Here is a 57671-nt window from a genome sequence, read left to right on the forward strand (position 1 = left end):
GGTCCGCGGATCCTGTCCGATCAGCCGTATGCGCCGCAGAGTCTGGTGCATTACCGCTACGGCGCGTTCGTTGGCCGGCGGCGGGTGTCGGAGCAGGGGCTGCTGGTGTGGTTCATCGAGGACCCCGACGGCAACCCGGTGGAGGACAAACGCACCGGGCAGTACTGTCCGCCGCCGTGGGCCGTCAGTCCGTTCCCGGCGTCGGTGCCGGCCCCGCCCCGCCGGACCGAGCCACCGAGTGGGCCGGTTTTGTTGGGGGGCCGGTTCGCGGTGCGGGAAGCGATCCGGCACACCAACAAGGGCGGTGTCTACCGCGGTACGGACGTCACCACGTCCGCCCCGGTGGTGATCAAGGAGGCGCGGCCGCACGTCGAGGGCGATATGGCCGGCTCCGATGTGCGTGACTGGCTGCGGGCCGAGGCCCGGATCCTGGAGAAACTCAAGCACACCGGGCTGGCGCCCGAGCCGCTCGCGGTGTTCGAGATCGGCGGGCATGTGTTCCTCGCCCAGGAGGAGGTGCCGGGTGTGCCTTTGCGGACCTGGGTCGCGGAGCGGTTCCGGGACGTCGGCGCCGCACGTTACCGGGTGGAGGCGCTCGCCCAGGTCGAACGGCTGGTGGACCTGGTTGCGGCGGCGCATGCCTGCGGCTGCGTGCTCAGGGACTTCACCCCCGGCAACGTCATGGTCCGCCCCGACGGCGAACTGCGCCTGATCGACCTGGAACTCGCCGTGCTGACCGACGAGGTCATGCTCCCGACCCGTGTCGGCACCCCCGGGTTCAGCGCCCCCGAACGCCTCAAGGACGCCGCGGTCTGTCCGACGGCCGACTACTACAGTCTCGGCGCCACCGTGTGTTTCGTTCTCGCCGGCAAGGTGCCCCAGCTGCTGCCCGAGGAGCCCGACACCACTGCGGCCGAGGAGCGGTTGGAGCAGTGGCTGGCCGCCTGCGCCCCCAGGCTCCGCCTGCCCGGCGGCCTGCAGGACATGATCCTCAACCTGATGAAGGACGATCCCGGCGCACGCTGGGACCCCGACCGAGCACGCGAAGCACTCCACCGCGCCCTGCCCCCGGCCGGGGCCATCCTGCCCCCACTCGGGACCGAAACTCTGCCCAGGGACGGCGAGGGCGGCACGGGCCTGCCGGGACACGAGAGCGGCCAGCCCGGGCAAAGGACCACCCTGCCCTCACCCGGGACGGAAACCCTGCACGGGGGCGGCACGGGACTGCCTGGATTCGGGACCAAAGCCCTGCCCCAAGACGGCGTGGACCTGCCCTCACCCGGGACGAGAACCCCGCCAGAGGACGGCGCGGATCCGGCGCGGCGCGGGAGCGGCCTGCCCGGGGGCGTGGTCGCCCTGCCCGTGGACAGCGCGGAGGGGAAGCCAGGCGGTACGGGCTTGTCCCGGCAGGGCGGGAGCCTGTCGCATCCGAGGTATCCCGCCTCCGCCCCCGTGCCCGTATCCGCTTCTGCTGCTGTTCCCGTTGGTGGGGTGGCGTCGGTGGCCGGGTCGGACACGGTGGTCGAGGCCGCGGCCGCCGGGATGGTGGAGCATCTCCTCGACACGATGGCCCCGGAGGGCGGGGTGCGGTTGTGGCCGGTGTCGACGTTGGCGGGGGAGACGGGTCCGTGCACGGTGCAGCAGGGCGCGGCAGGTGTACTGGCGGTTTTGACCCGGTGTTTCGAGCTCACCGGCGACCCGCGTCTGCCGGAGGTGATCTCGACCGCGGGTCGTTGGATCGCCGCCCGTACGGACACCCGCGCCATTCGTCCGGGTCTGCATTTCGGCGGCCGGGGGACCGCGTGGGCGTTGTACGAGGCGGGCCGTGCGGTGGCCGAGCGGCGGTTGACGGACCATGCGCTGGCGTTGGCTCTGGCTGCGGTGGAGCCGACTGCCAGTCATGACATCACCCATGGCACCGCGGGCAGTGGTCTGGCCGCCGCCCACCTGTGGCAGCGCACCGGTGATGAGCGGCTGGCCGAACTGGTCACCGCCGCCGCGGACCGGCTGGCCGCCGCGGCTCAGGCCGAGCCGTCGGGGGTGAGCTGGCCGGTTCCGGCGGAGGCGGTGTCGCAGGAGGCCGGCAAACGCTACCTGGGTTTCGCGCACGGCTCGGCCGGCATCGGCAGCTTCCTCCTGGCGGCCGCGGACGTCTCAGAGCGGCCGGAGCATCTGGAGCTGGCTGTTGCCGCGGGGGAGCACCTGGTGGCTCACGCGGTGAGGGTCGGTGAAGCAGTGCAGTGGCCGGCCCAGGCCACGGACCCGCCCACCGCGCCGTACTGGTGTCACGGCTCGGCCGGTATCGGCTCGTTCCTGATCCGGCTGTGGCAGCGCACCGGCGACGGCCGGTACGCCGATCTGGCCCGCGGCGCCGCACACGCCGTCATGGAACGCGCCTCACGCGCCGCCGTCGCCCAGTGCCACGGACTGGCGGGCAACGGTGACTTCCTCCTCGATATGGCCGAGGCCACCGGCGAGTCCGCCTACCACGCGATGGCCGAGGAACTGGCCCGTCTCCTGGTCTGTGAACGGGCCCGCCGCACCACCCACGTCGTCTTCCCCAACGAGTACGGGGAGATCTCCACGAGCTGGAGCGACGGCGCCGCGGGAATCCTGGCGTTCCTGCTCAGGACCCGCCACCACGACTCCCGGCACTGGATGGTCCAGCAGCCGGGCTGAGCGACAGGGCCCCCTGTCGCCATCGCACGAAGAAGGAGAATGTCATGGAGAACCAGACCCTCGAGCTGCTGGCCCACCTGCACGCCCTTCCGGAGACCGACCCGGTCGACTTCGACGGAGCCTCGTACTCCGGGACGTGCGCCTGCGTCGGCCTGCTGACGCTGCTCAACACCGTCTGCGTGGGCATCAGCTGCGCCTAGCCGAGAACCTCCGGCCGGCGGCAGCCCCCGACAGGGGGAGCCGCCGGCCGGAGCGCAGGCCGCCCGCACTCCGCACCCCGTACCGCCACAGCCGGCACGCTGCGGCCCGCAGGCCCGCGCACGACACCCCCGTGGACGAGGAGCCGACCATGCAGGCACCTGCCGGTGACACCGCCCGCACCCGACCAACCCCCCCGACCACCACACCCGGTACCGCCCCACTCACCACCACCCCGCCCACCGACCCCGACCCGCCCACCGCCCCGGACCCCGGCCCGGGTACCGCGGCGGGCGCCGCGCTGACCATCGACCCAGGCGCTGGCCCGGGCACCGCGCCGGATGCCGGGCATTCCGCCACACCGGACCCTGCCTTGAGCGCCGCTTTCGACGCCAAGCCGAGCACCGCCCCGGGCACCGCCTCGGGCACCGCTCCGGACGTCGGCCCAGGCACCGCTCCGGGCGCCGTGCCGCTCGTTGCCCGGGACCGGCCCCCCGACCCTGGCCCGGGTACCGGGCCAGGCGCCACCGCGCTCACCGCCCCGGGCACCACCGCGCTCACCGACCTGGACCCTGGCCCGGGCACCGGCCCGGACGCCGGGCGGCCCACCGTGCCGGATGCCGCCTCGGGTACTGCTCCGGGTGCGGGTGCTGCTCCGGGTATGGGTGTGGGCATGGTTGTGGAGGACGGGGGGCGTGCCGTCCGGCCGGCGCCCGCCATCCGTACCCGTGGTCTGGTCAAGAGCTACGCGGGTCCGGAGGGGAGTGTCACGCGCGCTGTTGATGGCCTGGATCTGGAGGTGTTCCAGGGCGAGACCTACGCCTTCCTCGGCCCCAACGGTGCAGGCAAGTCCACCACCCTCGCCCTGCTGTGTGCCCTGGCCCGTCCCACCGCCGGACAGGCCATGGTGGCGGGCGCGGACGTCCTCGAGCGGCCGGAGCAGGTACGGCGGCGGGTCGGCATGCTCTTCCAGCACAGCGCCCTGGACCCCGACCTGACGGCCGAGCAGAACCTGCACATCCACGCCCGCCTGTACGGGCTGCGTCGCCGCCAGGCCCGCCTGCGCGTGACCGAGATGCTCGAGGCCGTCGCTCTGGCCGACCGCCGCCGCTCCCCGGTGCGCACCCTTTCCGGGGGGATGCGCCGCCGTCTGGAACTGGCCCGCGGTCTGCTGCACGCACCCCAGGTGCTGTTCCTCGACGAGCCGACCACCGGTCTCGACCCGCACGCCCGCGCCCAGGTCTGGCAGCACCTGCGCGCCCTGCGCGAGCAGCACGGCAGCACCTTGTTCATCACCACCCACTACCTGGAGGAGGCGGAGAACTGCGACCGCCTGGGCATCCTCGACCACGGCCGGCTCGTGGCCGAGGGCACCCCCCACGCGCTGAAGGCCGAGATCGGCGAGGACCGGCTGGTGCTGCACACCGGCGACGACACCGCGGCCTGCCACGTCGTGAACCGGGCTGTGGACCAGGCCGTGCGCCGGGCCGTGGACCGGGCTGAGGACCGGGCTGAGGACCGGGCTGAGGACCGGACCGTGAGCGGGGCTGTGTCCGCGGGGTCTGCCGTCACTCTGGACGCCGGGGGGTTGTCCCTGCGTCTGCCCGACGGCAGTGCCTGGATCCCCCGGTTGTGCGCGGCTTTGGCGGACCACGGCATCGCGGTGCATGCCGCGTCCGCGACCCCGCCCACGCTCGACGACGTCTTCTTCCACCACACCGGCCGCAGCATCCACACCCCCCGCTCCCACCCGGCAGCGTCCGCGACCGCGCCGGCGGCCGCCCAGGAGGCCCCATGACCGCGCCCGCCCTCCCGGCCCCGGAAGCCTCCAACACCCCTCACACCCCTCACCCCCCCAAGGCCTCCGGTGCTCCCGGTGGGTCTGGGTCTTCCGGAACCTCTGGTCCTTCCGGTGGGTCCGGTCGGGCCGGTCGCGGGTCCGGGTCACTGCTGTCTCATGAACTGCGCGCGGTGCACGCTCTGGTCCATCGTGATCTGCTGCGCATGGCGGCCCAGCCCACCCACACCGCGCTGATGCTGCTCCAGCCGGTGCTCTACCTCTTCGCCCTGGGCGGTGGTCTGGCCGCGCTGATCCCCGACTCCTCGCTCGGCGTCGGTTACCAGGCCTACCTCTTCCCGGGCATGCTGATGATGACGGTGCAGGCACCGGCCATCATCGTCGGTGTCCGCCTGATCACCGACCGGCAGAGCGGCTACCTGCGGGAACTGCTGATGGCCCCGGTCGCGCGGCCCACCCTCCTGATCGGCAGCTGCGCCGGAGGCACCCTGGTCTCCACCGTCCAGGGAACCGTCCTGCTCACCCTGGCCGGCGCCGTCGGTCTGCCCTACGACCCACTCCTGCTGGCGCTGCTCCTGGCCGGCATGATCCTGGCCTCCTTCACCGTCACGGCCCTGTCCCTGCTGCTGGCCGTGAGCATCGACCGGCCCGAGGCCTTCCACATGCTGCTCGGCCTGGTGATGATGCCGCTGCTGTTCCTGTCCGGCGGCTTCTTCCCGTTGCACAACCTGCCCGGATGGGCCCACACCCTGGCCGCCGTCAACCCGCTCGCCTACGGCGTGGACCTGCTGCGCCGCTGCATCGCGCTGCGCGCAGGGCACCAGGCGGCCACCACCGCGGGCATCACATGGTCCGGCTGGCAGCCCCCACTGCTCCTGGAGGGCGCGCTCCTGCTGGCCGGCGGCGCCACCGCGCTGCTCTGGGCCGCCCACCGCTTCAGCCGCCCCGAATAACCCCCCGGACCCGCCCCCACACCCTTTGCCCCCCCGGCATCACACCCGCTTCGCACACCGACCCGCCCACGCCGCCCACCAGGCATGCAGACCTGCCTCGCCCGCCTCGCGCCGACGAGGCGACGTGCCCGCCGGCCGACCACGTCCGCCGCCCGGCCGGGCGGCCCTGCCCGGTGGTCCGCCCGTCCGCAGCCGGGCGCCGCCGTCCTGTGCCCGCCCTGTCGGCGTGGCACATGACAAAATGACCCGGGGGAGGACCGGCCGGCATCCGAGCACGCCTGCGAAAGGGACGCGCCGATGGCGAAGACCCCCAGCGACGCGGGAGAGCCGCAGGCCACGCACGCCCCCCCCGGGCAAACCGCTGGCCTCCTTTTCCCGCCGGATCCGGCATTCCTGCCGGCGGCCGGCCCTCCGCCGGCAGGAATGCCGGATCCGGCGGAGGGCCGGCCGCCGGCGTCGAAGCTGGACCGTTCCGCCGGTCCCGGGCCGGTCCTGGCAGCTTCAGCCCCTGGTCGCGGTATCTCTGCCGGGTAGAAGGGGCGGCCACGGTGTCGTATCCGGATCGGTCCTGGCGGGTTCATCTCCTGGTCTCGGGGGCACTTTCGGCACACACCCTGGAGGAATCATGTGCCGCCTTTTCGGTCTCAGCAGTGCCCCGCTGCGCACTCATGCCACGTTCTGGCTGCTGGACGCCCCCGACAGCCTGAGCCGGCAAAGCCACCGTGACCCCGACGGCACGGGCCTGGGATATTTCGCCGCCGACGGCACCCCGCGGGTGGACAAGGCCCCTGTCGCCGCCTACCGGGACCGGGCTTTCGCCGAGGAGGCCCGTCAGGAGGAGTCGCAGACGTTTGTCGCCCATGTCCGTTTCGCCTCCACTGGCAGTCTGGAGATGCGCAACACCCATCCCTTCGAGCAGGACGGGCGGCTCTTCGCTCATAACGGGGTCATCGAGGGTCTGGACCGGCTCGATGACCACCTGGGCGGGGACCGGTCACTGGTGCGGGGGGACACCGACTCCGAGAGGTTCTTCGCGCTGATCACCCGCGAGATACGCCGGCACGGCGGCGACGTCGGCGCGGGCATCCGTGAGGCCGCCGGCTGGATCGCCGCGAACCTGCCCCTCTACGCCCTGAACCTGATCCTCATCACTCCCGGGGATCTGTGGGCGCTGCGTTACCCGGACACCCACGAGTTGTACGTCCTTCAGCGGCAGGCCGGGGGAGAGCACGGCAGCCGGCACCTGGACCACAGCGGCAGCCACGGCCGTATGCGCGTCCACTCCTCCCACCTGGCCGACCATCCCGCCGTGGTCGTCGCCAGCGAACGCATGGACGACAACCCTCACTGGCGGCCGCTGGAACCCGGCGAACTCCTCCACGCCGACCCCCATCTCCACCTCACCCGCGAGACCGTGCTCCCCGACGCTCCCGCCCACCAGCTCACACTGGAGGACCTGCATCCCGCCGCGGCCGCCTCCCAGAAGGCCGCCTAGCCGCAATCGACGCAACCGGCACGCGCCCCCACCCCCTCCCGCCGGGCGCTCACTGGCCCCCTGGGGGACGAAGGGGGCGCCCGAACCGGGCCGGGCTACGCCGGGACGGGCTGAGACAGCCCGTCCCGGCAGGGGCTGGGGGTCAGGAGCCCACGATGCGGCGTACGTTGTCGACCGAGCCGCAGTCGCTCTTCAGCTGCCGCTCGCGTTCTTCCCAGAACGCCGTGCCCAGTTCCTCGCGCCGTTGCATCGCCACGTTCTCCCGCGCGCCGTTGAGGATGGTGCGTTCTTCCTCGTCGGCGTGGTGGGTGACGGCTTCCACCAGTTCCTCCAGTTTGGAGTCCCACTCCTCGGAGCCGACCTCGTCCACCTCGAGCAGGTCGAGCAGGGCCTGGTTGCCCTCGTCGTGTTCGTGCTCGCCGTGCTCGACCTCATCGTCGTCGATGTTCTTGTACCGCTTCAGGGCGGGATAGACCTTGGCCTCCTCGGCCTGCGCGTGCGCGATCAGCAGGTCCGCGAACTCCTTCAGCGCACCGGCCCGGTCGGCCTCGACGCTGCGCATCAGGCGGAACAGGTCCTCCATCCGGCGGTGGTCCTGGAGGATGAGCTCGACGACGTCCCTGGTTTCGGCCATGACGGGGCACCACTTTCGTGCGAACGGTTGAGAGCTCTTACCTGCTACCCCCGCCACCGGCGTTGATGACTTCGACTCACCGGAACCGGTGAGTGGGGAGCCCCCCGGGCCGGTCTTGCCCTCCCTCGCCACTGCCGAGGGGCGGCGGACTTCGCCGCTGCGCGGGACCGGCGGGGTGCTGTACCGGGTGCGGACGGGGGAGCGGCGCAGCGCGGTGCAGACGCGTGACAGGTGTCCATGGCGCGTCCATGTTCACAAAACGTTTTGATCCGGCCGGATCAATATCTGTACCCGCGGGCTCAGATTTCAACGGGACATGCGGACAGATTGTCTGCCCCAGTATGTGGAGTGGATTTCTTCACCACGCGCAGGCCGCTGCGGCGTGCTACTGTCGATCTCAGTTGCAGTTGTGGTTCCCGAAACTTCAGGTGCTCTCCGGACGGTCACGTGCCGCTGGAAGGCACTTTTGTATATCCGGTTTTTTTCCGGGCGGGGTGATCATCGCGGCGACACGGTGTCCGCGAGGTGCGGACGCCGAGGCACTGCCCCCGAAGGAGAAATGACATGGCTGCTGGCACCGTGAAGTGGTTCAACGCGGAAAAGGGCTTCGGCTTCATCGAGCAGGACGGTGGTGGCGCTGACGTGTTCGCCCACTACTCGAACATTGCCGCCCAGGGCTTCCGTGAGCTGATCGAGGGCCAGAAGGTGACCTTCGACATCGCGCAGGGCCAGAAGGGCCTGACGGCCGAGAACATCGTTCTCGCCTGACGCTCACGCGCACTGTGTAGCTGGGGCCCGCATCCTTCGGGGTGCGGGCCCCAGCTACGCGCGTTTCCGCCGGTGGTCTCACCTGTGGACAGCGATCAGGAGATTCGTAGGCTCACTGCATAGGCGGAAGGCCCCGAACCTTGCGTCCGTGCGTCCGCATCGCGTCACTCATTTCAGCGCCCGCGCCCGCGCGGATTTTCCGCCGGGCAGATAGGCGCTGTCGCGTTTTACCGGCCCGTTCTTGCAATTACTCGTGCTGCTCATCGCTGTGGAAATTTTTTGAGATGTGCCGCATCGAGGAAGTTCCGTTGCGCGGGGGGGTGTGAGCTGGGCAGGGGGGCCGGGCCGGTCCGGTCCGGTCCGGCCCTGCCCGGCCCTGCCCGGCCCGGTCCGGCTCGGTCCGGTCCGGTCCGGGGTCGGCCCGGGCCGGCCGGTCCGGGGTTGTGCTGGGTGTCGGGTCGGGGTGGGTCAGTGGTCGAAGTAGCTGAAGTCGCCTACGGTCCAGGCGCTGACGTCGTCGATCGCGACGCGGTACATTCCGCCCGTCTCCGGGATCCCTACCGGGCCCTGCAGGATCCGGGCGAGGTGGAAGTGCAGGTGTGTGGGCGGTCCGGCCTGCCTGGCGGGGTGGTCGAAGACGGCGGAGAAATCGCTCAGTTGGGCGGAGTCGGTCAGTACCTCCCTCACCCGTTGCCTCCACATGGCTTCAGGGGCCAGCCGGCCGGTGATGACGGCACCACCGGTGACCACGGTCAGGGACATCTGACTGCTCTGCCCGGACTCCACAAGGGCGGCGATGTCAATGATCAGCTCGTCAGGCTTCGGCATGGGACCGGATTTTATGCCCTGTGTCAGGGCGGCGGGGCGGTGGCCTGGGACGAGGACGCCGAGCCGGCCCGCCCAGACCGGGCCTTGCCGCGGGCCGACCGGGAAGGACACTCGTGTGCATGCCCGGTGTCCGGCGGTGGAACGCCCGTTCCCGGATCGGCTCGCCGGTGATGCGAAACCGGCGGCCCCCCCGGGGGGGGGGAGCGTTGTCCGAACGTGCGCAGCACGCCGAAGACTCAGGGCCCCGGGGTGCGTCGGGGGATGGGTGCCGTCGCCTGCACGCTGTGCGTGGCCCCCGGTACCCGCGACGTCGGCGCCGCCCTGGCCGCCGGCCGCCGCCGGCTGACCGGCGCCCGCCCGCAGGGGTATTTCCTGCTCGCCGCCCCGGGTGCGCCCCCGCGCCGGGGGGACCGGCCGCCTTGGTTCCTCTGGCTGCGCTGGCGGCGGTCGTCGGCTCGGAGGAACGGGCCCGGCTGGTCATCCGGTGCCGGGGCCTGGTGTGTGCGGCAGGTCGCCGGGTCCGGTCCGCGGCCTGCCCGTAGCACAGACGGCCTTGACCGGGATCCGGCTGCCCGGGGGCTCTCGGCCGGTTCGCCGGCCGTCGAAGCCTGAGCGTGCGGGCGAGGCGCACATATCCGGGTCGGCCGCCGCCTGTACGACTGCTGCGGTCCGCCCCGGCTCGAGGGCCCGCGGACGAGGCCGTGGCTGCTGCACGGCCGGGAGGCGGCCGCGGTCCCGACAGCGAACCCCTCGTGCCCCTCGTGGCGGACGGTCGAACCCGTGGGCTGGGTCAGTGACCGGGTCACCACCGGGGCGTGTGCCCTCATCGCCGAGCAGCCCGGCCCCCGGGGAACCCTCGCCCGCGACACCACGCCCCGGTGACAAAGAAACATCCCGGGACACTCGCTGCCACGGCCACGGCCACGGCCACGGCCGCTGCCGCTGTCGCTGTCCGTCCGGTGTCCGGCGCCCGCTGCCCGTACCCGTCCCGCCCGACGGCTGGCGTCCGCCGTCCGCCCGGTGTCGGCGCCCGATACATGCCCCCGCCCGGTACCCACCGCCCGCCTGATGCCGGGCACCCGTCTTTGTGCGGTGCCCGTGCCCGCGGGGGCTATTCCGGGTGGGTCACGGCGTCCTTTTGCAGTTGTACCGCCGCGAGCAGGCTCAGCCGCGGCTCCGCCTGGCGCAGGGCCTTGACGGCGGCTACGGAGGTGATGTCGCCGCTGAAGCCGGCCTCGGCCAGCCGGTCGCGGACCCAGCGGGCCCGCAGCCGGGTCTCGCTCGCCGCGGCGGTGGACTCAACCAGCGCGGCGGCGCGCTCGAGGCCGGGACGCTCCTGCGGTGAGGCCTCGGCCAGCGCCTGACGCAACTGTGCCGCGATCACGTCCGCGTCCCGCAGGGCCAGCACGACATCGCTCTTCCTGCCCAGGTGCCTGATTGCTGTCATGAAGATCAGACTGACCGCCATGCCCGGTGTCCGCCAAGCGACTTGAGCCAACTCAGAGCATCCCCAGCCGGCCGCCCGCACCGGTCTGCCGGCCGCCCACGCCCACCCGCCTGCCGTCCGGCGAACCCCACCGGCCTGGCCGCCCGCCCCCCATACCGGCCTGCTGCCCGGCCCCCCGGTACCGGCCTGCCGGCCGCCCACGCCCACCGGCCTGCTGCCCGGCCCCCCATACCGGCCTGCTGTCCGGCCCCCCGGTACCGGCTTGCTGTCCGGCTTTCCGGTTGGTGTATCCGGAGCGCCGGTAGGCTGCGGCGGTGCGCACGGTCGAGCTCCTGTTGGACGAGACGGCGGAAACGGCGGTCCGGCAGGCCTGGCGGCGGCTCGCGGATGCGGGTCTGCCCAGCCAGGCCCGGCATCCCTCGCCGACCAACAGCCCGCATCTCACCCTGGCCGCCTGCCCCGAGCTGACCGCACCCATCCGCTGGGAACTCGCCGGGGCGGCCGCCGTCCTGCCGCTGCCGGTGCGCTTCACCGGCCTGGTCCGTTTCGAGCGGCCCACCTCGGTCCTGGCCTGGGCACTGGACCTCGACAGTGCGCTGGCCGGCCTGCACCGCCGGGTGTGGGAGGCGGTCGCCTCGGACAGCCCGCCCGAGACCCTCAACCCCTTCCACCACCCCACGCGCTGGAGCCCGCACATCACCCTCGGCCGCACCCGCCGCCCCGGCGCCTTCACCGACCGGCAGATCCCCGGTCTCCTGCCCGCCCCACCCCTGTCCGCCCGCCTCATCACCCTGCGCAGCTACGACACCGACACCGGCGCCCTGGAGATCCTCACCCCCCGCCCCTGACCCACCCGGAACCCCACGGCGTCGTCGAGCCGGTCACACCGCCATGTCTTTCTCGCGCCCCCGCGTGCAGCGGCCCTACCGGCGGCCCCCGGCAGGCGACGCAAAATCGTGCGGCCGCGGTACGCCCCCGGAGCGGCACACCCTGGCCGCACGCGAACAGCGCGAGGACGGCCGGCGCCTGGTCGTACGACAGCCGGGCCGGAGTGCGGCTCCGCGGCTCCACACCGGTCTCGGTCGTCGAGCGGGACGGCGACGAGACGCCCCGCCACACCGCACGCCGCTCCCCACCGGCACGACTCCGCGGGCCGCGGCGCACCACCGGCATGCTGCGCGGCGGGCGTCCACGGCGGAATGCGGCAGGGGGCGGCCACCGTGTGGTCCTCGGCCCTGGGGGGAACGTCCTGCGCCAGGCCGGTACGGGCCGAGGAGACGCTGGACCTGGACCTGGACCTGGACCTGGGCCTGGTCCGGATCGGCGGGGGCCGCTCCGAACTCCCCGTTCTGCGTGATCGAGTCCTGAATATTTCCGCCGGCCGCCTGTAGTCATTTCTGACCACAAGCGCAGACGCCTGAATATATTTCGGGTTCGACTTGATTTGACGACGCTGTAACACGAGGGGAGCATGAGTACTGCCCCGCTTCGTGTGTCGTGCTGGCTTTGAGGGCCAACCGGGCGGGATCCAAGTGCGGCGAGCAGTCTCCTCCTCTGAACAGGTCGCCCGTCCCATGCGTGGAGTGACCTTTTGCAGCTGCCCGCGACGGAAAAATGGAAGCTCACGTAAAAAGGTTTCTGACGGTCGGCCCTGCGCCCGACCGGTCTCCGCTTTTCATCATTCCGGCGCATGAATCCCTGAATGCGACAGTAGACACAATTGTGTTGGGAGAGAGGAGCAGGCTCGTGGGGAAACGCCAGAAGCAGCAGATTGCGACCGCGATAGCGTCGGCGGCCATGGTGGGAGGAATTCTCGCCATCGGCACCCCTGCCTCGGCGGCGCCCGCACCGACGGGCACAGTCTCAGCAACTCAAGGGCACGTCGGCAACGGTACACAGGCACACCGCCTGCTCCCGGACAAGCCGTGCAAGCACAACTGCAACAAGAAGCCCAAGCAGGGGGGCAACACCCAGGGCGGGACGCAGGGTGGTGGCGGCGGTAACACCCAGGGCGGGACGCAGGGTGGTGGCGGCGGTAACACCCAGGGCGGGACGCAGGGTGGTGGCGGCGGTAACACCCAGGGCGGGACGCAGGGTGGCGGCGGCGGTAACACCCAAGGTGGGACGCAGGGTGGCGGCGGCGGTAACACCCAAGGTGGTACGCAGGGTGGCGGCGGCGGTAACACCCAGGGCGGGACGCAGGGTGGCGGTACCGGCAACACTCAGGGCGGCACCCAGGGTGGCGGTACCGGCAACACCCAAGGTGGTACGCAGGGTGGCGGTACGGGCAACACTCAGGGCGGCACCCAGGGTGGCGGTACCGGCAACACCCAAGGTGGTACGCAGGGTGGCGGTACCGGCAACACCCAAGGTGGTACGCAGGGTGGCGGTACCGGCAACACCCAGGGCGGCACCCAGGGTGGCGGTACCGGTAACACCCAGGGCGGGACGCAGGGTGGTGGTACCGGCAATACCCAGGGCGGCACCCAGGGTGGCGGTACCGGCAACACCCAAGGTGGTACGCAGGGTGGCGGTACCGGCAACACCCAGGGCGGCACCCAGGGTGGCGGCACCGGCAACACGCAAGGCGGTACCCAGGGCTGAGCGTTGAAGGGTCTCCACAGGCGTCGGCGCCTCGCGGGGGGTCACACTTTCGCGGGGCGCCGATCACCCGTCGCTTTCGGAGTGATGCGAATTGGCCGGAGCAGCCGTGCGAAGCGTCCTCCTCGCAGTCGCCGGCGCCGTGTGCCTCGCCGGCGCATGGGACGCATCGGCGACCGAGGGAACCGTCCCGGCCGGAGCGAATTCAGTGCTCCGGTGCTACGCGACGTCGAGCAATCCCCAATCTCCTGTCTGCTACCGCCTTTCGGCGAAAGCGGAGTTCCGGCACGGGCAGATGGTCTACGTCCCCCTGCTGATCCAGGTCCCCGCGCCGGCGCATCCGGCGTCCGTCGTCATCGTCACCAGCCTGAACGACATCCATCCGGACGCGGTACCGACGGCCCCGTGATCATTCCAGGAAATTTTCATCATTCCAGGAGATCATCCTCGATGATCCCGTTCTCCAGAGCGAATCGGGTGAGTTCCGCCCTACGGCGGGAACCGCTCTTTCTCCGCAGCCGCTCCAGATGCGTGTGAACCGTGTTTTCGGCGATGTTCAACTTCGCGGCGATCTCACGATCCGTTGCGCCGTCGGCGACGAACTGCAGGATCTGTCTCTCCCGGCCGGTGATGTGCGGAGGGGGCGCCGGGATGCTGCGCCCGGCCAGACTCGCACCGAAATAGTCGCTTCCCGAGGCGACGGCGCGGACGGCGGAGACGAGCTCGCAGGCATCGGTCTGCCGACTCAAGTAGCCGCGGGCACCGGCCTTGATGCACAGGACGGCATCGGATGGTGCGCCCGATGCGGAGAGCACGATGACGGCGTGTCCCTGCCGGTACAGCCGAGCCACCTCGCGGGAGGTCACCTGATCGCGGGACTGCAGGTTGATCAGGAGAATCACCTCGACGTCGGCCGTTTCGAGGGCGACCTCGTCGACGCACGAGGCGAGCGTCGTGATCCTCATGTCCGGTTGCGCCTCGAGGGCCTGGGTGAGACCGAGCTGGAGCAGCGGCCAGTCGCAGATGACGGCCAGATGGGTCACGGACGGGCTCATCACACGCTCCAGCGTAGGCGAGGCCAGGCCATCGGCCATGTGACAGGGCGGGACCACGGTCGGCGACGGGGGCCGCCCGCTCCCACAGCCGCCGACCACGTCACGCCCGGCCGCCCGAGGCCGCCCGCAGCCGCCTCCGCCACACGCCCGCACCGCCGCCGGCTGCCTCCCGGACGACGGCTACCGCGACGGCGGCGTCCGGGCCGCGATCGGCCCACTGGAGCAGGAGCAGGAGCAGGGCGGGCAGGGCGGGCAGGGCGGGCAGGGCGGGCAGGGCGGGCAGGGCGGACGGGGGGCCGGCAGGGCGGACGGGGGGCCGTGGGGGCTGTGGGGGCCGCCCCGGCAGCGCGCCGGCTGTACTCCGCCCCTTCGTGGGTGACAGCAGGCCGTCGGTGGCTGTCGGGGGCCGGCGGTAGTTGATCAGGAAAAGGGGCTTTTGGGCGCAGTGGAGACCGGCGTCTTCACGCACCTCGGGGTCCTGGTGGTCCGCGCGAATGCCCGGGGCGGCCTTTTTACGGCAGATGTCTGCGGGGGTGTCGTGTCGTCCTCGGCCGGCGGCGGGTATCGCCGCGGACGGGGGGCGTCAGTCGTTGCTCAGGGCCTCGACCGCGTCCTGGACGCTGGGGTGGAAGGGGAGGACCTGGTCCAGTCCCGTCATGCGGAAGAGCTGGGCGAGGGCCGGGCTCGGTGCCGCCACGCAGAAAGAGGAGCCGGTGGCCCGGGCGCGGTCGTGGGCGGTGAGGATCGTGGTGATGCCGGTGGAGTCGCAGTAGTACAGCCGGGACAGGTCCGCGACGATGCCGGGAGCGGGGCCGGGGCCGGGGCTGTGCAGCAGGTCCTCCACGGCACGGCCGAGACGGGCACCGGTGTGGTGGTCCAGCTCTCCGGCCAGGCGCAGGACCACGGGGCCGGCCGGGGAGGGGTGCACGCTGATGGCCAGCGTGCCCTCTGTGTCGTTCACCAGGACTCCTGTGTGCTCGGCCACGACGGGCCGGGGGGTGTTCTTGTCCGGCGGTCGTTCGCCGCGGGTCTTTTGCTGCCCGCCAGGATTATCCGCCGCGGGCGCGAGTGCCCGCCTGGGGAAAGCCGGAACTTCCTCTGGTCGGCCGGGCGTTCGAGGGCTCCGGAAGAATGCCGGCCGGAGCCGGGAAACCGTCGACCGTGCGAGGGGCGGACGGGAGCGGGACGGGGCGGGACGGGGACCGGGCATCAGGTGGCATTCCGGGGGCAGGCAGGGCATAGGCACGCCGTTGTGAGACGCGTGCGTGTGGCAGATGTCGGGGATGTCCACCAGGGTGGGCGGGGTACGAAAGGGACGGGTGTCTGGTGGAGCGTGCACAGCAGCCGGGGCGCCGACCGCAGCCTGAGGAGGCGGCCGGTGACGTGTTCACCGCCGACCGGGAGGTGGGCCGTGACCTGGCCCGGGTGGACTGGGCGGCCACACCGCTCGGCCCGCCGCGGCAGTGGCCCCAGAGCCTGCAGACGGCCGTCAGCATCCTGCTGTCCTCCCGCTTTCCCATGTGGATGGCCTGGGGCGAGGAGCTGACCTTCTTCTGCAACGCCGCCTACCGGCGCGACACCCTGGGACGGAAGTACCCGTGGGCGCTGGGACGGCCCGCCAACGAGGTGTGGGCGGAGATCTGGAACGACATCGGCCCCCGCATCCAGACCGTGCTGCGTACGGGGCAGGCCACCTGGGACGAGGGACTGCTGCTGTTCCTGGAACGCTCCGGCTACAGCGAGGAGACGTACCACACCTTCTCCTACAGTCCGCTGCGCGACGACACCGGCACGGTCGTCGGCATGCTGTGCGTGGTCAGCGAGGACACCGACCGGGTGATCGGCGAGCGGCGCATGGCCACGCTGCGCGACCTGGGCTCGGACCCGAGCGTGATCCGCACCGAGCAGGAGGTGCTGGCCTTCGCCGACCGGCAGCTGGCCCGCAACCGCAAGGACCTGCCCTTCACCCTGACCTACCTGTTCGACGAGGACACCGCCCGGCTGGCCGGGGCGACCGGTATCGGCACCGGCCACCCGGCCACACCAGCCACCCTCCCAGCCACCCTCCCAGCCGCCCCGGCCACCCTCCCGTCCCAGACGCCCGGCACCCCCGGCGCGCCCGACACCCCCGACGCGCCCGACGCCCCCGGCGCGCCCGCCCGTGATACCCCCGGCGCGCCCGGCACCCCCGGCAGCCCCGGCGCGCCTGACACCCGCGGCGCGCTCACCGCCTCCCGATACGCCCGGTGCCCCCGCCGCGCCCGATACGCCCGGCAGCCACAACGCGCCCGGCGCCCTCGGCGCCCCCGGTACTCCCGGCGTGCCGGACACCCCCGATGCCGCCGATGCCGCCGGTGCCGGGACGGTGTGGCCCGTCGCGGCCCTGGCCGCCGGCGAGGCGGTGCTGGTGCCGCTGGCCGGGGACGTGTTCGCCGGCCTGCCCGCCGGTGACTGGCCCGAACCCCCCGTGCAGGCTCTCGTGGTCCCGCTCCTGCAGCAGGGCAGTGCCCCTTACGGGTTCTTCGTGGCGGCGCTCAACCGGTACCGCGTGCTGGACGAGGGCTACCGGGGCTTCGTCGAGCTGACCGCGGGGCACATCGCCTCAGGGATCGGCAGTGCCCGCAGCTACGAGGCGCAGCAGCGGCGCGCGGAGGAACTCGCCGAACTCGACCGGGCCAAGACCGCGTTCTTCTCCAACATCAGCCACGAGTTCCGCACCCCGCTGAGCCTGATCATGGGTCCGGCCGAGGAACTGCGCACCCGTCTGGCCGGTGCGGAGGAGCCCGTACGGCGCGAAGTTGAGGTCATCGTGCGCAACGGGCTGCGGCTGGGCAAGCTGGTCAACACGCTGCTGGACTTCTCCCGGATCGAGGCCGGCCGGATGCAGGCCTGCTTCGAGCCGGTCGATCTGGCCGCCGCCACGGCGGAGCTGGCCAGTGTCTTCCGCTCGGCGATGGACCGCGCCCACCTCGTGTTCGAGGTGGACTGCCCGCCCCTGGACGAACCGGTGTACGTCGATCGCGGCATGTGGGAGAAGGTGGTCCTCAACCTGCTGAGCAACGCGCTGAAGTTCACCTTCGACGGATCGGTGCGTATCGCGGTGCGCCGGGCGGGCGGCCATGCGGTGGTCACCGTCGCCGACACCGGGATCGGTGTGCCGCAGGCGGAGATGCCGCGGCTGTTCGAGCGTTTCCACCGCATCGAGTACGCCCGCGCCCGCTCCAACGAGGGCAGCGGTATCGGGCTGGCCCTGGTGCGCGAACTCGTCGGCCTGCACGGCGGCACGATCGGCGCGCACAGCACCGAGGGCGAGGGCACCACCTTCACCATCCGGCTGGCGTTCGGGACCGCGCACCTGCCCGCCGACTGCGTGATGCCCGCCGGCCGCGGCACCGCCGGCTCGGCCGGCGCCGACCCCTACGTCCAGGAGGCCCTGCGCTGGCTGCCGGGCAACACCCCCACCCCACCCGCCACCCCGCCCGGCACCGCACCCGCCACCCCGTCCGGCGCCGCACCCGCCGGTGCGCTGCCGGGCAACACCCCCGCCCCGCCCGGCACCCCGCCCGGCACCGCACCCGCCACCTCGCCCACCGTCGCCCCGTCCGCCACCGCACCCGCCGGTGCGGGCCCGGGGGCCACGGTGGGGGACACGCCCGCGCCTGCGGGACCGCCGGGGCCTGCGGGGTCTGCGGGGCCTGTGGGACCGCCGGGGCCTGCGGGCACGGCCCGGGTGCTGGTCGCCGACGACAACGCCGACATGCGCGAGTACCTCACCCGCCTGCTGACCGGCGCCGGGTACGAGGTCACCGCCGCCCGGGACGGCGTCGAAGCGCTCGACTCCGCCCGCCGTGAGATCCCCGACCTCGTCGTCAGCGACGTGATGATGCCCCGCCTGGACGGGCTGGCGCTGCTGTCCCGGCTGCGCGGTGACACCCGCACGGCCTCGGTGCCGGTGCTGCTGCTGTCGGCCCGGGCCGGGCAGGAGGCGTCGATCGAGGGACTGCAGGCCGGCGCCGACGACTACCTCGTCAAACCGTTCGCCGCCGCCGAACTGCTGGCCCGGGTACGCGCCAGCGTCCACCTCGCCCGCCTGCGCACCCACCACGTGCGCTGGCGCACCGCGCTGATCGACTCCCTGCAGGAGGCGTTCTTCGTCTGCGACGAGTCCGGCGCCGTCGTGGAGATCAACACCGCCTTCACCGACATCCTCGGCTACGGCCCCGAGGACCTGCCCTACGCACCCGTCCAGCCCTGGTGGCCGGACGCCGCCACCGACCCCGAGGCCCACCACCAGGTCGGCGACGCCTTCGCCGACCTCCTGCACAACCCCCAGGGCTCCTACACCGTCCCGGTCCGCCACCGCGACGGCCACCGCCTGTGGGTCACCGTCACCTACAACAAGGCCCGCGACCCCGACACCGGACGCCAGGTCACCGTCGGCACCTTCCGGGACGTCACCGCCGAGCACTACGCCGTCCAGCGCGATGCGGCCCTGGCCGCCCTGAGCACCTCGCTGTCCACGGCCGCCAGCCTGCCCGAAGCCCTCGCCGGCGCGCTGGAGAGGCTCAAATCCCTCTGGCGTGCGCGCAGCGTGGTCGCCGCCCTCTTCACCCGCGCCGACGCACCCCTGCTCACCGCCACCGACCCGGGCCTGCACTGGCAGGATCTGCCCGCCCGGCACCAGGAACTGCTCACCCGGCTGCGCGGGCGGCCCACCCTGACCCCCCTCGCCGACGACACCGGCGCCGGCGTCCTGCTGGACCATCCCGACGGCCCGCTCGCCTGCTGGATCGACCTGGGCGAACACCGGCCCTTCACCGCCGAGGACCAACTGCTGCTCTCCCTGCTCGCCGGGCACCTCGCCCAGGGCCTGGTCCGCGCCCACCAGATCGACCAGCAGCGCGAGACCGCCCTCGCCCTGCAACGCGCCATCCTGGGACCGGCCCAGCTCCCCGACGGCTTCGCCGTGCGCTACGAGCCCGCCACCCGCCCGCTGGAGGTGGGCGGCGACTGGTACGACACCGTCGCCCTCGCGGACGGACGCATCGGCATCGTCGTCGGCGACTGCGTCGGCCGGGGCCTTCAGGCGGCCAGCGTCATGGGGCAACTGCGCAGCGCCTGCCGCGCCCTGATGCTGCAGGACCCCAGCCCCGCCCGCACGCTGATGGCCCTGGACCAGTTCGCCGCGAGCGTGCCCGGCGCCCTGTGCACCACCGTCTTCTGCGGTGTCCTCGACCCCGGCACCGGCGAGCTGACCTACTCCAGCGCCGGCCACCCGCCCGGCATCCTCGCCCACCCCGACGGCACCACCCGCCTGCTGGAAGAAGGACGTTCGCTGCCGCTGGCCGTACGGCCGGGCAGAGACCGCCCGCAGACCTCGTGCACCCTGCCCGCCCGGGCCACCCTGCTGCTGTACACCGACGGGCTCGTCGAACGACGCCGCCGCCCGCTCAGCGACGGCATCGACCAGGCCGGGGCCGCCGTGCAGGACGGCCGTGACGTGCCCGTCGACGACCTCGCCACCCGCATCATGGCCCGGCTCGCACCGGACGGCGGCTACGACGACGACGTGGCCCTGCTGCTCTACCGCCACCCGGCCCCGCTGCAGGTGTCCTTCCCCGCCGAGTCCGCCCAGCTCGCACCCGTGCGCAAGGCCCTGCGCAGCTGGCTCGCCCAGTGCGAACTGCCCCCGCGCGATGTGCAGAACGTCCTCGTCGCCGCGGGCGAGGCGTGCGCCAACGCCATCGAGCACGGCCACCGCCACGCCCCCGGCCAGGCCGTGCGGCTGCGGGCCGAAGCCCTGGTCGACCACCTGCGCCTGACGGTCGCCGACAGCGGCCTGTGGAAGGCCCCCCAGCCCGAGCGCAACACCCACCGCGGCCGGGGGATCACCCTGATGCGGGCCATGATGGAGCAGGTCACCATCACACCCGGCCCGTCCGGCACCACCGTCGACATGCAGATGAGGATCTCCTGATGACCACCCCGCTCACCCTCACCTCCGGCCGCCGCCCGGACGGCACCGTGTGCCTGACGGTCGCCGGTGAGATCGACATGAGCAACGCCGGCTCCCTCGCCGAGGCCCTCGACGCACACGCGGGCCCCGTCGTGGTGGACCTGACCGGGGTGGAATATCTCGACAGCGCGGGTCTGAGCGTGCTCTTCGCCCACGCCGACCGGCTTCAGCTCCTCGTCACCCCCCTGCTGGAGCCCGTCCTGACCGTCTCGGGTCTCACCGACCTCGCCACCGTGCACGCCCTGGGCCCCGACCACCGGCCCTCGCCCCCCAGACCGTGCCCCTGAGCAGCCCTGGGCGGCGCGGCAGGAGCCGCCGGCCTGCCCGGCTGACACCACGTCACGCCGCCTAGGCTGGCGCGATGACCCAGGAGCAGAAGCCAGAACCGGAGCAAGCGCCGGAGCAAGCGCCGGAGCCGGAGCAAGCGCCCGAGCCAGAACCGGAGCAAGCGCCGGAGCCAGAACCGGAGCCGGCGCCAGAGCGGGTGCGGGAGCGGGTGCGGGAGCGGGTGGGGGTGCAGCCGTCGGGCGTGTGGGCCACGGCGGTCGGGGTGGCCCGGGTGCGGGCACTGGAGACCGAGCGGGCGGACCCGCTCTTCCGTGACCCGCTGGCCCGGGCCTTCGCCGCCGCGGGCGGCCTGTGGCCCTCCTCGCCCCCACCGCCCCAGGGCGACGAGGCCGCACGCCGCCGCCGGCTGGCCGTGGCTTTCTCCATCGTCATCCGCACCAAGTACCTCGACGACCTGCTGCACCAGGCATGCGCGTCGGGGATCCGCCAGGTCGTGCTGCTCGGCGCCGGCATGGACAGCCGCGCCTTCCGCATCGACTGGCCCGAGGACACCCGCCTGTTCGAGGTCGACACCGCCCAACCCCTGGACTTCAAGGACCAGGTGCTGCGCCAGGAACAGGCCGTCCCGCGCTGCCGCCGGATCCCCGTCGCGGTGGACCTGCGCGAGGACTGGCCGCAGGCGCTGGCCGCCGCGGGGCACGACCCGGCCACACCGACCGTGTGGATCGCCGAAGGACTGCTGATCTACCTGCCCAGGGACGCGGTGGACCTGCTGCTGTCCCGGATCGGCGCACGGTCGGCGCCCGGCAGCCGGATGGGGCTCACCCTGGGCTCACGCGGCGTCATCGAGCGCTTCGGCGCGGACGCCGCTCCGGGGTCGGCGGCGTCCCTGTGGGTCTCGGAGATGCCCGACGACCCGGTGGGCTGGCTGGCCGGCCACGGCTGGGACGCCGAAACCCACACCCTGCGCGAACGCGCCGCCGCCTACGGCCGCCCGGCCGGCACCCCGCCGAGCCACGAGGAAGGCCCCGGCGGACTGGTCTCGGCGGTCCGCCGGTAGCACGCCTTCCCTCCCACGCCCCCCCCGAACTCCGCACGGCTCCGCACGGCTCAGCCGGGCGGTACAGCGGCCGGTCTCGGCGTGCAGCCGGTCGCGGATCACGGCCACGTCCCGCCGCATCCGGGCCGCACGGAAGACGGTGCCCGGCGTCCCGCCCTCGCCGACGGGGTAGACGACGCCCCGGTGCCGCAGCCCGGGCCGCGCCCCCGCCGCCCGCGCCCCCGCCGCTGGGGCGGCACCCGCCGTCAGCCCGCCCGCGGCCACCCCCGCGGGCGGCCATCCCGGCGAGGAACCGGGCCCGGGTGAGCCCCCGCCCCCTGTGCACCCACTCATCAGGCTTCTGCATACGGCCCACCCTGCCCCGGGCCGCCCGGGCAGGGCCGCCCGGGCAGGGCCGTCCGCCGACGGTCTACGGCACAGGGCCGCCGGTCTACGCCCCGGCGGCCGAAAGGTGGCCGCCGGGGCGGCGAAAGGAGGGGACCGCTCGCGCAGCCGGACGCCGGTGACACCGGGGGAGAGGCGCGACCCGGGCGACGCCGTCCTGCACACGGTGGGACCACGGTTGGCCCAACAAGATGCTGATATGGGTGTGTCTGTTCTGCTTGCCGGTGTGCCCGGCGCACCATGAGCAAGGCGCCCGCATCCGGGCCGCCAAGCCTCCCCACGCAGTGCACAGTTCGTCACAGAAAGCAGGTCAGCCATGCGCGCCGGACGCCGCTTCAGTCCGCTTCCCCGCTACAGAGGTGTGTGGGCCGCCGGCCTCACGGCCCTGCCGGCTCTCTTCGCCCTGAGCGCGGTCACTCCCGCCGCGGCGGCCGTTCCGGCTCATCACCAGCAGGCCCAGCCGCATCCCCGCTACGTGCAGGTGTCCAACACCCAGACGTGCAACCCCGACGGCCTGTGCACCATCACCGCCACCTGCCCCTCCGGCACGGTGGTCACGGGCGGCGGCGTCTCGGAGACCCCCCTGATCAGCAGCGGCGTGTACCTCATGGAGACCGAGCCGACCAGCAGCCGCACCTGGCGGGGCACCCTGCGCAACGCCAGCCAGTTCCCCGTCCAGGTCACCGTCACCGCCGTCTGCGCCCGCATCCCCGGCGTCTGACCCGGCCCCTTCCGCTCCGCCCGAAGTCCGCGCCGAGGAACCAACCGGCGCGGACTTCGCGCTGCCCCCTTCCCCGGCCGCCGGGTTGCCACAGCCGCAGGCACGGGCCGCAGACTTCGGGGTACCTGCTGGACGTGCTGCGGCGCCACCGTGCGGGTGCACGAGGCGCCGTGGCACGGTTCGTGCGGGGAACGACCGGAAGGCCGGGTGGCATGGCACGTACGCGGACACAAGCGAGCACCCGGCATCCCCGGCACGAGCGCAGGGGAGAGGCACGGCTGCCGGCGGTGGTCGCGACCCTCGCCGCGATCGCCCTGTACCTGCTGCTGCCGCAGCGGCTCCTGATCGCTCCCCGGTACGTGCTGCCCGCCCTGGAGTGCCTGCTGCTCATCCCGCTCATCGCGATCAACCCCAAACGGCTGACCCGGCAGACGAAGACGTTCCGCGTGCTGTCGCTGACACTCGTCGGCGTCATCGCCATCAGCAACCTCGTCGCGCTGGCCATCCTGATCCACGAACTGGTGTACGCCGGGGTGAAGGACGGCCGCTCCCTGCTGGTGGCCGCACTGCAGGTGTGGCTCACCAACATCATCGTCTTCGGGCTGGCCTACTGGGAACTGGACCGGGGCGGCCCGGTCAGCCGCACCCAGGCACCCCGCTCCGCCCTGCCCCTGGCCGACTTCCGTTTCTCCCAGGACGAGAACGACGACGCCGTCCAGGAAGTCGCCGACGGAGCCAGCGCCACCTCGGACTGGGTCCCCACCCTGGTGGACTACCTGTACGTGTCCACCACCAACTCCACCGCCTTCAGCCCGACCGACACCATGCCCCTGTCCACCCGCGCCAAAGCCATGATGAGCATCCAGAGCATCGCCGCCCTGCTGACCTCGCTCCTGGTGATCGCGCGGGCCGTCAGCATCCTGCACTGACCCCCCGGGGGGCGTTCCGGACCGTCGCGCCACCGGCCGCACACACCCACCGGCCGCACACACACGACCGCACACGCAGACGACCGCACGGCGCACATGCACCGCACACTCCACGTCCCCCGCCCGGCCCCGCCCGGCCTCGCCCGCGCCCGGCCCCGGTCCGGCGCCGCAGCGCCGTCTTTCCGTGTTGCTGCCCGGGGCCCGGCGAGGACACTGAAGACAAAAGGGCGAGGGTCAGGAGGTGCTGTGTGGCCGCCACGCACAGGCCGGCGAGTGCTCCTGGCGGCGTTCGCCCTCCTGGCGCTGCTCGCAGCCGGCGTCGGCGGGTACACGCTGTTCGGGTTCTCGCTGCCCGACGCCGTCTACATGACGGTGATGACGCTGACCACGGAAGGCTTCTCCGGCGCCGACCGGCTCACCGAGGCCGGCAAGCTCTTCACCGCCGCGCTGGCGGTGGTGGGGGTCGCCCTCTTCGTCGCGGTCCTGGGGCTGATCGGCACGGCCCTGGTGGAGGGACGGTTCGGGCCCGCGGGAAGGAAACGGCGCATGCAGCACCGCATCGACACGCTGCGCGACCACTTCATCGTCTGCGCCTACGGGCGCGTCGGCCAGGCCGTGGCCCGCGAGTTCGAGGCCGAGGGCGTCCCCTTCGTCGTCATCGAGAACAAAACCGCCCTGGAAGAGCAGCTGCAACGTGAGCGTGCGCCCTACCTGATCGGCAACGCCGCCTCCGAACAGGTGCTGCGCCGCGCGGGCATCGCACACGCCCGCGGCCTGGTCTGCGCGGTCGACTCGGACGCCGAGAACGTCTACATCACCCTGATCGCCCACTCCCTCAACCCCTCGCTCGCCATCGTCTCGCGCGCCTCGGAGGCGGCCTCGGCCGAACGCCTCACCCACGCCGGCGCGAGCAGCGTGGTCTCCCCCTACATCACCAGCGGCCGGCGGATGGCCCTGCTGGCGGTCCGCCCGCACGTGGTGGACTTCCTGGAGTTCACCCGGGCCGGCAGCTCCGACGTCCGGATCGAGGAGATCCGCTTCGACACCGGCTCCCGCCTGGTGGGCCGGCCCCTGCGACAGGCCTGCGGGGGAGCGCTGCCCCTGCTGATCCGCCGCGCCGACGGCACCCTGGAACCCAACCCCGACCCCGACACCGCCGTACAGGCCGGCGACACCATGATCGTGTTCGGCGACCCCGGAGCCCTGCGCCCCATCGAGGACGACTAGCCCCACCGCCCCCCTTCCCCACCCGCAAGGAGGATCGCGCCGGACGAGGAAAACCCTGATGCCCGAGTACGACCGTGTCCGCCTGCGACGGGCCTGCGCCCAGGCCCTGGCCGGCGGGGTGCGGGAGGCCACGGCCGAGGCGGTCGTCCGCCGGGTCTGCGCCCTGCAGGCCCAGGACGCCATGGCCGCCGACCTGGGCATCCGGGCCAGGGGAGCGGACATCACCGCCCCCGCCGTCCGCGCGGCGTACGAGGACGAGCGCAGCATCGTCCGCGGCTGGTACCTGCGCGGCACCCTGCACACCGTCTGCAGTGAGGACGCCCGCCCGCTCCTGGCCCTGCTCGCCCCCCGGATCCTTGCCGCGACCGGCCGCCGCTACCACCAGCTCGGCCTGCACGAGGAGCTGCGCCGGCGCGCCGACCACCTCATCCGGCAGGTCCTTTCCACGCACGGCCCCCTCACCCGGGCCGAGCTGACCGGCCACCTCACCCCTCTCGGCATCCCACCCGATGGACAGGCGCCCTTCCACCTGATCCGCCACGCCGCACTCACCGGCGTCCTGTGCCACGGCCCCCGCCGCGCCGGTGAGGCCACCTATGTCCTGCTCGACGACTGGCTGCCCCGAGGCGGCGGCCGACGGGAGGCGGACGGGGACGCGGCTCTTGCCGAGCTGGCCCGCCGCTACCTGGCCGCACACGCGCCGGCCGGCCCGCAGGACTTCGCCGTCTGGTCCGGGCTGCCGCTCTCCTGGGCCCGCCGGGCCTGGAACACGCTGGCCCGGGCCGCCGCGATCACCGCGGACGGCGACCTCACCACGCTCGCCGCACGGGCGGGAAAACGGGAGTACCCGCCCGACGCTCCCGGCGCTCCCGGCGCTCCGGACGTGCGGATGCTCCCCGCCTTGGACAACTACCTGCTCGGCTACCGCAGTCGCGAAGCCTGCGTCCCGGCGGCGCACGAGGCCGACGTCTGGCCGGGAGGCGGAGTCATCCGGCCCACGGTCGTCGCCGACGGCCTGGTGGTGGCCACCTGGGCGCGCCGCGACGCGGGCCGCTCGATCACGGTACGGGCGTTCGCACCGCTGCCGCCCGGGACCCGGGCCGCAGTGGACGCGGAGACCGAAGACGTGAGCCGCTTTTGCCGCCGGTCCGCTTGAGAGCCCCCGCCCGGCTCCCGGCCCAGGTTCAGGCACGCCCATGGCGTGTGCGCTGCGGGAGAGGACCGAACGGTCTCTCAGCACTCGCCGAGTCCGGCCGGCTGCGATGAGACTGAACCGTCACCCCACGCCGAATCAGGGAGCCAGCCGCGATGATCGTCAAGAAGCTGCACGAATCCGGCATCCGAGCCGAGCACGCCTACGCCGCCGCATTCGTCTCCATCGGCCTGAGCGTCATCTCCTGGGCCGCCTCCCTCCAAGTGGAGAAGAAGGGCGAGGAGCGTGCCGACCGGTGGGGCATCTTCGTCGGGGAATGGGCCCCCACGTTCTTCGGCCTCGGCCTGGCCCTGTCCACCTACGAATAGCCAAGGGCGCCTGCTCGCACGCCTGCTCGGGTGCGCCGGACACGCCCACCCCACCCTGCCTCCTGCCCCGAACCGTGCCGATGGCGTACGGAAACCGTGCGACTGGGCACCGCCCGGCGGGCCTCGCCGGACCCGAACGCGGTCCGGGGAACACCTCCCGGCCGTGCGGTAGGTGCCTGATCGGTCTCGGGGTATCTGTCTACGCTGTCAGGTGTTCCGCGGCACGACGGCAGGGAAGGTCTCGTAGGCAGTGGCGGGCGAAAAGGACGCGGTTCGCACCAGGAGGCTGGCCGCACTGGCACGCACCGGTCTGTCGGCGTCGGCGGACGCGGGCATGGACCGCTTCGCGCGGCTGGTCGCGAACGTGCTGGACGTGCCGGTGGCGCTGGTGGCGCTCGCCGAGGACGGCCGGCAGGTCTTCCCCGGCATGGCCGGGGCCGGCCGGCCGTGGTCGGTGTCCCGGCAGGCCGCACTGGCCGACTCCCTGTGCGCGCTGGTGGTCGGCTCCGGCGCCCCGCTGGTGGTGAGCGACGCCCGCACCGACCCGCGCACGCGCAGCGGGCCGGTGGTCACCCACCTGCGCGCGGCCGGCTACGCGGGCATGCCGCTGACCGACCCCCACGGCACCGTCCTGGGCGCGCTGTGCGCGGTCGACACCCGGCCCCGCCGGTGGAGCGAGCGGGAGGTGCAGGCGCTCGAGGACCTGGCCGCCGCGTGCACGGCGGAACTGCGGCTGCGGATCGTCTCCCGGCAGGCCGAGGAGGCCCGCGCCGAGACCGCCGCGCTGCTGGCACGCTCCGAACTGGTGCTGCGGGCCTCGGAGGTCCTGGCCGACACCGCCGGGGTGGAGGAGGTCCGCACCCAGGTCGGTGAGCTGATCACCAGCGATCTCAAACCGGTCTACGTCGGCTTCAGCCTCGAACCCGCGCCCCGTCCCGGCCGGGCCCGCGGACCGGCGCGTGCCCACCCGCAGGCGCCGCAGGTCGACCCGGACGACGGCGCCTGGCCCACGGCCCGCGCCGTGCGGGACAAACGCCTGGTGGAGGTGCACGGCGTCGACGAGGTCCGCGCCGCCTACGGCCGGCACGCGGCCGCCCGCTGGGAGAGCCTCGGCTTCGCCTCCATGGTGTGCCTGCCGCTGGCCGGCACCCACCGCACGCTCGGCGCGCTGGCCCTGGCCTGGGACACCGAACACCGGCCCGACGTGGCCGAACGCGCCGTCCTGTACGCCGTCAGCGGCTACGCCGCGCAGGCACTGGAGCGGGCCCAGTTCCTCGACGACCGCATCGACGTGGCCCGCCGGCTGCAGGAGGCCATGCTCACCGACCTGCCCGCCGTCGACGGCCTGGCCACGGCCGCCCTGTACCGTCCCGCGGCCGCGCAGGACATGGTCGGCGGCGACTGGTACGACGCCTACCCCCTCGACCGCGCTCCGTGCCCCGGCGGCGAAACCGCGACGCTGGCGGTGACGATCGGCGACATCACCGGCCACGACATGCGCGCCGCGACCCTGATGGGACAGGCCCGCAGCATGCTCCGCCAAGCCGACCACGACCACCCCGACGGCGGCCCCGCAACCGCCGTACAGGCCCTGGAGAGCGCCAACACCGCACTGGGCCTGGACCTGTCGGGCACCCTCGTCCACGCCCATCTCGCCCCTGCCGCCGACGGCTGGACCCTGACCTGGACCAACGCCGGCCACCCCGCCCCCCTGCTCGCCCGGCCCGGCACCTCCTGCGAGCACCTCGACGACCACGACCTGCTGCTCCACCCCAGCCTGCACGGCCGCCACCGCACCCAGCGGCGCCTGCACCTGCCCGTCGGCGCCACCCTCCTGCTCTACACCGACGGGCTCGTCGAACGCCCCGGCCAGGACATCGACACCGGCATCCAGCGCGCCTGCGCCCTCCTGCACGAGGGCGAGGACTGGCCGCTGGAGGAACTCCTGGAGACGATCGCCGACCGCGTCGCGGGCGACGCGCCCGGCGACGACATCGCCCTCCTCGCCCTGCGCGTCACCCACCCGCCCCACCCCGATCCGGCGTGATCCGGCGTGAAGCGGCCACCCCGCGCCTCCCGCCACCGCACCGCCACAGCACCGCCACCGCTGCGGCGACGGCGGCCACGGCAGACGGCACCGGCCCACACCATCGGCGCCTCGGCGCCCCGCAGCGGGTCACGCGCCGGGGCGGACGGCGGGTAGGGTGCTCGCGTCACGCCGGGAGGCGTGTGGGGTGCCGGGAAGTCTGGTCGGCGTATCCGACCGTCATGCCCGAAAGGCCACCCCGTGCCGCCTCAGCGTCCTGCCTCGAACGATCTGATCGAGGAAGCCTTGCGTCGTTTCGATCTCTACGCCCGCATGCGGGCCGGCCGGGACAGCCTCCTGCGGACTCAGCGCAGTTCGCCACAGGACGAGGACAAGGCCTTCCAGGAGCTGGAGGCCGTCATGGCCCGGCTCCGTGAGGAGCAGCGCTGACAAACATCCCCGGACATGAACCACGGCTTCGCGGGTACACGCGCCGGGATGCTGCGACGAGGGGGGCGAATGACGCTCGTAAGACAACCGGACCCGGCGCCGGCGGACGGCGCGGAGCTGGGCAGGCCGGTGCTCAAGACCGGTGCGGCCCTGGTCGGGGACGGTACGGACATCGCCCGGGCCCGTCATCTGGCGGCCGCGTTCCTCACCCGGGTCCAGGCCGAACACGGCCTGCCCGTCTCCCAGCGCGCCATGGACCTCACCCAGCTGGTGGTCAGCGAGCTGGTGACCAACGCCCGCAAGTACGCCCCCGGACCGGTGCTGCTGGACCTGGCAATCACCGGTGACACGGTCGAGGTCGCGGTGTGGGACGCCTGTCCGGTGCTGCCGGTGGCCCGGGCCGCGGACGCCGGCCGGGTCGGCCAGCACGGCCTGGAGATCGTGATGGCCGTCGCGCGCGGCTTCGAAGCGCGACGCGAGTCGCTCGGCAAACGCATCACCGTCCGCATCGCCCTCGCGGACGACCCCGGCGGCGCCGTCAGCGGGCGCCGCCCCCTGTAGAGCATCCGGCCGCGCTTTCACGAACGGACGCCGGCCGCCCGCGTACCGGACCGGGAAGCCGAGGCCTGCCCACGCCCGCCCCCACGCCCGCCCGGTCAGAAGGACTTCTCCTGGGGCCGGAGCACGATCTTGCCGTGGGTGTGCTGTCGTTCCAGCTCGCGGAAGGCATCGCGCACCTGTTCCAGCGGGTAGGTGCGGGCGATCGGCACCTCCAGCTGTCCGCGCGAGGCGAGCCGGGCCAGCTCGCCGAGCACGACCGCGCTCGCCGCCGCTCCTTCGCCGTAGGTCCGGGCGCCGACCTCGGCCGCCGCCTGCCAGTCGGAGATCGTGTTGATCCGTTCGGGCCGCACGCCCAGCTCCACCGCCAGGGCCACGTAGCCGTCGCCGAAGGTGTCGATGAACGCGTCGACCCTGCCGCCGCAGGCCTCACGGATCCGCCCGGCCACGCCCGGCCCGTACGCGACGGGGAGCACGCCGTGCTCCTTCAGCCAGGCGTGGTTGCGTTCGCTCGCCAGCCCGATCACCGTGGCACCGTGCCGCCGGGCGAGCTGCACGGCGAGCGACCCCACCCCGCCCGCCGCCCCGGAGACGACGACGGTGTCGCCCGGGCCCGGGTCCGCCGCGAACACGGTGGCGTAGGCGGTCGTGCCGGCCACGTACAGCGCCCCGGCCACGTCCCAGTCCAGGCCCGCCGGACGGAAGACCAGATGCACGTCGTCGACCACGACGAACTGCGCATGGCTGGCCCGCCGGTGGGTGAAGCCCACCACCTCGTCGCCCACCGCGAAGCCCCGCACGTGCGGGCCGCTCTCCACGACGACACCGGCGAGATCGCTGCCCTGCCCGGAGGGAAACACCGCCGGCCAGCGATCGTGCAGCGCGCCCGTGCGGATGTGCGCCTCGCCCGGCTGGATCCCGGCCGCGCGGACCTCGACCAGCACCTGCCCGGGACCGGGCACCGGCCGCTCCACCTCCTCCACCCGCAGGACCTCGATCCCGCCGTACTCGTGAAACCGCACCGCCCGCATCACGTCGCTCACCGCATCCCCCTCGTCCTTGACCAGACCCGGCACAGGCCGCACGCCCGAAGACGCCGACCTGCCACCGCGTTTCAAAGACCGGGCGCGGCAGCCGTATTCCCCCCGCGCCACGACCGACGGCGAACCGTGCGGCCCGGCTCATGCCGGGAGCCGCAGAGGCGGTCGCCTCCGCCCCCGCCCACGCCCCGGGTCAGCCGAAGAGGGCGATAAGCCCGTTCACCCAGATCGCGAGGAACACCAGGGCCGCCACCAGGCAGCCGGCGCCCGCCAGCACCCCGCCGGCCGTCAACGGCCCCCAGGGCGCCTCGCGTTCCTCTCCCACGGTGTCCCCGCAGGAGGCGGGCTCGTCCCAGGCGACAGGGTGTCCCCGTTCGACGGCGCAGGCGGCCCGTACCGAGGCCGGCTGCTCCCGGGCGAAGGCGGTGGCCGCTTCCGTCTCGGGGCCGCGCCAGGCCAGTGCCTTCATCCGCCGCCCGGGAGAGGCGTACCGCGCCTCGAAAGCGGTCGTCTCGCCGGCGCCGCGGTCCTCCTCCAGGTACATCCAGCGCCCGGCCTCGGCGGGCTCGCCGTAGAGCCGGTACACCCCGGCCAGACGGCGCCGCAGCGTCAGGTGGTGCGGGAAGGACGACCCCCCGGAACAGGCGGACATGGCGCGACGTCCGTGCGCCGCATCCGCGACAGCGCTCGACGCCGGGCCGGCCTTGTGCGTGCAGGGGGCTGCCGTTCCCCCGTCGCCCGTCTGCGATCACGTCGTCAGTCCGTGCCCGGGCGGGGGTGCGGGCGGCGGCGCGATCCCCAGCACGGCACAGGCCGCTCGGGCCACGCGGGCCGGTGCCGTGCCCGGCTCGGGGGGCGGCAGCAGCATGTGGCTGATGCTGAGCCGCACCAGTAGGTCGGCGGCCTCCGTGCGCCGGTCGTCGTCCACCTGGGGCAGCACGTCGCCCAACCATGCGCACACCAGGGTCCAGGCTCCGGAGAAGACGGGCTCGGGGCGGCTGGTCAGGAAGGGCAGCAGGGCGTCGGTGCCGCCCCTGGCGGCGTTGAGCACCGCTTCGATGAACGGGTTGTGCTCGGCCTGGTCCAGGGCGTGAGCGACGCCTGCCTGCAGGGCGAGGCCCACGTCGGTGCGGTGCCGGTCCAGCACGTCGGCCAGGCCGGTGAGAAAACGCTCGGCCTCCCGGCGCACCAGGGCCTGGCCTATGCCCGCGCGGTCGCCGAACTCGGCGTAGAGAGAGGGGCGGGAGACTTCGGCGCGCTGGGCGAGGTCGGCCACCCGCACCCGGTCCCATCCGCGCTGCGCGGCCAGCGTCCACGCCTCGTCGAGCACCCGTCGGCGCATCTGTGCGCGCCAGGCGACGCGAGGCGGGTCGGGGGGCTGCGCGGAACGCGCCGAGTTCCTCGACTGCTCCGCGCCGACCGGGACTTGACGCTCTGGCCCGCGGGCTTGCTGCATGTGTGAGACCCCACTCCGAATTCTGACGGGTCGTTAGAATATTGACACGGCGCCACCTTTGTCAGCCGCTCGGGCGGGATGCCAGTCTGAGTGCCCCCCACCGCGTGCTTCCGCCTTCACCCGGGCGGGAGAGGCGGAAGCACGCATCCCGACGAAGGAGCCGGTGCCATGAGCCGCGATGCCGACGATGCCCGCTGGCGTGACCCCAAACGTCTGTGGTGGCCCCTGGCGCTCGCCGTTCCCACCCTGCCGTGGCAGGCGGGCGCCCTGGTGCACCTCACGGGTGTCGCCGCGTTGTGGTGGTGGGGGCCGTTCTTCGCCTTCGTTCTGGTACCGCTGTTCGATCTGGTGGCCGGCGTGGACGGCTCCCATCCCCCCGAGGCGGCGATGCGCCGCCTGGAGCAGGACCGCTACTACCGCTGGTGCACCTACCTGTACCTGCCGCTGCAGTTCGCCGCCCTCGTCTGGGCGTGTGGGCAGTGGGCGGGCGGCGGACTCGGCGTGGGCGGGGCGATCGGACTGGCGGCCACGACCGGTGTGGTGGCCGGCGTGGCCATCAACACGGCCCACGAACTGGGCCACAAGCGCGAGCGGCTGGAACGCGGGCTCAGCCGTCTGGCACTCGCCCAGAGCGGTTACGGGCACTTCTACGTCGAGCACAACCACGGCCACCACGTACGCGTGGCCACACCCGAGGACCCCGCCAGCTCCCGCCGGGGGGAGAGCTTCTGGCTGTTCCTGCCGCGGACCGTCCTCGGCAGCGCGCGCTCCGCATGGGTACTGGAGCGGCGCCGCCTCCGGCGGCGCGGGCGGCGCACCTGGAGCCGGCACAACGACGTGCTGTCCGCCTGGGCACTGTCCGCGGCTCTCTTCGGCGTTCTGGGCGCCGTTTTCGGCCCGGCGGTGCTGCCGTGGCTGCTGCTGCAGGCGGTATGCGGGATCGGCCTGCTGGAGTCGGTGAACTACCTGGAGCACTACGGGCTGCTGCGTCAGCGGCGGGCGGACGGCCGCTATGAGCGGGTCACCCCCCGGCACAGCTGGAACAGCGACAACACGGTCAGCAACCTCTTCCTCTTCCAGCTCCAGCGGCACTCCGACCACCACGCCAACCCGCTGCGCCGCTACCAGACCCTGCGTCACTTCGACGAGGCCCCGCAACTGCCCGCCGGCTACGCCGCCATGATCGTTCTGGCGTGGGTGCCGCCGCTGTGGCGCCGGGTGATGGATCCGCGGCTGCTGGCCCACTACGGCGGCGACGCGCGTTTGACCCACACCCGTCCGGCGCCGGGGCCCGCCGGGCCCCTCCGCGCGCCGTCACGGTAGGGCGCGTGGTCGGGGGCCGGCTGCGGGGGAAGCCGCCGCACCCTGGGTGGTTCCGTCGGTGCCGCATCCCGCCGGACGCTCGCCTGCCCGTGCGGCCCGCGGCTGACGACGACTCGCCGGCCTGCCGGTGGCCCCCGCCCCGGCCGCAGCCGCACTCGTGGCGAAGGTGAGCGGGAGACGCGGGCCGTCTTCGTAGGGGGTCGCCCGGGCCGTGGACCCGCGATGTCCAGCTGCCTATGAGCGCACTGCGCGCCCACCCCACCGGCCGTCGCCGCCGCCACGCAGGTGGCTCGAAGCCGGGAACGGCCCCAGGGGGAGGCGTCCCCCGGCCGACGCAGACCGGCATGCCGGGGCGGTCGCCAACTACCGCGCCGGCCCGGGCCGGTAGGTTCCCGCACTCCATTCATGGCCCTGCGGGTCCACAACGCGGGCCCGTCGGCCGCCCCACGGCGTGTCCTCGGGAATGACGACGCCCCGTGCCCCGGCAGCGACGGCGCGCCGGTACCAGCCGTCGACGTCGGCGGCGTCAGGCATCCACAGGTACAGGCCGCTGCCGCTGCTGACACCGTGCAACGGGGCCACCGTGGACGCCCGGTCGGCACCTGCGATCATCAGCGCGACGTCGCCCATGCAGACTTCGGCGTGCACGATGGTCCCGTCAGGTCCGATCCGGCGTGCGGTGGTCTCGAATCCGGTGGCCGTCAGCCAGTCCAGGGCCGCCGCGGCGTCGTCGTAGCTGAGGTAGGCGTGCAGTCGTGCGCGCGGTGTGCCGGCCATGGTCGCTCCTGCTGTCTGCTTGCTTGTCCTGATGCGCCGCGCGTTTGCACCGGCGGGTGCGGGTCGCCTGCGGCTCATGCCGCGGGCGGCTGAGGCCAGTGGTCACAGCAGCCCCCGCAGGCTGCCGGTCCGGGCTGGTCCGTCCTCCTCGTCGTCGCCGCGCTGATGAGGAGGGAAGATGTCGAGCAGTTCCCGGACGGACAGATGAGCCTCCGCCGGGTGATGGAGCATGCCGTCCAGGCGGAGCGTGTAACGCGTGCGGCGTCCCCTGCGCTCCCGGCTCAGGTAGTCAGCGTGCTCCAGGTCGGCGACAATGCTCTGCACGGTGCGTTCGGCGATGTGGCAGTGGGCGGCGATGTCACGCAGACGGATGCCAGGGTCCCGCGCGATGGCCAGGAGCACGTGGGCGTGGCTGGTGAGAAACCCCCACCTTCTGCCGTGATCGTTCACCATGTCCCGCCTCGCGTGATGCCCAAAGGAGGCTCAGGCGCCGTCGGCCCTGCCCCTCGACCTCTCCTTCGGCTCCTACCGGCGCACCGGATGCAACGGCGGGCGACAGCGCGATGTCCGAGCGGACCAGGCATGCGACGCGTGCGGGCGGGATTGCGGTGCGCCCACCGGGAGGGACTGGCCGGTGAGGCCAGTCAGTGAGGTCCGGGGTGCTCTACTCGTCGCATGAATTCACCGGACCCCAGGGGCCCGCAGGCCATGCTCCCCGCACTGCGGGATTTCTGCGCCGAGCAAGTCGACGCGGAGGTCGCCGCACGGATCACCGAGCTCGCCCGGCCAGGGTTCGCCCTGACCCCGGCCGGGCCCGGCGAGGCGGCGGGGAACAGCCGTTTCGGCGGCAGGGCGTTGCTCGAGCCCGGCATACCCTGGCCGGCCTGCGACGGCTTCCCGCTGAGCCTGCACGCCGTCCTGGACACCGATCCGCTGGCCCCCTGGCTCGACGGCCTCTTCCCGCCGGGGACCGGCCTGCTCAACTTCTTCTACCTCGACACCCAGAGCGAACAGACCCACCCCGACGCCTGGGACCCGTACGGCAGGTACGGCTTTCGCACCGAGCGGGCGCTGGGCTGTGTGCTCCCGGCTCGTTCCGCACAGGCCGTCGAGGTGGACCCGCCCGCCCGCGCCAGCGTCTTCGAGCCGATCCCATGGGCGGCAACCTACGGGCTCCTGCTTCCCCACGCCTTCGATCCCGTGTGGGGGACGGTGGACCTTGGGCCCGAGCTCGACGAGAAGACCTGCGGCGGCAGCTTCGTGTTCCTGGAGGAGGTATTCCCCCGATGGTCCGACCGGCCGCCCGGCGTGATCGAGCCCCCGGGCCCCGAAGACCGCGTGGACCTCGCCTTCGGTCGGCATCAGGGCACCACAGGCAACGGGCCGCACCTGCCGGCCGGCGCCGACCCGAACGACTACCACCACCTGCTCCAACTGACCGGGAACGACCAGTGGAACATGGGCGGCGACGGCGGCACTCTGCACTGGGCGATGCCCACCGCGGCACTGCACGTCGGCGACTTCAGCCAGGCCGTCCCCACCCCGGACCTGTCCTGACCACGCGAAGAGGAAGTCCGCATCGAGTGCTGGTGGCGCAATCCCGCCCGACTACCCCTCCCGCCGGCAGTAGTCGCCCAGGACGGGCTCCAGCAGGCCGAAGGCCGTGCCGGCCAGCTCGGTGACCTCCTCGCGCAGCTGCGCCGCCGGGGCCGCGGCACGGCACAGGGCCCGCATGCGGCGCCACAACACCCGGTGGGCGCCCGCGAGCTGAGCCGCGCTCAGGTGCGCCACGGGATCCTGCGGATCGGCCTGTGCCGCGTGAGCCAGGGCCGCGGCGAGCGCCGCCTCGCGCTGCTCGTCCATCTCCCGCTCGCGGGCCCGCAGCCGCGGGCTGTCGTGCACGAGCCGGGCGAAGCCGGGTGTGCAGCGCCCGTTGACCACGTGCGGCCGCTCGAGGGAGGAGACGAAGACGCGGTGCAGGGCGTGCAGCGCGGACTCTCCCGCCGCGCGTTCGCGCACCACCCGGGCGAGGCTGTCCACGACGCCCTCGTGGGCGTCGAAGACGAGGTCCTCCTTGAGCGGGAAGTAGTTGCTGACCGTCATCTTCGAGACGTCGGCGGCCTCGGCGATCTCGGCGATCGTCACGTTCTCGAAGCCGCGCTCGATGAACATCAGCGTCGCGACATGGGCCAGCCGTTCACGGGTCTCGCGCTTCTTGCGCCCTCGCCGGCCCTCATCCGGAACCGCCGCCTGGGTCGTCCGCACCTCGGTCATGCCCCCATCCTACCCACCCGATGGAGTCATCATAAATATTGGGTTGACTAAAGATTTGGTCCGACCTAAATTCATTCCCGGTTCGGCCGTCCGTCCCTCCGGCCGGCCGTCCGTTCACGACAACACCCCCGCACAGGAGGCCCCTTGGACCCCGCGCTCGCCCGCCGCGACCCCGCACCCCGCTTATCGCCGGAGCGCCTGGACGCGGCCCTGGTCCGGCTCGGCTCGGTGCTGGTCCTGGGCGCCGTGCTCGCCCAGCTCGACGCGACGATCGTCACCGTCGGCCTCGGCCCGATGGCCGACGGCCTGGGCACCTCCCTGGCCACCGTGCAGTGGGTCAGCGCCGGATACCTGCTCGCCGTCGCCTTCGTCGCCCCGCTCTCGGGCTGGCTGCAGACGAGGTACGGCGGCAAACGCGTCTGGCTCGCCTCCGTCGCCCTGTTCCTCACCGCCTCCGCGCTCAGCGGCCTGGCCTGGTCCGGCACCTCGCTCATCGCCTTCAGGCTGCTGCAGGGCGTCGGCGGCGGCCTGATGCAGCCCGTCGGCCAGTCCCTGGCCGCCCGGCACGCGGGCCCGCAGCGCATCGGACGGCTGGTCGGCATCATCACCGTGCCGGTCTCCCTCGCACCGATCCTCGGCCCCGTCCTCGGCGGCGCCCTCCTGCAAGGGGCGGGCTGGCGCTGGCTGTTCCTCGTCAACGTCCCCCTCGCACTCATCGCACTGGCCCTCGCGGCCCGCATCGTCCCCTGCGACACCGGCACACGCGACACCTCCGCACGCCCCGACGGCATCGGCCTGGCCCTGCTGCCCACCGGACTCGCCGCCCTCGTCTACGGCCTGGCCCAGTACGGGCAGGACCCCGGCCCCGGCCCCGCCCAGGGCGTGACCCTCACCGCCGGCGCCGTCCTCCTGGCCGGGTACGCCGCGCACGCGCTGCGCACCCGCCGTACCCCACTGCTCGACCTCAGGCTCTTCGCGGGCCGCGGGTTCACCCTGGCCGCCATCAACACCTTCCTGCTCGGCGCCGCCCTGTACTCGTCGATGCTGCTGCTGCCGCTGTACTTCATGCAGGTCAAGGGAGCGAGCGCGCTCCAGGCCGGCCTGATGCTCGCCCCCCAGGCGCTCGGCAGCGCCCTGATCACCCCGCTCGCCGGCCGGCTCACCGACCGACACGGGCCGCGCACCGTCGTCCTCGCGGGCATCACGCTCACCGTCCTCGGCACCCTCCTCTTCGCCCTGGACGGCGGCACACCCGGCGAACTCCTGCCCGCGGCAGCCCTGTTCGTGCGGGGCGTCGGACTCGGGGCCGTCCTGCCCCCCCAACGTGGCCGCGACCTACACCTGCGTCGACCGCAGCCGGGCACCGGCCGCCACCAGCGCCCGCACCGTCCTCAACCGCGTCGGAGGATCCGTGGGCACCGCCCTGCTCGCCGCCCTCCTGCACAGCGCCCTCGCCGGCACCGCGGCACACGGCGCCACCGCCGAGAGCGCCTACGCCCACACCTTCCGCTGGGCCCTGGCCCTCGGCGCGCTCACCCTCCTGCCCGCGGCCCGCTACCCCCGCCGCGCCCCCGGCAAGGACTGACCCCCCGCCCCCCGGCAAGGGGACCGCCCACGGCCCCGCCACCACCCCCTTGTCCCTCCTCTCCACCCCCCACCGACCAGCCGTCCAGGAGAACTCCCATGACCAAACCCACCTCACTCCCGCGCACCGGACTGCGCCTGATGGCCGTGCACGCCCACCCGGACGACGAGTCGAGCAAGGGCGCGGCCACCCTCGCCCGCTACCGGGCCGAAGGCGCGGACGTCCTGGTCGCCACCATGACCGGCGGCGAGCGCGGCGACGTCCTGAACCCGGCCATGGACCGCCCCGAGGTGCGGGCCGACCTGCCCCGGCTGCGCCGCCTGGAGATGGAACGGGCCCGCAAGATCCTGGGCGTGCGCCAGGAGTTCCTCGGCTTCACCGACTCCGGACTGCCCCGCGACGGCGAGCCGCTGCCCGAGGACTGCTTCGCCGTGCAGCCGCTCCACCGCGCCGCCCGCCCGCTGGTCGCCGCCATGCGCGCCTTCCGCCCGCACGTCGTCGTCACCTACGACGAGAACGGCGGCTACCCGCACCCCGACCACATCAAGACCCACCAGGTCTGCGTCGAGGCGTTCGACACGGCCGGCGACCCCGGCCGCCACCCGGGCACCGGCGCGCCCTGGCAGCCGCTGAAGCTCTACTACACCCGCGCCTTCAGCAAGGCCTACTTCCAGGCCCTCTACGACGCCATGACGGCCGCCGGTCTCCACTCGCCGCACGGCGAGGTGCTCAAGGAACTCCAGGGGGTGGAGGAGAAGTGGGAGATCACCACACGGGTGGAGTGCGCCGCGTGGTTCCCGACCCGGCTGCGCGCGCTGCTCGCCCACGAGACCCAGGTCGACCCCGACGGCCCCGAGCGGTCCTGCCCGCTGGAGATCGAGCAGCGGGCCTGGCCCACCGAGGACTACCACCTCGCACGCAGCCTCGTCGACACCGACCTGCCGGAGGACGACCTGTTCACGGGCATCACCCGTAAGACCCGTAAGGCCTGAGCCCGGCGGACACAGGCGGGGAGGCGACGGTGCCCGGCGGGCGAGGACAATCGCCCCATGCGGATTCTGATCATCACCGCCGGCTCCCGGGGAGACGTCGCGCCCTACACGGGCCTGGGGCGGCGCCTGCGGGACGCGGGCCACCAGGTCACCGTCGCGGCCCACCCCTCCTTCGAGGCACTCGTCGCCGGCTGCGGCCTGCACCACCGGCCGATGCCGGGAGACCCGCAACAGCTCATCCGGGACTGGGCCCGGGCCACATCGCGGGAGGAGACCCGCGCACTGACGCGGGCATACGCCGACGGGCTCGCCGACGGAGTGGCCCAGGCCGTCGCCGGCGGAGCCGACCTGCTGCTCACAGCCCAGGGTCCGGCACCGCTCAGCCGCACCGCCGGCGAAGCCTTCGGCGTCCCCGTCATCGGCACCTACCTCGTCCCGGCCCTCGCCACCGCACGGTTCCCGCTGCCCAACGCCCACAGCACCGACGACCTGGGCGCCGAGGGCAACCTCGCCGCCGGCCGCGACGTGCTCAAACGCGCGGAAGGCGTCTTCGTGGGCGCCGTCACCGCACTGCGCACCCGCCTCGGCCTCCCGGCCGGGCCCCCGGCCCCGGCGGACGTCCGCCCCGTCTTCCACGGCTACAGCCCGCTGGTGGTGCCGCGCCCCGAGGACTGGCCGTCCTGGGCCCACGTGGCGGGCTACTGGTGGCCCGCGCGACCGGACGGCTGGCACCCGCCGGCCGAACTGGCCGACTTCCTCCAGGCCGGCCCGCCCCCGGTGTTCCTCGGATTCGGCAGCATGGCCGTGGGCCAGGGAGAACGGCTCGGCGAACTGGTGTCCGCCGCGGTGAAACGGGCCGGCGTGCGCGCGGTGGTGCAGGCGGGCTGGGCCGGGGTGAGCGGCCACGGCACCGACGTCCTGGCCGTCGGCGACGTCCCGCACGACTGGCTGTTCCCGCGCACCGCCGCCGTCGTCCACCACGCCGGGGCGGGCACCACCGCGGCCGGACTACGGGCCGGCGTACCCGCCGTACCGGTCCCCGTCATGGCCGACCAGCCGTTCTGGGCGGCCCGCCTGTACAAACTGGGAGTCGCCCCGCGCACGATCCCGTTCCCCGACCTCACCGCCGAAGCCCTCGGCGACGCGATCACGGCCTGCGTGTCCGAACCGTCCCACCACCGCCGCGCGGCCGAACTCGCCCACGCCCTCGCCGCCGAGGACGGCACCGCCCCCCTGCTCGCCCACCTCGCCTCACACACCGCCGGCTGAACCCAGCGGCTCAGCCCCCGGACCCCCACACCGCGAAGTCCGTCACCATGCGGTAACCGGTCCGTTGGTACAGGGCGTTGCTCTGGGATTGGCGAGATCGGTGTACAGGAGCACCTGGGCCGCCCCGCCCGCCCACGGCGGCGCGGCTCACCTCCGCTGTCACCGCGCCGCGTAGCCGCCGCCGCGCAGCTGCGCGGGCGTGTACACCGGAGCCGCCCGCACCTGGCCCGCCGACGCGGGGGCGCCCCGGCCGTGGAGACAGGCTCGCCGGCCGGGCTCTTCCGGCGGGTGACACCGCCCTGGGCGAGGCGGGCGTCGGCCCACGGACCCGCCCCCTGACCGGCACGCGGCCTTGCCCGTCCTCGCTGCGCCCCGCGATCCACCGGCTGTGGCGAAGGGGCCGTGAGGGTGTCCGGATGAGCGTCTCATGGGCCGAAGCGAGTGGCTACTGACTGGTAACTAAAGGGTCAACGGAACCTTCTTGTCGTGTATGGATCAAGTAAAGCCGCCTTGGCTGAAGCTCAGGGGAGGCTCAGCAAGCAGTGTCCTCATATCGGACGCACAGGCTTCAAATGCGGACATGCTGTGAGCGGAATCGGAATTGAATGATCCGATTGTGCCGGTGAGCTGGTGTTTCTGTCGTGGTTCGATATGCGGCGACGCGAGCAATGACCACAGCTCGCCTGCACATTGGGGGGAACCAATGTCTTCAGTCGCACAACGGCGCGGTACCACCGTGGCCGTTCAGGTGCTGAGCACGATCGTGCTCGCCGCCGGCCTGGCAACTGCCCCGCAGACCCTGACCTCCGGCCACGCGGCTTTCGCGGCCGACGCCACCTGCACCACCTTCTCGGTGCCCACCTACGTCTTCGAACCCGCCGGCAGCAGCACCGTCGCCGGCAAGCGGGTCCTGCACAAGTACATGGAGTGGGGCCCGAAGAGCGCGGACACCGACCTGCTGGACACGCAGTACACGGCCACCTTGCCCGCGACGAGCAAGGTGTTCACCGGCGGCGGCAACGGCATCCTCTACGAGGCCACCACCGGCGGCCAGGTCAAGACCTACAAGGACGGCACCGCGACTGGCGGTTCGCTGCTTACCCCGGTCAAGACCTACAGCCTCAACTGGTCCTCGGCCAAGTGGATCCTGACCAACGGCACCCGCATCCTGGTGATCGGCTCCGACGGCACCACGGACGTCTACAGCCAGTCCAACCCGGCCACCGGCGACGGCACGATCACCAAGATCATGGACAACCTGAAGACGTCCGTCACCACCTCGCTCGCCGCCGCCGACGACGCCTGGATGGTCAACTCGGCTGTTCAGTGGCTCACGGACGGCAAGGTCCAGCAGAGCACCATCAGCAACCTGCCTCCCGGCATCGGGAGCACCCCTCCGGGCATCCGGCTGGAAACACCCACCACCGTCGCCACCGGCATCGACGCGGCCCAGGCGTGGGCACCCGGCCCGAACGCCCTGAGCACGCAGTCGGTCACCAGCGACCCCGACACCACCGGCCAGGTCCGCTCCTACACCACCGGCCCGCTGACCACCGCGGACGACGACGTCCGCTCGGGCATCGTCGGCGAGGTCATGGCGGACGCCGGGCCGTGCCTGGCGGACCCTGACCCCAACGTCGCTCCGTACTTCGGCAGCCCGGCTGACGACTCCGGCGTCGAGGCGGCATCCGACTCCAGCGACGACCCGGCACCGGCCCCCTCCAGGGTGGTCACCGGCAAGTTCACCCTGGGCAACGGTCAGCCCGCGCCGGGCCTGCCGGTCACCATCCTCGCCAGCGACGTCGGCCAGGACGCTACTGGCCAGGTGAACGAGGCCGCCCTGGGTACCACCACCACCGCCAGTGACGGCACCTGGTCGCTGACCCTGCCCGAGACGCTGCCGGCCGAGGTGCAGAAGGCCAGGGACGACAATGGCGGAGTCCTGAACATCCAGGCCGTCGCCTCCGGCTCCACGAGCGCCGGCGTGTCCATGCTCGGTCTGGACGCGCTCACCGCCGTGACCGGCTCCGCGTCCCAGGGCGCGGTCGCCGCCGCAGCGGACGACGACCACACCGTCAAGCTCGTGCCCGACACCGTCACCGAGTCCACGCCGGACAGCTTCGCCGCCGCCACCGACGCACAAACCTACGCCGCCCGCGTCGAGGCCGACCCGCAGCTCGTTGACGCGGACACTCCGCTGTGGCAGAGCGATCACAGCACCCTGGCCGCCGACTACAACCCCTACCTCGTGGACGGCAAGGACGTCAGCGACGACGTGGTCAAGCCCGAAATCGACCACCTCACCTGTGACTGGTGGAAGTTCCACGTCAGCGACAGCACCAAATACACGGTGGTCGGCGAGGCGCACGCCGGCTGGGACACCAAGGCCACCTTCGAATACTCGGACTCCATGAGCAGCAGCTTCGAGATCGCCTACAAGGCCGGAAGCCACTGGACCATCAGCGGGTCGAAGGAACTGTCGGGCAGCACCGGTGTATCGGTGGGCTTCTACAGCAAGGGACCGCACTACGCCCACCAGTACAAGGTGCCGATCAAGTACACCAAGTGGAAGCACCAGTACATCTGCAACGGCATCGTTCGCGAGACCCATTACACGATCGAAGCAGCCCGATACAACGTCCCTTCCGGCGGCGCGGTAGGCAAGGTCGGCAAGGACGTCTCCTCCAAGGACGGCACCTCCAACTACAACCGCTCTCCCAAGAGTTACCGGTCGTACATAGAGCCTGGCAACGGGGCCGGGCTGACCCATGGCAGCAGTGTCAAGTTCGGCGGTGCGGTCAGCGTCTTCGGTGTGTCACTCGGTGACAAGACCGGTTACGACTCCAATCACACACAGCGCATCGTGGCCTTGAACAAGTCTGGTAAGCACTACATATGGGGTAAGAACGGCAGGTATGGCAGTCACCATGAGGGCGTCCTCTACTCCAAGTAGGAAGCGGCTGCCGCTGGCGGTCGCTGCCGCGGTGGCCACACTCACCGCCCTGTGGGTCCTCTTCGCCCCGGGCATCCGGCATGTCGGTGTCGATGCCGAAGGCCATGCCCTGGACGGCAACCTGCAGTCGGGCATGTTCGTCTTCAATGATCATGCTCAGATCGGCAGCGAGTACTGGGTGGCCCTCCCACCGGTGTCCAACACCAGCAAGAAGCCGCTGATGCTGCTCGACGCGAAGATCACCCACGTGCCGAAAGGGTTGAAGGTCGTCGAATACCGTGCGGTCAGCGCAAAGGACACCGAGGGGCATGCACTGATCATTTCCACAGGCGGGAAACACGGTATGCCCGACCTGGCGAAGCTCCACGACTATGCCGGGCAGCCGATCGAGGTGAAATCGAAGACGGAGTCGGACTTCTACTACTCGGCTCGTGTCCGGGTCACCGGCCGCGTACATGAGAACCTCACCGGATGCCGCTTTTGGTACCGGCAAGGATCCACCAAGTATCACCAGGATCTGGGGTGCACCACCGAGATCCGGCTCGGCCCCCACTCAAGATCCAGAATTGAGTAACCGGGCCTGTCTTCCGCCCAGCCGACGTTGTCGCCGTAGCGGCGCAGGCGTGTCTTTGCCGGACACGCCTGCGCGACCGCAGAGGCAGCCGTCGTGGGAACCGGCGCCCTCCCGCTGGGCTGCCGGCCGAACGGCGGGGCACGGAGCGCACCCCGACACACCCGAGGGCAACCCCCTCCACGCCGACGTCTGGCGGTGTCGCGGCCTGGTTAACCGCGGACGGGGCTAACGCCCTGCTGTTTCCTTCGTTGCAGCTGGGCAGAACTGCCGCCAGCGGCCCGCTTCTGACCCGTGGAGGCGGGCCTCCACATCCACGCACATCCGCCGGTTCGACGACGAACTCTCCGCCGTGGCCGCAGCCTGTCAGGGCCGTGGCGCTCGAGGAGGTCAGGCCTGGGGCCTGGTCCACGACCGCCACAGCCTCCCGTTCAGCACGACCGCGAGATCAGTGACCGCAGAAGGGCCGTCGTGTCAGCGTGCTGTCAGCGCATCCTGCGACAGTTGTTCTCGTGAACGGCGCAGGGGGGCAAGGACCCCGGGGCCGGACACGGGGAGAGGTGCCCGGAGTGGTTGATCGGGGACCAGCGAGCTCGCCTCAAGGTCGGGCCCCCTCGGGGGCCCACGCAGGTTCGAATCCTGCCCTCTCCGCAACACCGATCTCCGCAGCGCCGATCGTGCAGGAGACCGCGGACCCGCTGATGATCACTCGCTGTCCCCGGCATCGCGGCCGCCCGCAGGGTCCGCCACGAACGCACTCAGCCGATAAGTGGTCGGCTGCACCAGACGGCCGCACAGCACGTCGATCCGGAGCACCGATTCATCGCCCGGTAGGGCATCCCGCATCTCCCCGGCCCGCAGACGGCGCATATACGCCTGCCACTCCGCCTCGTCCCGGGTCTCGAAGACCACGTCCCACCGCCCCGCGCCCACCGCGTCACGAGCCGCGAGCTGCCGTCTCGCGGCCTCCTGCCGCCGCTTCCTCTTCCGCTGTCCTGGCACCGGCCCAGAATCGGCGACCGGTGCCGGCACGGCAAGGCGAATAGCACCCACCCCTGAGGGGCCGTCGTGTCAGCGTGCTGTCAGCGCATCCTGCGACAGTTGTTCTCGTGAACGGCGCAGGGGGGCAAGGACCCCGGGGCCGGACACGGGGAGAGGTGCCCGGAGTGGTTGATCGGGGACCAATGAGCTCGCCTCACGGTCGGGCCCCCTCGGGGGCCCACGCAGGTTCGAATCCTGCCCTCTCCGCAACACGGTGATGCCTCCGGGTACGCGATGAGCACCACCGATCCCCCGGGGCAGGGCCCGCGCCGTCCGGCCCGCACAGCACGGCCCGCACAGCGCCGCCCCGACCGCACGACACGGTCCAGCCCCCGCACCCCCGACCCCGCGGCAGGGCCCAACCCCCGCGCCCCGACGCCCCTTGCATCCCGCTGCACCAGGTCCGTCAGACCGTAGGGCTGACGGGACGTCGTTGCGAAGACGGCCGGGCTGGTGACCCGCCGCCCGGGCCCGGCAGGGTGTTGGCGCATTGCGAAGTGACGACCCGTCACCAAGACGAGTCCGGGCGCGGCTGCCGCGGCCGCCGCGGTCGCGACATACGGCCCGGCTCGCACCCGGGCGTCCCGGGAGGTGAGAAGTGGTGGCGCCCTCCGGCGGGGGAGGGGGCGGCCCTGCGGGTCGCCTGCGGGCTCGGGCGGGGGGCCGCTCTAGCGCCTGCCCACCTCCCCCTCCTGGCGGTCGAGTTCGCTCAGCAGGCGGCGCAGCGATGCCCTGGTGGCGCGGATCTCCTCGTCGGGGATGGCCGCGAAGAGGGTGCGGTGCAGGGCTTCGGCCCTGGCGGTGACGCGGTCGAGCGCCTGCCTGCCGCGCGGGGTGAGCGTCAGCAGGGGGGAGCCGCGGTGGTCCGGGTTGGGCTCGTAGGCGGCGAGTTCGAGGGAGGTCAGGTCGTTGGCGACGCGCTGGACGTTCTGGCGGCTGACGCCGAGGCGGCGCGCGGCCTGCGGGACGGTGAGCGGGTCGTCGGAGACGACGCTGAGGACCTGCCACCGGGCCTGGGTGAGGCCCTCCGCGGCGGCGGTCCGCTCGCCGAGGCGGCGCAGGGCGCCGGCCGCCTCGAAGACGTCGGCGACCAGTCGTGCTGTCTCGTCCGGCATCGCACCCGACCTCTCTTGACAACATATTGCTAGCAAGACAATGTGTTGTCATAGTACCGGATCGGCCACCCCGAAGGACAGACCATGCCCAAGATCGACCTCTACCGGAACGTCCACATGGGACAGCGCGCGCGGCTGTTCACCCTCGCCACCGAACTCGGCGCCGCGGACATCACCCACGGCGCGGCCGCCGCCGAACAGGCGGAGCGCTGCCTGGCCATGACGCGCGAACTGCGCGAGCACGCCGACCACGAGGACACCTTCATCCACCGGCTCCTGCGTGAACGGGCCCCCGAGGCGGCCGACGCGCTGGACGCCGAGCACATCCGCCTCGACGCCGCCTTCACCACCCTCGACGAGCAGGCACGCGCCCTGCCCACCACCCCCGCCGAGGCCCTGCCGGAAGCCCAGCACGCGCTCTACCTCGCCCTGAACGAGGTCATCAGCGCCTACCTCGCCCACCTCCACCTGGAGGAGACGGTCGCCATGCCGGCCCTGTGGCAGTACGCCGCCGACGCCGAGCTCGGAGCCGTCTTCACCGCCTTCCGCGCCTCCCGCAGCCCCGAGGAAGCACTCGGCGACCTGCGCCGGATGCTGCCCGCACTGCCCCCGGCCGTACGCGCGGCGATCATGCGCGGGACCGTCGAGGCGGCACCGGCCCAGGAAGCCGACCTCCTCGCCGCGGCCACCACCACCCTCAGCCCCGGCCAGCGCCGACGGCTGTACGAGGACCTCGCCGCGCCCCAGACCCCGGCGCTCGAGGGCCGGCCCTGACAAGCGGCCTCCTGCCCAGGCAAGCCGCACCCACCGCGGGCACCCGCCCACCCGGCCGCGGAAACATCACCCGAGCCGGACCCCGAACCGGACCCCGAACCGGACCCATGCCGGACCCGTGCCGGACGCGTGCCGGACGGGCCGGACCCCGGGCCGGCCCCCGGGCAGGCAGGGCCCTTGAACAGTGGTGCGGCGGCTGGTGGGATGCGCGGCACGAACGGACACCGCCAAACCGGAGGTTCACCGTGCTGCGAGCATCACTGAGGGCCGGCGCGGTCACCGCCGCGCTGCTCATCTGCGCCACGACCGCCACCGCCACGAACACCCTCACCGCCGCCGCCGTCGCGCCCACCGCCACCGTCGTCACCGCCTCCGCCTTACCGGGGGCCGGGAGCAGCGGGCCGGACATACCCCGGCTCACCGACCGGCAGGGCCGCGTCCTCACCCTGCGCGGCTGGAACATCGAGGACAAGACCCACCGGGGCGAGCAGGCGCTGACCGGCATCACCGAGCGCCATCTGCGCGACCTGCGGGCCCAGGGCTTCGACTTCGCCCGGCTGCTGGTCTTCTGGGACGACCTGGAACCGCGGCCGGGACGCTACAGCGAAAGCTACTTGCGAAAGATCGGGCGCATCCTGGACTGGGCCGACCGCTACGGCGTGCAGGTCGTGATCGACGCCCACCAGGACGTCTTCGGCCCGGCCTTCGGCCACCGCGGCATCCCCGCGTGGGCGACCAGGACGGACGGGCTGCCGTTCACCGCGCACCCGGACGACTGGTTCGCCGAGTACTTCGAGCCCGCCGTGCAGCGCGCCTTCACCCACCTCTACGAGGACCGGGACCTGCGCGACGCCCAGGCGCGGATGTGGCGCACCCTCGCCGCCCGCTTCGCCCGCCATCCGGCCGTCCTGGGCTACGACCTGATCAACGAGCCGATGGGCGAGGCGCGTTCGGGGGAGGACCTGGCGACGGCGGCCCGCCGGATCGAACGCGATCAGCTGACCCCGATGTACAACCGCCTTGTCCGCGCGGTGCGTTCGGCCGACCGGGACGCCTGGGTGTTCGTCGAGCCCACCCCGATCGTCGGCGAGGGCGTACCGACCGGCCTGGGCCGCGTTCAGGACCCGCGCGTGGTGTACGCGCCGCACTTCTACGACTCCGCCATGGAGGCGGGCGCCGACTACGACCCCGGCGCCGGCTGGATCGGGGCGTACGAGCGGGCCGTCACCGCCTACCCCGAGCGGTACCGGGTGCCGGTCGTCGTGGGCGAGTGGGGGCCGCCCGACAGCAGCCTGCCGCACATGAACCGGTTCTACCGTGACGCCATGGCCTCGCTGGGCCGCTACGCCTCCGGCTGGGCGGGCTACGTCTGGTGTTACGGGGGCGGTTACTGCGCGGTCGACGACGCCGGCGCCTTCCGGCCCAACAAGGAGCTGGCCGTCGAGCCGTACGCGGAGGATGTCGCGGGCCGGGCCGTCTCCGCGTCGTACGACCCCGGGCGGGGCGTGTACCACCTGGCGTACCGCGCGGCCTCGCGGGGCTCGCGGGTGACCGTGCTGTCCGTGCCGCCGGGCAGCTGGCGGGTCACGGCCACGGGCGGCGCGAGCGTCGTGCGCGGGCCGGACGGGCGGGCCCGGGTGCTGGCCGCCCCCGGCAGCAGGGTGACGGTCACGATCGAACGCGGCTGACACGGCGCGGCACGGCCGACGCGGCGCGGCACCCGAGTAACCACGGCCGACGCGGCACGGCACCCGAGCAACCACGGCCGACGCGGCGCGGCACCCGAGCAACCGCGAACCGCGAACGGCGAAGGGCCGGACCGGACGGCTCCGGTGCGGCCCTTCGCGCGCTCCTGGCGCCTTGCGGCTACGGCTACGGAACCCGGGCGAACAGCGCGTTGATGGTCCGGTTCGCGTTCATGGTGAGCTGGTAGCTCGGGTTGTTCCCCTCCAGCTCGATGCCGTCGACCGCCCAGGCGTCGAACCGGTAGCCGGGGTTGGCCACGGCGGTGACGGTGACCTGCGTACCGGGGTCGTACGGGCCGTACTCGCTGACCCGGACCGTGCCGCCGCCCTCGGGGTCGTGGGACAGGGTCAGGGAGTGGCGGTTGGTCACCAGGGAGGCGCGGTAGGCGGCCACGGTGTCGACGGTCTGGCGGGCGAAGGCGGCGTTGTTGTTGTTGGCATTGCCCAGGGCCTCGCCGTTCCAGGTGCGCTCGGTGTTGGAGTAGGCGTTGACCACGTTGCACGCGACCGGGCAGGCGCTGGAGTAGGCCATGAGCGTGCGGTGCTGCCCGCCGGCGGTGACGAAGCCGTAGTTGAACGTGCCCGCGGGGGTGGTCCCGCCCTGACTCGTGACCGTCCGGCGGTCGTGCTTGAGGCCGAAGTTGTGGCCGATCTCGTGCGCGAGGTTCTCCCACGCGGTGATGGACCCGAGGCTGGTGACCGAGAACGCGGCGTTGGAGGTCGTCGAGGCCGGCGCCGGGTCGGGCAGGTCCGCCGCCCCGGAGCTGTCCTCGAACGGGACGGCGGCCACCAGCGCCACCAGGTCGGCGCCGTAGCGCTGGCGCTGGGCGGAGGCGGTGGAGCCGAGGGTCAGGTTCGCGGGGTTGCTGATCATGGACAGCAGCGTGTTCACGTTCTCGCGGGGGACGTTGGTGGCCGCCGTCTGGTACGTGTGGACGACGTGCACGCTGGCCGGCACGCCGCTGAAGGCGAGCGCCCGGTTGAGCTGGTTGACGCCGTAGGTGATGCTGGAGCGGACCGACTCGGCGCTGCCGACGGTGGCGACGGTGGCCGGGGTGTAGGCGACGACGACGTCGATGGCGGCCGGGTCGTTGGGCGTGGCCCGCACAGCGGCAGCGGCGGCCCTCGAACCGTACGGCTTCGCGGGGATGGTGACGGTGTCGACACCGCGCCCGCTGGGCGGCAGCTTGAGGGTGTTGATCTCCTGCAGCAGGTACTTGTCCGGGCACTTGGGCACCGGCTGGTACGAGTAGTCGCGGAAGCCGTCGGTGACGACGCCGGAGAGGTTCACCGGCCCCTTCTTCTTGGCGCAGGCCCCCAGGACGGTCACCGAGATGGTGTGCTGCGCGTTCTTCGGGTCATGGCCGCTCCAGAACACCGAGCCGTCCGCACGCAGGCTCTTGAAGTCCTGCACGGCGGTGAAGCCCTTGCTGTGCTTGAAGAGCGGGAACGTGACGCGCTCGGGCTTGCCCTGCTTGGACTTGCACAGCGAACGGAACGCCTTGGCGTCCGTGTACTGCTCGGCGGAGCGCACCACCCAGGGCTCGTGCTTGCCGCCGCCCGCATGCGTGCCGGCCGAGGCGGCGGGTGCGGTCAGGGCGACGGACAGGGTCGCGGTGAAGGCGGTCGCCGCGGCACAGGCGACGAGTGAGAAGCGAGGGCGCATGGGGGAGGTTGGCCTCTCAAGTGGGGGTTTTCGCCTTGTATCCCGTGGCGGCGATCACACCATGCCGGGATGTCCGTTCCGCACGGCCGACCGGGCAGCGAGATCACCCGAACTGTCGCGGCACCCCCGCTCCGGTCACCAGGTGCGGAAACTTCCGCTGTACACGTCCGTGCGGTTGTGCGGGGCGCCGGAGTGCGTCTGGGTGAGCACCGCCCGCACTCCCTTGCCAGCCGCCGCCAGGCCCTGGTAGTCGCCGAGGAAGTAGCCGCCGGCGAACGGCGCACGCAGCCAGTCGAAGACGGGTGAGATGCGCCGCTCCGTGCGGTGCCTGGGGTCCCCGTGCGGCCAGGTGGCGAGCTGGTAGGCGGTGGGCAGGGTGGTGGTGTCGCCCGGCTTGAGGAAACGCAGGTCGTAGTAGGTGAGCGCGACCGTGCCCCGTTCGTCGACCGCGATCGACGGGGAGAAAGCCGGCACCCCCTTCGGGCTGACCGCCTCGGGTGCCCGCCAGGTGCGTCCGCCGTCGGTGGAGCGCACCAGCTGCACGGAGTCGAACCTGCCGCCGGAGAAGTCCGAGCCCTCGTAGGCCATGTACAGCGCACCGGTGCGGGCGTCGACGGCCGGGCTGGGCAGGGTGGACCCGGCGCGCAGCAGCTTGGCGGGGTCGTTGGGGTCGACCTCGGGGACGGAGGTGTCCCGGGCCACGGTGACCGGGGCGCTCCAGGTCCGTCCGGCGTCGCGGGAGGTGACCATGGCGTAGTGGGCTTCGACGACGGTGTTCAGGTCGTCGGAGTAGGTGAGCGAGTCGTAGAAGTCGTGCAGGGTGCCGGTGCGCCGGTCGACGACGATGACGTGCCCGATGGTCTGGGTGTTGGGCACGGCGTCGGTGCGGACGAACCGCAGGGCCCTGCTCCAGGTGCGGCCGCCGTCGCGGGTGAGGGAGAGGTATCCCGGGCCGTCGAGCGAGCTGGGGCCGGGCGGGTCGTTGTCGAGGCGGTCCCAGACCTGGTAGGCGGTGCCCTTGCGGACCGGGTCGGCGGTGATCGAGGGCTTGTCGTTGAAGAACGGCTGCTCGTCGACGTGCGTGGTGGTGAGGTTTCGCCAGGTGCGGCCGCCGTCGCGGGAGGTGGCGGCCAGGAGGGCGTTGCGGGTGCTCCTCGTGAAGTCGATGCCCTCCCCACTGGCGTAGACGGTGCCGTCCGCTCCGGTGCTCACCCAGGGGTCGGAGGCCCGTTCGAAGTTGGCGCCGCCGGGGGCGCACCGGCTGAACGGCAGTGTGCTGCGGTGGAAGGTGCGGCCGTTCGTGCTCCAGGCGGCCGCCAGGCCGCGGGCGCCGCCGTCACTCCAGCGGTCCTGCTGGAACACGGTGACCACCCGCCTGGCATCCCGCGGGTCGACGGACAGGTACGGCTCGACCTCGGTGCCCGGGTAGACGACGCTGTCGGGGGACCGCGCGCCGATGGTGCACCTGGCGTACGGGTCACCGGGGGAGACCTTCACCAGCGGCGAGCCGCCGAAGCCGTGGTCCGCCGCGGCGGGAGCCGCGCCGGCGAGCGTGGCGAGCAGCAGCGCGCCGGTGGTGACGGCGCTCAGGGGCAGCAGGACGCGCATACGGGATCTCCTCCGGGCCCGGCGGCCGGGCTACGCGACCGCCGTGGTCGGGGCGGCCTGGGGCACACGGAGGACGCACCGGAACACCGGCACACCGGCAGACCGGAAGACGGGGATGGGAGCGACTCCGCTTGATCCTTCTCGGCGCCGCGGCCGGCGCTCTTGATCGGCCGAAGGACGGAGTCCTCGCCCAGGCCGGCCCCGGCGGGCCGGCGTGCGCCGTCGGGGAGCTGGCCCAGTTCGTGCACCACCATGCCGTGAGGGACCGGACGGGCGCGTCAGCGTGCTGTCAGCGCATCCTGCGACAGTTGTTCTCGTGAACGGCGCAAGGGGGCAAGACCCCGGGGCCGGACACGGGGAGAGGTGCCCGGAGTGGTTGATCGGGGACCAGCGAGCTCGCCTCACGGTCGGGCCCCCTCGGGGGCCCACGCAGGTTCGAATCCTGCCCTCTCCGCAACACGAATCTGCCTTCGGCACGCGAGGTACGCCGGGGACCGGCCCGAACGGGCCGACGGTCCGCCGCCGTCCCGTCCCGTTTCGTCCTGCCCCGCCCCGCGGCCGCGGGGCCACACTGGAGGACGTGACGGAGACGGACCGGCAGCTCGCCCGGCGACTGGAGCGGGTCATCGTGGACCTGCTGGAGCGCCGTGCCGCGACCGCTTCGATCTGTCCGTCCGACGCCGCGCGCGAGGCCTACGAGGGGGACGGCGAGGGCTGGCGGGACCTGATGGAACCGGCCCGCCGGGCGGCCTGGCGGCTGGTGGCGGCCGGCGAGGTCGAGGTGACCCAGGCCGGGCGGCCCGTCACCGAGGACGAGGTGCACGGCCCCGTACGCATCCGCCGAGCACGCCGGTAGCGGCACCCCGGTTCCGGGCGCCTGGGGCCCGGAACCGTGGACCGACGGCTACCACGTCACCGGCAGCTCCAGGGGGAAGCGCCGGATGGTCTCCGTGTCCCAGCGCAGCTCGCTGCTGGGCACGGCCAGGCGCAACCCGGGGAAGCGGGTGAGCAGGGCGCCGAGGGCCACCTGGAGTTCCTCCATGGCGAGCGGGGCGGCGACGCAGTGGTGTCCGCCCCAGCCGAACGTCATGTGGGGGCGGGAGGGGCGGTCGGGATCGAACGCGTGCGGTCGCGCGAAGACCTCGGGATCGCGGTTGGCGGTCAGGTAGGACACGTGGACGAAGTCGCCGGCGCGCACCAGGGTCCCGTCGATCTCGACGTCGGCCAGCGCCAGGCGCGGGATGCCGACGCCCTTGCGGAAGGGGATGATGCGCAGCAGTTCGTCGAGCACCTCGGGCAGCCGCTCGGGGTGTGCGACGAGGAGGTCCCACCAGTGCGGCTGGGTGAGCAGGGTGTAGCTGATGTTGCTGATCTGGCAGGTGGCCGTGTCGTTGCCGCTGAGCAGCAGCGTCATCGCCAGTACGGCCAGTTCGTCGTCGCTGAGCGGCTCGTCCGAAGCGGCGGCCAGGGTGCTGATGAGGTCCTCGCCCGGCCGGTCGCGCCGCTGGCGCACCAGACGGCCGAAGTAGGCGCGCAGATGGCGCTTGGCGTCGGCCGACTCCTGCTTCTGGCCGGGCGCGGTGGTCAGCATCCGGTGGGTGTACTCCAGCAGGAGGGCGCGGTCGGCCCGGTCCACGTCCAGCAGTTCGCAGATGGTGTGGTGCGGCAGCTTCAGGGACAGGTGCGTCACCAGGTCGGCGGGCGGGCCGTGGGCGGCCATCTCGTCCAGGAGCGCGCCGGTCACCTGCTCGATGGCCGGCCGCATGCGCCGTACCCGGGGCTTGGTGAACGCCTGCGTCACCGCTCTGCGCAGACGCTGGCTTTCGGGCGGGTCGATGACGTTGATCGATTCGGGTGAGACGATCGGCTCCGGCGTCAGTCTCGGGTAGTCCCGGCCGACGATGGCCGCCCGGCTCAGGCGGGGATCGGTCGTCACCTGCTGCACCCCGTTGTAACTGGTGACCAGCCAGGCCTCGCTGTCGCCGTGGGGGAGGCGGACGCGGGTCACCGGGCCCTGCTCCATGAGGTCGGCGAGCGCGGGATCGAACGCGAGGTCCTCGCTGAAGTCGAAAGGACAGCCGATCGCGTCGGTGCCGCTCCGCTCGGGGCCCTGCCCGCGGTCCGCCCCGCTGTCCGGCCCGCGGTCCGCCCCGCGGTCCGGACAGCCGGACGGACGCCGACCGGAATCCGGGCATGCCGTCTCATCTTCGGGCATTCGTTCCATATTCGTCATTTTGTAGTGGGTGGTCGTCCCCTGCACCCCCAGCCCGCTCCGGGAGGCGGCCCGTCAGACGCGGACGCCGAACATGAACGGCCCGCCGATGGTGTCCATCGACTCGTAGCGGACGACCGTGCCGGTACGGGGGGCGTGCAGGATCTGCCCGTTGCCCGCGTACAGGCCCACGTGGTGCAGGTCGTTGAAGAAGAAGACCAGGTCGCCCACCTGGAGCCGGCTGCGGGTGAGCCGGGTCCCGATGCCCGACTGCGCCTCGGAGGTGCGCGGTATGAAGACGTCGGCCTGGGCGTAGGCCCAGGAGGTGAGCCCTGAGCAGTCGTACGAGGACGGGCCGGTGGCGCCGCGGACGTAGGGCTTGCCGAGCTGGCTCCGGGCGGCCGCGAACGCGGCGGCGGCCCGGCCGGTCGCGGGGGCGTGGTGACCGATGTCCGCCCGCTCGGCGGAGGAGCGGCCGGCGCGCCGCTGCTCGGCGTCGAGGGCCGCCTTCTCCCGGGCGGTCAGGGTGTTCAGCAGCTTCTGCGCCTCGGCGAGCTTGCCCTGCACCTCCTTCTTCCTGTCGCCCAGCTCGGCGCGGGTGGAGGCCAGGTCCTTGAGCTTCTCGGCGGCTTCGGTGCGCTGCTGGGCGAGTTCGCGCTGCTTGTCCTGGATCTTCTTCAGTGCCTGGACCTGCCGGCCGCTCAACTGGTCGAGCGTGGAGGCCTTGTCGAGGAAGTCGTCCGGGGCGGAGGAGAGCAGGAGCTGCACCGAGGGGTCGATGCCCCCGGAGCGGTACTGGGCGGAGGCCAGTGAACCCAGGCCCTCGCGCAGCTTGTTCAGCTCCTGCCGGCCGCGGGCGACGCCGTCCTGGATCGTGGAGATCTGCTTCTGCAGCTTCTGCTGCTTCTCGTGGGCCCCGTTGTACTTCTCGGTGGCCTGCTCGGCCTGTTCGTAGAGATGGTCGACCTTCGCCTTCACCTCGTTCTTGTCGTTCTTGCCGAGCTTCTCGCCCGGGGCCGCGTGGGCGGCGTTCGCGCTCAGCGCGACGGCGGCGGCGGCCGCGGTGGTCAGCACGCTCACGCGCGTGCGGCTCGGTTGTTTGGGCCGACGATGGGACGTCACGGAATCGGACTCCTGTTCCTTCGATCACCGGCCGAGACGCCGGTGGCCTGAGCGGGGGGTGGTCCTGCACACGAGCGGGGGAGGGGCATGCCGAAAAAGAGGGGGAGTGGTCGGCGCCCCCCGGTCACCGGAGAGTGGATCACGGGCCTTCGGAGGGAGACCATGCAGAACTACCGGCAGAAGTAGCCCCTTGCCCCGGCACGGACCCCGGGCACCGGCCCCGGCCGTGCCCGGGCACCGCGTCGGCGCGGGTGAGAAACCCCTGTGCGCCGCTCCGCACACCTCTGCGATCATCCCCGGATGGCGCACCGTCTCGCATCGCTGGTCATCCGGCACACCCACCGCCTCCCCTCTCCCCAGAGCCCGACCGGGGAAGGGGCCGTCGCCGCGCGGCAGTTCGACGCGGCGCTGACGTCCGTGGGCTTCAAGCTTTCGGCGGAACTGCTGGAGCGGCTGTCGGGGCTGTCCGAGGCCGCGGTCGTGGACACCGCCCGGCAGACGCTGGCCACCGTGCGCGAGATGGTGGGCGACCACGTCCGGCACAACGTGTACTTCATCGACTTCCCGGCGAACGTGCCGGACACCGAAGAGTTCTGGATGCGCTGCCTGGCGCAGGCGCTCGGCGACGAACAGGCCCGCGAGAACGTGCTCACCCGGCTGGGCCGCGGGGTGCTGGACCTGCTCAGCCTCCCCGCCTACGGCCGCTACCAGCACACCTACGAGGACATGCGCGCGGCACAGGACGAACTGGTCGCCTCCGCGGGCGACCGGATCACCGTCCTGCACCTGGGCCGCGACCTGGACGACGAACTCACCGACCTGTACCTGGCCCTGGCCGGCAGCACGACCCCGCTGGGCGAGGACGACCTGCGCGACCTCAGGACGCTCGCCGGGCGGTGCGCGACGGGCCCCCAGCCGCAGGCGATCCCGGTCCGGGAGAACCGGGCGGTCGTCAACGAGGCCCGGCTCGGCGCCGGCGCCGGCCTCCTCCTCGACACCGTCACCGACGTGCTGCGGCTGGCCTGCGCACTGTCGGGCGGCGACGTGACACTCAAGGAGCCGACCCGGTTCACGGCGCTGGGCCGGCCGGTGCGCCGCGCGCTGCTCGCGGGGCTCGACGCCGTCGTCGCGGCGAACCCCGCCAAGCTCGCCGACGTGCACACCCACCGCGAGCCGTTCAAGCGGCTCGGCGAGCGCCTGCACCCGCACGAGTACCCGCGCTGGCCGCACGCCGCCGACGTCTTCGCGGTCGCGCGCGGCGAACAGCGGGCCCCCTCCTTCGACAGCCGGCTGGAGAAGCTGCTCGACGAGGCGGACATCCGCGGCGCGGCGAAGCTGCTGACCTCCGCCCCCGGCAAGCTGTTCCGCGCCCTGGACCTCCTGCTGCGCAGCGCCGCCGGCCAGGAGGAGCGCGACGCGGTGGTCGCCGCCGCCGTGCGCAGTGCTCCCGACGTCTCCGGCCGGGTCCTGCTCTCGGTGCGCGAGCACCTGCACAACCGGGCACGCGAGAGCGGCGAGCCCCGCATCTTCGTCAACCTTCGGGGCCGCGCCTGGGTCAGCCCCGACGCCCGCGCGCCGCTGCCGGCCGCCGACCGCGACCGCCTGATCACCGCCCTCGACACCGAGATACGCCGCCGCCTCCCCACGCCGGACCGGCTGCTGCTCGACCCCGACGTCCTCGACGTCGCGCTTCCGCTCAGCGGCCGGGCCACCGCGCCCGGACTCGGCGTCCTGCCGCGCGGTTCGGTCTGCGCGGTCGACGGCGAACGCCTGCGCTTCTTCGTGTACTGGAAGGAGAGTGAGGAGCGCACCGACTACGACCTGTCGGCGCTGCTCCTGCACGCCGACTACAGCACCGACTCCTGGCTCTCCTACACCTCCCTGACCGCCGTCGGCGGCCGGCATTCCGGGGATATCACCGAAGCACCCGAGGGCGCCTCGGAGTTCATCGACCTGTCCCTGGACCGCGTGCGCGGCACCTTCATCGTCCCGCAGGTCAACATCTACGCCGGCGAGGGCTTCGAGGAGGTCGAGGAGTCGTTCTTCGGCTACATGCTGCGCGACGGCGCACAGAAGGGCCGGCCGTTCGAGCCGCGCACGGTGCGGATGAAGTCGGAGCTGCGCGGGACGGGCCGGGTGGCGCTGCCGCTGGTATTCCAGCGCACCGAGAAGGGCCGGTGGCGCGCGAAGTGGCTGCACCTGTACCTGAGGGGCATCTCCTCGGCCAATAGGGTCGAGGAGAACCAGGTGTCCGTGTCGAAGGTGGTGCGCGCCCTCGTGGAACGCGAGCAGCTCACCGTGGGCTACCTGGCCGGCCTGATGGCCGGGGACACCACGAGCGTGGACCTGTGGGACGGCGAGACGGTCCCGGAGGGGCCCGTGACGTACATCGGCCTGGAGCGGCCCGAGGGGCTGCACCCGGACTCGCGGGTCATCACCTGCGGAAACCTGCGCGACGTGATCCCCGCCTGACTGCTAGCGTGAGCCGCACGGCGAGGCCATGAAGGGGCTT

Annotated in this window: 50 protein-coding genes and 5 pseudogenes (1 of these 55 running past the window's edge); 36 read left to right on the plus strand and 19 right to left on the minus strand. The window is 72.7% G+C overall.

Annotated elements, in window-relative coordinates; genetic code table 11:
• The 5 genes from lanL to B446_RS34620 form a co-directional block, all read left to right on the plus strand.
• Positions 1–2679 carry the 3' portion of a class IV lanthionine synthetase LanL gene (gene lanL / locus B446_RS37720; RefSeq protein WP_020937482.1) on the plus strand. The gene continues 390 nt to the left of window position 1, outside the view, so 2679 of the gene's 3069 nt are visible here — the last part of the coding sequence; the start codon falls outside the window, past its left edge; it ends in the stop codon at positions 2677–2679.
• A 44-nt stretch (positions 2680–2723) separates the two neighbouring features.
• Positions 2724–2879, plus strand: coding sequence for a VenA family class IV lanthipeptide (locus B446_RS39830; protein WP_166662914.1), 156 nt, complete (start codon positions 2724–2726; stop codon positions 2877–2879).
• 659 nt (positions 2880–3538) lie between these two features.
• Positions 3539–4675, plus strand: coding sequence for an ABC transporter ATP-binding protein (locus B446_RS34610; RefSeq protein ID WP_078614589.1), 1137 nt, complete (start codon positions 3539–3541; stop codon positions 4673–4675).
• Positions 4676–4827: 152 nt separating this feature from the next.
• Positions 4828–5628: an ABC transporter permease gene (locus B446_RS34615; protein ID WP_043477080.1), complete on the plus strand. Its 801-nt coding sequence runs from the start codon at positions 4828–4830 to the stop codon at positions 5626–5628.
• 625 nt (positions 5629–6253) lie between these two features.
• The gene (locus B446_RS34620; RefSeq protein WP_020937479.1) at positions 6254–7123 is read left to right on the plus strand and encodes a class II glutamine amidotransferase; all 870 of its coding nucleotides are present in this window, start codon (positions 6254–6256) and stop codon (positions 7121–7123) included.
• 142 nt (positions 7124–7265) lie between these two features.
• On the opposite strand, the gene B446_RS34625 is transcribed toward B446_RS34620, so the two are convergent.
• Complete coding sequence (locus B446_RS34625) at positions 7266–7757, minus strand: hemerythrin domain-containing protein (protein ID WP_020937478.1); 492 nt, start codon at positions 7755–7757, stop codon at positions 7266–7268.
• A gap of 564 nt (positions 7758–8321) precedes the next feature.
• Here B446_RS34625 and B446_RS34630 point away from each other — a divergent pair.
• Complete coding sequence (locus B446_RS34630; RefSeq protein ID WP_020937477.1) at positions 8322–8525, plus strand: cold-shock protein; 204 nt, start codon at positions 8322–8324, stop codon at positions 8523–8525.
• Positions 8526–8993: 468 nt separating this feature from the next.
• Here the strand turns inward: B446_RS34630 and B446_RS34635 are convergent, their stop codons facing one another.
• Positions 8994–9353: a hypothetical protein gene (locus tag B446_RS34635; RefSeq protein ID WP_020937476.1), complete on the minus strand. Its 360-nt coding sequence runs from the start codon at positions 9351–9353 to the stop codon at positions 8994–8996.
• A gap of 249 nt (positions 9354–9602) precedes the next feature.
• Here B446_RS34635 and B446_RS38540 point away from each other — a divergent pair, with 249 nt between their 5' ends.
• Positions 9603–9965, plus strand: coding sequence for a DUF5133 domain-containing protein (locus tag B446_RS38540; protein WP_420010350.1), 363 nt, complete (start codon positions 9603–9605; stop codon positions 9963–9965).
• A 21-nt stretch (positions 9966–9986) separates the two neighbouring features.
• The gene (locus B446_RS40860) at positions 9987–10235 is read left to right on the plus strand and encodes a DUF6098 family protein (protein ID WP_272945903.1); all 249 of its coding nucleotides are present in this window, start codon (positions 9987–9989) and stop codon (positions 10233–10235) included.
• 229 nt (positions 10236–10464) lie between these two features.
• On the opposite strand, the gene B446_RS34640 is transcribed toward B446_RS40860, so the two are convergent.
• Positions 10465–10800 carry a hypothetical protein gene (locus B446_RS34640; RefSeq protein WP_043477077.1) on the minus strand — a complete coding sequence of 112 codons (336 nt, stop codon included), beginning with the start codon at positions 10798–10800 and terminating at the stop codon, positions 10465–10467.
• A 314-nt stretch (positions 10801–11114) separates the two neighbouring features.
• Between B446_RS34640 and B446_RS34645 the strand changes: the two genes are divergently transcribed.
• Together B446_RS34645 and B446_RS39390 are read left to right on the plus strand one after the other, a co-directional pair.
• Positions 11115–11648 (plus strand): 2'-5' RNA ligase family protein, encoded by a 534-nt coding sequence (locus tag B446_RS34645; protein WP_020937474.1) that lies wholly within the window; start codon positions 11115–11117, stop codon positions 11646–11648.
• A gap of 372 nt (positions 11649–12020) precedes the next feature.
• Positions 12021–12191 carry a hypothetical protein gene (locus B446_RS39390; RefSeq protein WP_158506727.1) on the plus strand — a complete coding sequence of 57 codons (171 nt, stop codon included), beginning with the start codon at positions 12021–12023 and terminating at the stop codon, positions 12189–12191.
• 472 nt (positions 12192–12663) lie between these two features.
• On the opposite strand, the gene B446_RS39515 is transcribed toward B446_RS39390, so the two are convergent.
• From B446_RS39515 to B446_RS40600, 4 genes are all read right to left on the minus strand, one after another.
• Positions 12664–13386, minus strand: a complete 723-nt coding sequence (locus tag B446_RS39515; protein ID WP_162473328.1) for a hypothetical protein — start codon at positions 13384–13386, stop codon at positions 12664–12666.
• A 443-nt stretch (positions 13387–13829) separates the two neighbouring features.
• Positions 13830–14444: a LuxR C-terminal-related transcriptional regulator gene (locus B446_RS34655; protein ID WP_158506725.1), complete on the minus strand. Its 615-nt coding sequence runs from the start codon at positions 14442–14444 to the stop codon at positions 13830–13832.
• Between the two features lie 112 nt (positions 14445–14556).
• Entirely contained in the window at positions 14557–14925 is a 369-nt protein-coding gene (locus B446_RS34660; RefSeq protein WP_020937471.1) for a hypothetical protein, read from the minus strand.
• A gap of 114 nt (positions 14926–15039) precedes the next feature.
• Positions 15040–15417, minus strand: a complete 378-nt coding sequence (locus tag B446_RS40600; RefSeq protein WP_020937470.1) for an STAS domain-containing protein — start codon at positions 15415–15417, stop codon at positions 15040–15042.
• A 557-nt stretch (positions 15418–15974) separates the two neighbouring features.
• Here B446_RS40600 and B446_RS38550 point away from each other — a divergent pair.
• From B446_RS38550 to B446_RS34720, 12 genes and pseudogenes are all read left to right on the plus strand, one after another.
• Positions 15975–16514 (plus strand): annotated as a pseudogene (locus B446_RS38550) (PAS domain-containing protein); the annotation flags it as partial.
• 262 nt (positions 16515–16776) lie between these two features.
• Positions 16777–20433: a SpoIIE family protein phosphatase gene (locus B446_RS40605; protein ID WP_237751098.1), complete on the plus strand. Its 3657-nt coding sequence runs from the start codon at positions 16777–16779 to the stop codon at positions 20431–20433.
• The gene (locus B446_RS34680; protein WP_020937469.1) at positions 20433–20759 is read left to right on the plus strand and encodes an STAS domain-containing protein; all 327 of its coding nucleotides are present in this window, start codon (positions 20433–20435) and stop codon (positions 20757–20759) included. The genes B446_RS40605 and B446_RS34680 overlap by 1 nt, the downstream gene beginning before the upstream one ends.
• A gap of 242 nt (positions 20760–21001) precedes the next feature.
• On the plus strand, positions 21002–21820 hold the full coding sequence (locus B446_RS34685; RefSeq protein ID WP_043477071.1) for a class I SAM-dependent methyltransferase: 819 nt from the start codon (positions 21002–21004) through the stop codon (positions 21818–21820).
• Positions 21821–22520: 700 nt separating this feature from the next.
• On the plus strand, positions 22521–22925 hold the full coding sequence (locus B446_RS34690; protein ID WP_020937467.1) for a hypothetical protein: 405 nt from the start codon (positions 22521–22523) through the stop codon (positions 22923–22925).
• 212 nt (positions 22926–23137) lie between these two features.
• Entirely contained in the window at positions 23138–23854 is a 717-nt protein-coding gene (locus B446_RS34695; protein ID WP_043474429.1) for a DUF1345 domain-containing protein, read from the plus strand.
• 273 nt (positions 23855–24127) lie between these two features.
• Complete coding sequence (locus tag B446_RS34700) at positions 24128–25081, plus strand: potassium channel family protein (protein WP_020937465.1); 954 nt, start codon at positions 24128–24130, stop codon at positions 25079–25081.
• 58 nt (positions 25082–25139) lie between these two features.
• Complete coding sequence (locus tag B446_RS34705) at positions 25140–26237, plus strand: winged helix DNA-binding domain-containing protein (protein WP_020937464.1); 1098 nt, start codon at positions 25140–25142, stop codon at positions 26235–26237.
• A 152-nt stretch (positions 26238–26389) separates the two neighbouring features.
• On the plus strand, positions 26390–26602 hold the full coding sequence (locus B446_RS34710; protein WP_020937463.1) for a hypothetical protein: 213 nt from the start codon (positions 26390–26392) through the stop codon (positions 26600–26602).
• A 250-nt stretch (positions 26603–26852) separates the two neighbouring features.
• Positions 26853–28649, plus strand: a complete 1797-nt coding sequence (locus tag B446_RS34715) for a SpoIIE family protein phosphatase (protein WP_020937462.1) — start codon at positions 26853–26855, stop codon at positions 28647–28649.
• 285 nt (positions 28650–28934) lie between these two features.
• Positions 28935–29078: a hypothetical protein gene (locus B446_RS38575; RefSeq protein WP_162473327.1), complete on the plus strand. Its 144-nt coding sequence runs from the start codon at positions 28935–28937 to the stop codon at positions 29076–29078.
• A 69-nt stretch (positions 29079–29147) separates the two neighbouring features.
• Positions 29148–29639, plus strand: a complete 492-nt coding sequence (locus tag B446_RS34720) for an ATP-binding protein (protein WP_020937461.1) — start codon at positions 29148–29150, stop codon at positions 29637–29639.
• 95 nt (positions 29640–29734) lie between these two features.
• Here B446_RS34720 and B446_RS34725 read toward each other — a convergent pair whose 3' ends face one another.
• From B446_RS34725 to B446_RS34735, 3 genes are all read right to left on the minus strand, one after another.
• A complete protein-coding gene (locus B446_RS34725; RefSeq protein ID WP_106960646.1) occupies positions 29735–30667 on the minus strand; it encodes an NADP-dependent oxidoreductase in 933 nt (310 codons plus the stop codon).
• A gap of 202 nt (positions 30668–30869) precedes the next feature.
• Complete coding sequence (locus B446_RS34730; protein WP_020937459.1) at positions 30870–31328, minus strand: DUF6584 family protein; 459 nt, start codon at positions 31326–31328, stop codon at positions 30870–30872.
• 96 nt (positions 31329–31424) lie between these two features.
• Positions 31425–32018 (minus strand): TetR/AcrR family transcriptional regulator, encoded by a 594-nt coding sequence (locus B446_RS34735; protein WP_158506723.1) that lies wholly within the window; start codon positions 32016–32018, stop codon positions 31425–31427.
• 282 nt (positions 32019–32300) lie between these two features.
• Here B446_RS34735 and B446_RS34740 point away from each other — a divergent pair, with 282 nt between their 5' ends.
• Positions 32301–33455, plus strand: a complete 1155-nt coding sequence (locus tag B446_RS34740; RefSeq protein ID WP_020937457.1) for an alkane 1-monooxygenase — start codon at positions 32301–32303, stop codon at positions 33453–33455.
• A gap of 363 nt (positions 33456–33818) precedes the next feature.
• Here the strand turns inward: B446_RS34740 and B446_RS34745 are convergent, their stop codons facing one another.
• Both B446_RS34745 and B446_RS34750 read right to left on the minus strand, forming a co-directional pair.
• Positions 33819–34232 (minus strand): VOC family protein, encoded by a 414-nt coding sequence (locus tag B446_RS34745; protein WP_020937456.1) that lies wholly within the window; start codon positions 34230–34232, stop codon positions 33819–33821.
• 102 nt (positions 34233–34334) lie between these two features.
• Positions 34335–34685, minus strand: a complete 351-nt coding sequence (locus B446_RS34750) for a MarR family transcriptional regulator (protein ID WP_020937455.1) — start codon at positions 34683–34685, stop codon at positions 34335–34337.
• 222 nt (positions 34686–34907) lie between these two features.
• On the opposite strand from B446_RS34750, the gene B446_RS34755 reads away from it, so the two are divergent.
• Positions 34908–35789, plus strand: coding sequence for a DUF1963 domain-containing protein (locus B446_RS34755; protein ID WP_043474423.1), 882 nt, complete (start codon positions 34908–34910; stop codon positions 35787–35789).
• A gap of 51 nt (positions 35790–35840) precedes the next feature.
• On the opposite strand, the gene B446_RS34760 is transcribed toward B446_RS34755, so the two are convergent.
• Positions 35841–36506 carry a TetR/AcrR family transcriptional regulator gene (locus tag B446_RS34760; RefSeq protein ID WP_020937453.1) on the minus strand — a complete coding sequence of 222 codons (666 nt, stop codon included), beginning with the start codon at positions 36504–36506 and terminating at the stop codon, positions 35841–35843.
• 246 nt (positions 36507–36752) lie between these two features.
• Between B446_RS34760 and B446_RS34765 the strand changes: the two are divergent.
• From B446_RS34765 to B446_RS39065, 6 genes and pseudogenes are all read left to right on the plus strand, one after another.
• Positions 36753–37766, plus strand: a pseudogene (locus B446_RS34765) (DHA2 family efflux MFS transporter permease subunit); the annotation flags it as partial.
• Between the two features lie 423 nt (positions 37767–38189).
• A complete protein-coding gene (mca, locus tag B446_RS34770; protein WP_043474420.1) occupies positions 38190–39083 on the plus strand; it encodes a mycothiol conjugate amidase Mca in 894 nt (297 codons plus the stop codon).
• A gap of 57 nt (positions 39084–39140) precedes the next feature.
• Positions 39141–40352, plus strand: a complete 1212-nt coding sequence (locus B446_RS34775; protein ID WP_020937451.1) for a glycosyltransferase — start codon at positions 39141–39143, stop codon at positions 40350–40352.
• A gap of 736 nt (positions 40353–41088) precedes the next feature.
• Positions 41089–43305 carry a hypothetical protein gene (locus B446_RS34780; RefSeq protein ID WP_020937450.1) on the plus strand — a complete coding sequence of 739 codons (2217 nt, stop codon included), beginning with the start codon at positions 41089–41091 and terminating at the stop codon, positions 43303–43305.
• Positions 43306–43336: 31 nt separating this feature from the next.
• Positions 43337–43879 (plus strand): hypothetical protein, encoded by a 543-nt coding sequence (locus tag B446_RS34785; protein ID WP_020943818.1) that lies wholly within the window; start codon positions 43337–43339, stop codon positions 43877–43879.
• A 551-nt stretch (positions 43880–44430) separates the two neighbouring features.
• Positions 44431–44527, plus strand: a pseudogene (locus B446_RS39065).
• A 54-nt stretch (positions 44528–44581) separates the two neighbouring features.
• On the opposite strand, the gene B446_RS34790 reads toward B446_RS39065, so the two are convergent.
• Positions 44582–44878 carry a hypothetical protein gene (locus B446_RS34790; RefSeq protein WP_043474417.1) on the minus strand — a complete coding sequence of 99 codons (297 nt, stop codon included), beginning with the start codon at positions 44876–44878 and terminating at the stop codon, positions 44582–44584.
• Between the two features lie 149 nt (positions 44879–45027).
• Here B446_RS34790 and B446_RS39070 point away from each other — a divergent pair.
• Positions 45028–45124 (plus strand): annotated as a pseudogene (locus B446_RS39070).
• Between the two features lie 461 nt (positions 45125–45585).
• Here B446_RS39070 and B446_RS34795 read toward each other — a convergent pair.
• Positions 45586–46032, minus strand: coding sequence for a MarR family winged helix-turn-helix transcriptional regulator (locus tag B446_RS34795; protein ID WP_020937447.1), 447 nt, complete (start codon positions 46030–46032; stop codon positions 45586–45588).
• Positions 46033–46116: 84 nt separating this feature from the next.
• On the opposite strand from B446_RS34795, the gene B446_RS34800 reads away from it, so the two are divergent.
• Positions 46117–46806 carry a hemerythrin domain-containing protein gene (locus tag B446_RS34800; RefSeq protein ID WP_020937446.1) on the plus strand — a complete coding sequence of 230 codons (690 nt, stop codon included), beginning with the start codon at positions 46117–46119 and terminating at the stop codon, positions 46804–46806.
• A 245-nt stretch (positions 46807–47051) separates the two neighbouring features.
• Entirely contained in the window at positions 47052–48494 is a 1443-nt protein-coding gene (locus B446_RS34805; protein WP_020937445.1) for a cellulase family glycosylhydrolase, read from the plus strand.
• 184 nt (positions 48495–48678) lie between these two features.
• On the opposite strand, the gene B446_RS34810 is transcribed toward B446_RS34805, so the two are convergent.
• Positions 48679–50217 carry a M12 family metallo-peptidase gene (locus B446_RS34810; protein ID WP_020937444.1) on the minus strand — a complete coding sequence of 513 codons (1539 nt, stop codon included), beginning with the start codon at positions 50215–50217 and terminating at the stop codon, positions 48679–48681.
• 135 nt (positions 50218–50352) lie between these two features.
• Positions 50353–51825, minus strand: a complete 1473-nt coding sequence (locus B446_RS34815; protein WP_020937443.1) for an exo-alpha-sialidase — start codon at positions 51823–51825, stop codon at positions 50353–50355.
• 357 nt (positions 51826–52182) lie between these two features.
• Here B446_RS34815 and B446_RS39075 point away from each other — a divergent pair.
• Both B446_RS39075 and B446_RS34825 read left to right on the plus strand, forming a co-directional pair.
• Positions 52183–52279 (plus strand): annotated as a pseudogene (locus B446_RS39075).
• Between the two features lie 126 nt (positions 52280–52405).
• A complete protein-coding gene (locus tag B446_RS34825) occupies positions 52406–52681 on the plus strand; it encodes a DUF3253 domain-containing protein (protein ID WP_020937441.1) in 276 nt (91 codons plus the stop codon).
• Positions 52682–52729: 48 nt separating this feature from the next.
• Here B446_RS34825 and B446_RS34830 read toward each other — a convergent pair whose 3' ends face one another.
• Entirely contained in the window at positions 52730–54040 is a 1311-nt protein-coding gene (locus tag B446_RS34830; protein WP_020937440.1) for a cytochrome P450, read from the minus strand.
• A 72-nt stretch (positions 54041–54112) separates the two neighbouring features.
• On the minus strand, positions 54113–55159 hold the full coding sequence (locus tag B446_RS34835; protein WP_043474414.1) for an NlpC/P60 family protein: 1047 nt from the start codon (positions 55157–55159) through the stop codon (positions 54113–54115).
• A gap of 300 nt (positions 55160–55459) precedes the next feature.
• Between B446_RS34835 and B446_RS34840 the strand changes: the two genes are divergently transcribed.
• Positions 55460–57631: a TerD family protein gene (locus B446_RS34840; protein ID WP_020937438.1), complete on the plus strand. Its 2172-nt coding sequence runs from the start codon at positions 55460–55462 to the stop codon at positions 57629–57631.
• Positions 57632–57671: the final 40 nt, after the last annotated feature.

It is taken from the genome of Streptomyces collinus Tu 365 (genome assembly GCF_000444875.1).
Lineage (GTDB): Bacteria > Actinomycetota > Actinomycetes > Streptomycetales > Streptomycetaceae > Streptomyces > Streptomyces collinus_A.

What these genes read in the sequence shown, in the direction of transcription:
- B446_RS34610 (WP_078614589.1), top strand. Translation starts at nt 3,539, where the DNA reads ATGGGTGTGGGCATGGTTGTGGAGGACGGGGGGCGTGCCGTCCGGCCG.
- B446_RS34755 (WP_043474423.1), top strand. Translation starts at nt 34,908, where the DNA reads ATGAATTCACCGGACCCCAGGGGCCCGCAGGCCATGCTCCCCGCACTG.
- B446_RS34735 (WP_158506723.1), bottom strand. Translation starts at nt 32,018, where the DNA reads ATGCGCCGACGGGTGCTCGACGAGGCGTGGACGCTGGCCGCGCAGCGC.
- B446_RS34680 (WP_020937469.1), top strand. Translation starts at nt 20,433, where the DNA reads ATGACCACCCCGCTCACCCTCACCTCCGGCCGCCGCCCGGACGGCACC.
- B446_RS34810 (WP_020937444.1), bottom strand. Translation starts at nt 50,217, where the DNA reads ATGCGCCCTCGCTTCTCACTCGTCGCCTGTGCCGCGGCGACCGCCTTC.
- B446_RS39830 (WP_166662914.1), top strand. Translation starts at nt 2,724, where the DNA reads ATGGAGAACCAGACCCTCGAGCTGCTGGCCCACCTGCACGCCCTTCCG.
- B446_RS34795 (WP_020937447.1), bottom strand. Translation starts at nt 46,032, where the DNA reads ATGCCGGACGAGACAGCACGACTGGTCGCCGACGTCTTCGAGGCGGCC.
- B446_RS34640 (WP_043477077.1), bottom strand. Translation starts at nt 10,800, where the DNA reads ATGACAGCAATCAGGCACCTGGGCAGGAAGAGCGATGTCGTGCTGGCC.
- B446_RS34635 (WP_020937476.1), bottom strand. Translation starts at nt 9,353, where the DNA reads ATGCCGAAGCCTGACGAGCTGATCATTGACATCGCCGCCCTTGTGGAG.
- B446_RS34745 (WP_020937456.1), bottom strand. Translation starts at nt 34,232, where the DNA reads ATGGCCGGCACACCGCGCGCACGACTGCACGCCTACCTCAGCTACGAC.
- B446_RS34710 (WP_020937463.1), top strand. Translation starts at nt 26,390, where the DNA reads ATGATCGTCAAGAAGCTGCACGAATCCGGCATCCGAGCCGAGCACGCC.
- B446_RS34750 (WP_020937455.1), bottom strand. Translation starts at nt 34,685, where the DNA reads ATGGTGAACGATCACGGCAGAAGGTGGGGGTTTCTCACCAGCCACGCC.
- B446_RS34690 (WP_020937467.1), top strand. Translation starts at nt 22,521, where the DNA reads ATGCGCGCCGGACGCCGCTTCAGTCCGCTTCCCCGCTACAGAGGTGTG.
- B446_RS34740 (WP_020937457.1), top strand. Translation starts at nt 32,301, where the DNA reads ATGAGCCGCGATGCCGACGATGCCCGCTGGCGTGACCCCAAACGTCTG.
- B446_RS34730 (WP_020937459.1), bottom strand. Translation starts at nt 31,328, where the DNA reads ATGTCCGCCTGTTCCGGGGGGTCGTCCTTCCCGCACCACCTGACGCTG.
- mca (WP_043474420.1), top strand. Translation starts at nt 38,190, where the DNA reads ATGACCAAACCCACCTCACTCCCGCGCACCGGACTGCGCCTGATGGCC.
- B446_RS34720 (WP_020937461.1), top strand. Translation starts at nt 29,148, where the DNA reads ATGACGCTCGTAAGACAACCGGACCCGGCGCCGGCGGACGGCGCGGAG.
- B446_RS34800 (WP_020937446.1), top strand. Translation starts at nt 46,117, where the DNA reads ATGCCCAAGATCGACCTCTACCGGAACGTCCACATGGGACAGCGCGCG.
- B446_RS34760 (WP_020937453.1), bottom strand. Translation starts at nt 36,506, where the DNA reads ATGACCGAGGTGCGGACGACCCAGGCGGCGGTTCCGGATGAGGGCCGG.
- B446_RS34775 (WP_020937451.1), top strand. Translation starts at nt 39,141, where the DNA reads ATGCGGATTCTGATCATCACCGCCGGCTCCCGGGGAGACGTCGCGCCC.
- B446_RS34815 (WP_020937443.1), bottom strand. Translation starts at nt 51,825, where the DNA reads ATGCGCGTCCTGCTGCCCCTGAGCGCCGTCACCACCGGCGCGCTGCTG.
- B446_RS34705 (WP_020937464.1), top strand. Translation starts at nt 25,140, where the DNA reads ATGCCCGAGTACGACCGTGTCCGCCTGCGACGGGCCTGCGCCCAGGCC.
- B446_RS34695 (WP_043474429.1), top strand. Translation starts at nt 23,138, where the DNA reads ATGGCACGTACGCGGACACAAGCGAGCACCCGGCATCCCCGGCACGAG.
- B446_RS34830 (WP_020937440.1), bottom strand. Translation starts at nt 54,040, where the DNA reads ATGCCCGAAGATGAGACGGCATGCCCGGATTCCGGTCGGCGTCCGTCC.
- B446_RS34630 (WP_020937477.1), top strand. Translation starts at nt 8,322, where the DNA reads ATGGCTGCTGGCACCGTGAAGTGGTTCAACGCGGAAAAGGGCTTCGGC.
- B446_RS34625 (WP_020937478.1), bottom strand. Translation starts at nt 7,757, where the DNA reads ATGGCCGAAACCAGGGACGTCGTCGAGCTCATCCTCCAGGACCACCGC.
- B446_RS34725 (WP_106960646.1), bottom strand. Translation starts at nt 30,667, where the DNA reads ATGCGGGCGGTGCGGTTTCACGAGTACGGCGGGATCGAGGTCCTGCGG.
- B446_RS34620 (WP_020937479.1), top strand. Translation starts at nt 6,254, where the DNA reads ATGTGCCGCCTTTTCGGTCTCAGCAGTGCCCCGCTGCGCACTCATGCC.
- B446_RS34840 (WP_020937438.1), top strand. Translation starts at nt 55,460, where the DNA reads ATGGCGCACCGTCTCGCATCGCTGGTCATCCGGCACACCCACCGCCTC.